The 57,671-nt window shown below is 45.8% G+C and carries 61 protein-coding genes and 1 riboswitch (2 of these 62 cut by a window edge); of the genes, 4 read left to right on the top strand and 57 right to left on the bottom strand.

The features are described 5' to 3' along the window. On the bottom strand, positions 1-33 hold the start of the coding sequence (locus tag ACSNJE_RS03110) for an endonuclease Q family protein (RefSeq protein ID WP_495251966.1). Its footprint begins 1,158 nt before the window's first position; the window shows 33 of its 1,191 coding nt (coding positions 1-33); the start codon lies at positions 31-33; its stop codon lies off the left edge, out of view. 93 nt (positions 34-126) lie between these two features. Here ACSNJE_RS03110 and mciZ point away from each other — a divergent pair, with 93 nt between their 5' ends. Further along, the gene (mciZ, locus tag ACSNJE_RS03105; protein ID WP_013120534.1) at positions 127-258 is read left to right on the top strand and encodes a Z-ring formation inhibitor MciZ; all 132 of its coding nucleotides are present in this window, start codon (positions 127-129) and stop codon (positions 256-258) included. Here mciZ and ACSNJE_RS03100 read toward each other — a convergent pair. The 21 genes from ACSNJE_RS03100 to ACSNJE_RS03000 form a co-directional block, all read right to left on the bottom strand. After that, the gene (locus tag ACSNJE_RS03100; RefSeq protein WP_495251965.1) at positions 250-1,320 is read right to left on the bottom strand and encodes a DUF3866 family protein; all 1,071 of its coding nucleotides are present in this window, start codon (positions 1,318-1,320) and stop codon (positions 250-252) included. The genes mciZ and ACSNJE_RS03100 overlap by 9 nt on opposite strands. 2 nt (positions 1,321-1,322) lie before the next feature. Then, the gene (locus ACSNJE_RS03095; protein WP_495251964.1) at positions 1,323-2,456 is read right to left on the bottom strand and encodes a M20/M25/M40 family metallo-hydrolase; all 1,134 of its coding nucleotides are present in this window, start codon (positions 2,454-2,456) and stop codon (positions 1,323-1,325) included. A gap of 424 nt (positions 2,457-2,880) precedes the next feature. After that, complete coding sequence (locus tag ACSNJE_RS03090) at positions 2,881-3,429, bottom strand: 2-oxoacid:ferredoxin oxidoreductase subunit gamma family protein (protein ID WP_052216674.1); 549 nt, start codon at positions 3,427-3,429, stop codon at positions 2,881-2,883. Next, positions 3,429-4,178 (bottom strand): thiamine pyrophosphate-dependent enzyme, encoded by a 750-nt coding sequence (locus ACSNJE_RS03085; RefSeq protein WP_474773091.1) that lies wholly within the window; start codon positions 4,176-4,178, stop codon positions 3,429-3,431. The genes ACSNJE_RS03090 and ACSNJE_RS03085 overlap by 1 nt, the downstream gene beginning before the upstream one ends. Continuing rightward, positions 4,178-5,239 (bottom strand): 3-methyl-2-oxobutanoate dehydrogenase subunit VorB, encoded by a 1,062-nt coding sequence (locus ACSNJE_RS03080; RefSeq protein ID WP_052216672.1) that lies wholly within the window; start codon positions 5,237-5,239, stop codon positions 4,178-4,180. The genes ACSNJE_RS03085 and ACSNJE_RS03080 overlap by 1 nt, the downstream gene beginning before the upstream one ends. A 1-nt stretch (position 5,240) precedes the next feature. Next, positions 5,241-5,459, bottom strand: a complete 219-nt coding sequence (locus ACSNJE_RS03075; protein ID WP_013120542.1) for a 4Fe-4S binding protein — start codon at positions 5,457-5,459, stop codon at positions 5,241-5,243. 130 nt (positions 5,460-5,589) lie between these two features. Further along, positions 5,590-6,273 (bottom strand): CpaE/TadZ family protein, encoded by a 684-nt coding sequence (locus ACSNJE_RS03070; protein WP_013120543.1) that lies wholly within the window; start codon positions 6,271-6,273, stop codon positions 5,590-5,592. 87 nt (positions 6,274-6,360) lie between these two features. Next, positions 6,361-8,022, bottom strand: a complete 1,662-nt coding sequence (locus ACSNJE_RS03065; RefSeq protein ID WP_474773093.1) for an AMP-binding protein — start codon at positions 8,020-8,022, stop codon at positions 6,361-6,363. A 35-nt stretch (positions 8,023-8,057) separates the two neighbouring features. Continuing rightward, positions 8,058-8,612 (bottom strand): helix-turn-helix domain-containing protein, encoded by a 555-nt coding sequence (locus ACSNJE_RS03060; protein ID WP_474773094.1) that lies wholly within the window; start codon positions 8,610-8,612, stop codon positions 8,058-8,060. 331 nt (positions 8,613-8,943) lie between these two features. Beyond that, entirely contained in the window at positions 8,944-9,978 is a 1,035-nt protein-coding gene (locus tag ACSNJE_RS03055) for a bifunctional enoyl-CoA hydratase/phosphate acetyltransferase (RefSeq protein WP_495251963.1), read from the bottom strand. 116 nt (positions 9,979-10,094) lie between these two features. Continuing rightward, positions 10,095-11,837: a sigma-54 interaction domain-containing protein gene (locus tag ACSNJE_RS03050; RefSeq protein WP_474773096.1), complete on the bottom strand. Its 1,743-nt coding sequence runs from the start codon at positions 11,835-11,837 to the stop codon at positions 10,095-10,097. A gap of 246 nt (positions 11,838-12,083) precedes the next feature. Further along, positions 12,084-12,923, bottom strand: a complete 840-nt coding sequence (locus ACSNJE_RS03045; protein WP_495251962.1) for an MraY family glycosyltransferase — start codon at positions 12,921-12,923, stop codon at positions 12,084-12,086. A 3-nt stretch (positions 12,924-12,926) separates the two neighbouring features. Beyond that, complete coding sequence (locus tag ACSNJE_RS03040; RefSeq protein WP_474773098.1) at positions 12,927-13,601, bottom strand: glycosyltransferase family 2 protein; 675 nt, start codon at positions 13,599-13,601, stop codon at positions 12,927-12,929. An 11-nt stretch (positions 13,602-13,612) separates the two neighbouring features. Then, positions 13,613-14,494 carry a copper transporter gene (locus ACSNJE_RS03035; RefSeq protein ID WP_052216665.1) on the bottom strand — a complete coding sequence of 294 codons (882 nt, stop codon included), beginning with the start codon at positions 14,492-14,494 and terminating at the stop codon, positions 13,613-13,615. Positions 14,495-14,505: 11 nt separating this feature from the next. After that, entirely contained in the window at positions 14,506-15,627 is a 1,122-nt protein-coding gene (gene steA, locus ACSNJE_RS03030) for a putative cytokinetic ring protein SteA (protein WP_052216826.1), read from the bottom strand. 289 nt (positions 15,628-15,916) lie between these two features. Next, positions 15,917-16,687 (bottom strand): sporulation transcription factor Spo0A, encoded by a 771-nt coding sequence (gene spo0A, locus ACSNJE_RS03025; protein ID WP_052216664.1) that lies wholly within the window; start codon positions 16,685-16,687, stop codon positions 15,917-15,919. Between the two features lie 197 nt (positions 16,688-16,884). Then, positions 16,885-18,240: a SpoIVB peptidase gene (gene spoIVB / locus ACSNJE_RS03020; RefSeq protein WP_474773100.1), complete on the bottom strand. Its 1,356-nt coding sequence runs from the start codon at positions 18,238-18,240 to the stop codon at positions 16,885-16,887. Positions 18,241-18,706: 466 nt separating this feature from the next. After that, positions 18,707-20,416, bottom strand: coding sequence for a DNA repair protein RecN (recN, locus tag ACSNJE_RS03015; protein ID WP_495251961.1), 1,710 nt, complete (start codon positions 20,414-20,416; stop codon positions 18,707-18,709). A 2-nt stretch (positions 20,417-20,418) separates the two neighbouring features. Then, positions 20,419-20,880: an arginine repressor gene (gene argR, locus ACSNJE_RS03010; RefSeq protein WP_052216661.1), complete on the bottom strand. Its 462-nt coding sequence runs from the start codon at positions 20,878-20,880 to the stop codon at positions 20,419-20,421. A 17-nt stretch (positions 20,881-20,897) separates the two neighbouring features. Continuing rightward, complete coding sequence (mnmM, locus tag ACSNJE_RS03005) at positions 20,898-21,467, bottom strand: tRNA 5-(aminomethyl)-2-thiouridylate-methyltransferase MnmM (protein WP_083436717.1); 570 nt, start codon at positions 21,465-21,467, stop codon at positions 20,898-20,900. Further along, the gene (locus tag ACSNJE_RS03000) at positions 21,460-22,317 is read right to left on the bottom strand and encodes an NAD(+)/NADH kinase (RefSeq protein ID WP_474773102.1); all 858 of its coding nucleotides are present in this window, start codon (positions 22,315-22,317) and stop codon (positions 21,460-21,462) included. Before ACSNJE_RS03000 ends, mnmM begins: the two co-directional genes overlap by 8 nt. A gap of 159 nt (positions 22,318-22,476) precedes the next feature. Here ACSNJE_RS03000 and ACSNJE_RS02995 point away from each other — a divergent pair, with 159 nt between their 5' ends. Continuing rightward, positions 22,477-22,974 carry a DUF4352 domain-containing protein gene (locus ACSNJE_RS02995; RefSeq protein ID WP_052216659.1) on the top strand — a complete coding sequence of 166 codons (498 nt, stop codon included), beginning with the start codon at positions 22,477-22,479 and terminating at the stop codon, positions 22,972-22,974. 37 nt (positions 22,975-23,011) lie between these two features. Here the strand turns inward: ACSNJE_RS02995 and ACSNJE_RS02990 are convergent, their stop codons facing one another. The 7 genes from ACSNJE_RS02990 to xseA all read right to left on the bottom strand — a co-directional run bounded on the left by ACSNJE_RS02990 (position 23,012) and on the right by xseA (position 29,835). After that, positions 23,012-23,182 (bottom strand): hypothetical protein, encoded by a 171-nt coding sequence (locus ACSNJE_RS02990; protein WP_474773103.1) that lies wholly within the window; start codon positions 23,180-23,182, stop codon positions 23,012-23,014. A 72-nt stretch (positions 23,183-23,254) separates the two neighbouring features. Then, positions 23,255-24,070, bottom strand: a complete 816-nt coding sequence (locus ACSNJE_RS02985) for a TlyA family RNA methyltransferase (protein ID WP_495251960.1) — start codon at positions 24,068-24,070, stop codon at positions 23,255-23,257. Positions 24,071-24,081: 11 nt separating this feature from the next. Continuing rightward, positions 24,082-25,998 carry a 1-deoxy-D-xylulose-5-phosphate synthase gene (gene dxs, locus ACSNJE_RS02980; protein WP_495251959.1) on the bottom strand — a complete coding sequence of 639 codons (1,917 nt, stop codon included), beginning with the start codon at positions 25,996-25,998 and terminating at the stop codon, positions 24,082-24,084. A 5-nt stretch (positions 25,999-26,003) separates the two neighbouring features. Then, positions 26,004-26,600: a hypothetical protein gene (locus tag ACSNJE_RS02975; protein ID WP_013120562.1), complete on the bottom strand. Its 597-nt coding sequence runs from the start codon at positions 26,598-26,600 to the stop codon at positions 26,004-26,006. An 883-nt stretch (positions 26,601-27,483) separates the two neighbouring features. Further along, positions 27,484-28,383, bottom strand: a complete 900-nt coding sequence (locus ACSNJE_RS02970; protein WP_474773105.1) for a polyprenyl synthetase family protein — start codon at positions 28,381-28,383, stop codon at positions 27,484-27,486. Beyond that, complete coding sequence (gene xseB / locus ACSNJE_RS02965) at positions 28,376-28,639, bottom strand: exodeoxyribonuclease VII small subunit (protein ID WP_013120564.1); 264 nt, start codon at positions 28,637-28,639, stop codon at positions 28,376-28,378. Before xseB ends, ACSNJE_RS02970 begins: the two co-directional genes overlap by 8 nt. After that, a complete protein-coding gene (gene xseA, locus ACSNJE_RS02960; RefSeq protein ID WP_495251978.1) occupies positions 28,636-29,835 on the bottom strand; it encodes an exodeoxyribonuclease VII large subunit in 1,200 nt (399 codons plus the stop codon). The genes xseB and xseA overlap by 4 nt, the downstream gene beginning before the upstream one ends. 380 nt (positions 29,836-30,215) lie before the next feature. Here xseA and ACSNJE_RS02955 point away from each other — a divergent pair, with 380 nt between their 5' ends. Then, positions 30,216-30,866: a spore coat protein gene (locus tag ACSNJE_RS02955; protein ID WP_013120567.1), complete on the top strand. Its 651-nt coding sequence runs from the start codon at positions 30,216-30,218 to the stop codon at positions 30,864-30,866. A 40-nt stretch (positions 30,867-30,906) separates the two neighbouring features. On the opposite strand, the gene ACSNJE_RS02950 is transcribed toward ACSNJE_RS02955, so the two are convergent. From ACSNJE_RS02950 to ACSNJE_RS02930, 5 genes are all read right to left on the bottom strand, one after another. After that, on the bottom strand, positions 30,907-31,761 hold the full coding sequence (locus ACSNJE_RS02950) for a bifunctional 5,10-methylenetetrahydrofolate dehydrogenase/5,10-methenyltetrahydrofolate cyclohydrolase (RefSeq protein WP_013120568.1): 855 nt from the start codon (positions 31,759-31,761) through the stop codon (positions 30,907-30,909). A gap of 27 nt (positions 31,762-31,788) precedes the next feature. Beyond that, complete coding sequence (gene gltA / locus ACSNJE_RS02945) at positions 31,789-33,177, bottom strand: NADPH-dependent glutamate synthase (RefSeq protein WP_495251958.1); 1,389 nt, start codon at positions 33,175-33,177, stop codon at positions 31,789-31,791. After that, positions 33,165-34,010, bottom strand: coding sequence for a sulfide/dihydroorotate dehydrogenase-like FAD/NAD-binding protein (locus ACSNJE_RS02940; RefSeq protein WP_052216651.1), 846 nt, complete (start codon positions 34,008-34,010; stop codon positions 33,165-33,167). Before ACSNJE_RS02940 ends, gltA begins: the two co-directional genes overlap by 13 nt. Positions 34,011-34,151: 141 nt before the next feature. Then, a complete protein-coding gene (locus tag ACSNJE_RS02935; protein ID WP_052216650.1) occupies positions 34,152-35,015 on the bottom strand; it encodes a bifunctional 5,10-methylenetetrahydrofolate dehydrogenase/5,10-methenyltetrahydrofolate cyclohydrolase in 864 nt (287 codons plus the stop codon). A gap of 240 nt (positions 35,016-35,255) precedes the next feature. Continuing rightward, complete coding sequence (locus ACSNJE_RS02930) at positions 35,256-35,792, bottom strand: PGRP and LysM peptidoglycan-binding domain-containing protein (RefSeq protein ID WP_495251957.1); 537 nt, start codon at positions 35,790-35,792, stop codon at positions 35,256-35,258. 95 nt (positions 35,793-35,887) lie between these two features. Here ACSNJE_RS02930 and ACSNJE_RS02925 point away from each other — a divergent pair, with 95 nt between their 5' ends. Further along, positions 35,888-36,043, top strand: a complete 156-nt coding sequence (locus ACSNJE_RS02925) for a hypothetical protein (RefSeq protein ID WP_207642441.1) — start codon at positions 35,888-35,890, stop codon at positions 36,041-36,043. On the opposite strand, the gene ACSNJE_RS02920 is transcribed toward ACSNJE_RS02925, so the two are convergent. The 23 genes from ACSNJE_RS02920 to ACSNJE_RS02810 form a co-directional block, all read right to left on the bottom strand. Further along, complete coding sequence (locus ACSNJE_RS02920; protein ID WP_474773108.1) at positions 36,040-37,215, bottom strand: cation diffusion facilitator family transporter; 1,176 nt, start codon at positions 37,213-37,215, stop codon at positions 36,040-36,042. The two genes, ACSNJE_RS02925 and ACSNJE_RS02920, sit on opposite strands and share 4 nt — an antisense overlap. Before the next feature lie 91 nt (positions 37,216-37,306). Further along, positions 37,307-37,386, bottom strand: a riboswitch (NiCo riboswitch). A 61-nt stretch (positions 37,387-37,447) separates the two neighbouring features. Continuing rightward, positions 37,448-39,229: a hypothetical protein gene (locus tag ACSNJE_RS02915; protein ID WP_495251956.1), complete on the bottom strand. Its 1,782-nt coding sequence runs from the start codon at positions 39,227-39,229 to the stop codon at positions 37,448-37,450. 302 nt (positions 39,230-39,531) lie between these two features. After that, positions 39,532-40,551: a tRNA (adenosine(37)-N6)-threonylcarbamoyltransferase complex transferase subunit TsaD gene (locus tag ACSNJE_RS02910; RefSeq protein ID WP_495251955.1), complete on the bottom strand. Its 1,020-nt coding sequence runs from the start codon at positions 40,549-40,551 to the stop codon at positions 39,532-39,534. A gap of 4 nt (positions 40,552-40,555) precedes the next feature. Further along, complete coding sequence (gene nusB, locus ACSNJE_RS02905) at positions 40,556-40,984, bottom strand: transcription antitermination factor NusB (RefSeq protein ID WP_013120577.1); 429 nt, start codon at positions 40,982-40,984, stop codon at positions 40,556-40,558. Positions 40,985-41,091: 107 nt separating this feature from the next. Further along, positions 41,092-41,310 carry a DUF2273 domain-containing protein gene (locus ACSNJE_RS02900; RefSeq protein WP_474773111.1) on the bottom strand — a complete coding sequence of 73 codons (219 nt, stop codon included), beginning with the start codon at positions 41,308-41,310 and terminating at the stop codon, positions 41,092-41,094. A 12-nt stretch (positions 41,311-41,322) separates the two neighbouring features. Further along, entirely contained in the window at positions 41,323-41,868 is a 546-nt protein-coding gene (amaP, locus tag ACSNJE_RS02895) for an alkaline shock response membrane anchor protein AmaP (protein WP_495251954.1), read from the bottom strand. A gap of 85 nt (positions 41,869-41,953) precedes the next feature. Next, a complete protein-coding gene (locus ACSNJE_RS02890) occupies positions 41,954-42,355 on the bottom strand; it encodes an Asp23/Gls24 family envelope stress response protein (RefSeq protein WP_474773112.1) in 402 nt (133 codons plus the stop codon). A gap of 129 nt (positions 42,356-42,484) precedes the next feature. Next, complete coding sequence (gene accC, locus ACSNJE_RS02885; protein ID WP_052216642.1) at positions 42,485-43,834, bottom strand: acetyl-CoA carboxylase biotin carboxylase subunit; 1,350 nt, start codon at positions 43,832-43,834, stop codon at positions 42,485-42,487. Between the two features lie 70 nt (positions 43,835-43,904). Continuing rightward, on the bottom strand, positions 43,905-45,812 hold the full coding sequence (accB, locus tag ACSNJE_RS02880) for an acetyl-CoA carboxylase biotin carboxyl carrier protein (protein ID WP_495251953.1): 1,908 nt from the start codon (positions 45,810-45,812) through the stop codon (positions 43,905-43,907). A gap of 213 nt (positions 45,813-46,025) precedes the next feature. Continuing rightward, positions 46,026-46,649, bottom strand: a complete 624-nt coding sequence (locus ACSNJE_RS02875) for a SpoIIIAH-like family protein (RefSeq protein ID WP_461570006.1) — start codon at positions 46,647-46,649, stop codon at positions 46,026-46,028. 5 nt (positions 46,650-46,654) lie between these two features. Beyond that, entirely contained in the window at positions 46,655-47,305 is a 651-nt protein-coding gene (gene spoIIIAG, locus ACSNJE_RS02870; protein ID WP_495251952.1) for a stage III sporulation protein AG, read from the bottom strand. A gap of 15 nt (positions 47,306-47,320) precedes the next feature. Next, positions 47,321-47,941, bottom strand: a complete 621-nt coding sequence (gene spoIIIAF, locus ACSNJE_RS02865; protein WP_495251951.1) for a stage III sporulation protein AF — start codon at positions 47,939-47,941, stop codon at positions 47,321-47,323. A 27-nt stretch (positions 47,942-47,968) separates the two neighbouring features. Next, positions 47,969-49,183: a stage III sporulation protein AE gene (gene spoIIIAE / locus ACSNJE_RS02860; protein ID WP_242843535.1), complete on the bottom strand. Its 1,215-nt coding sequence runs from the start codon at positions 49,181-49,183 to the stop codon at positions 47,969-47,971. Positions 49,184-49,206: 23 nt separating this feature from the next. Beyond that, positions 49,207-49,605, bottom strand: a complete 399-nt coding sequence (spoIIIAD, locus tag ACSNJE_RS02855; RefSeq protein ID WP_461570004.1) for a stage III sporulation protein AD — start codon at positions 49,603-49,605, stop codon at positions 49,207-49,209. Between the two features lie 13 nt (positions 49,606-49,618). Beyond that, positions 49,619-49,816, bottom strand: a complete 198-nt coding sequence (gene spoIIIAC / locus ACSNJE_RS02850; RefSeq protein WP_013120588.1) for a stage III sporulation protein AC — start codon at positions 49,814-49,816, stop codon at positions 49,619-49,621. 32 nt (positions 49,817-49,848) lie between these two features. Next, a complete protein-coding gene (locus tag ACSNJE_RS02845) occupies positions 49,849-50,367 on the bottom strand; it encodes a stage III sporulation protein AB (RefSeq protein WP_052216636.1) in 519 nt (172 codons plus the stop codon). A gap of 6 nt (positions 50,368-50,373) precedes the next feature. Next, the gene (spoIIIAA, locus tag ACSNJE_RS02840) at positions 50,374-51,351 is read right to left on the bottom strand and encodes a stage III sporulation protein AA (RefSeq protein ID WP_052216635.1); all 978 of its coding nucleotides are present in this window, start codon (positions 51,349-51,351) and stop codon (positions 50,374-50,376) included. Between the two features lie 191 nt (positions 51,352-51,542). Continuing rightward, entirely contained in the window at positions 51,543-53,921 is a 2,379-nt protein-coding gene (locus ACSNJE_RS02835) for a sensor domain-containing protein (protein ID WP_495251950.1), read from the bottom strand. 165 nt (positions 53,922-54,086) lie between these two features. After that, positions 54,087-54,536, bottom strand: a complete 450-nt coding sequence (locus tag ACSNJE_RS02830; protein ID WP_474773117.1) for a CD1247 N-terminal domain-containing protein — start codon at positions 54,534-54,536, stop codon at positions 54,087-54,089. A 130-nt stretch (positions 54,537-54,666) separates the two neighbouring features. Then, complete coding sequence (efp, locus tag ACSNJE_RS02825; RefSeq protein ID WP_013120593.1) at positions 54,667-55,224, bottom strand: elongation factor P; 558 nt, start codon at positions 55,222-55,224, stop codon at positions 54,667-54,669. A gap of 36 nt (positions 55,225-55,260) precedes the next feature. Beyond that, entirely contained in the window at positions 55,261-56,328 is a 1,068-nt protein-coding gene (locus tag ACSNJE_RS02820; protein WP_461569999.1) for a M24 family metallopeptidase, read from the bottom strand. Positions 56,329-56,336: 8 nt separating this feature from the next. After that, the gene (gene aroQ / locus ACSNJE_RS02815) at positions 56,337-56,777 is read right to left on the bottom strand and encodes a type II 3-dehydroquinate dehydratase (protein ID WP_013120595.1); all 441 of its coding nucleotides are present in this window, start codon (positions 56,775-56,777) and stop codon (positions 56,337-56,339) included. Positions 56,778-56,842: 65 nt separating this feature from the next. Next, a protein-coding gene (locus ACSNJE_RS02810) for a TldD/PmbA family protein (protein ID WP_495251949.1) crosses the window boundary here: on the bottom strand, positions 56,843-57,671 show its 3' portion. 530 nt of this gene lie beyond the right edge of the window; only the last 829 of its 1,359 coding nucleotides appear in the window; the start codon falls outside the window, past its right edge — the gene reads right to left on this strand; it ends in the stop codon at positions 56,843-56,845.

Here is a 57,671-nt window from a genome sequence, read left to right as displayed (position 1 = left end):
ATGGATATGCAAGTCAACAAAGTACTGTTTCATGGCCGCCTCCATCTTTTTCATAATCGCGTAAGCATGCATAATTTCCCGTGGACAGGCATATTCTACAGCAGAAGTACTTTTGGGGGGTCGGGCATGCTCTACGAAATTGTCGTAAAAAACAGGATCTATCTGGTTGGTAAAATGCAAGAAGTACTGGCGCAACTAAAACAATATGAAAAGCAGTGTGTTACCTTAAAAGAATTTATCAACCGAAAGCTAGATTAGTTTCGCCCCGGCAATCCCTGCCGCGCCGGCGGTCAGGAAAAACTCCAAATCCTGGTCAATATCACGACCCATGGTAGTCACTTTTATGCCTTCACTTTTGACAAGGTCAACGGCCGGCTTGCCATCCTCCACTACAATATCATGTTTTTCGGTAATACCGCTTTCTGCGAGCTGTTCATTAATTAATGCCGCTTTTCCTATCTCCAGTTCAGGCAGTACCACTTTGGCCCGGGCCAATGCTATCCTGCCCAGAGCAGTTAGGGAATGATGGCTGACGCCCCGGTGCCTTGCCCGGGGATCGGCAAAGCTAATTCGTGGTACAGCTACGGACAATCCTTCCATAACATGTACGGCATTGATCATTTCACCCTGTTCCACCCCCGTAAAGCCCAGTCTGGTTCCTGTCCCGACAATGCCGGGACCCATCCCGATGATAACCAGATCTGCCTTGGCCGCAACCTTCGCTGCCGCCAAGCCCGTGTAAATATTGACAGCTTCCAGGTCGCCCCCGAAGGCGTGTCCAATGGTTATGGTTTTTGCAATCCACCCTTTGCCTGTCAAATTGCGGACCATTTTACTGAACCAGATAGGCAGGGCCGCACCATCCGTCATAATATAGGCCGTTCTGATTTTCGGGCTGATAGCCCTGATCCCCGCTGCTATCAGGGGCAACATGCTGTGCAAAGTACTGACGATGACCGGCAAGCCCTCAACAGATGCACAGGCATTTATGGCCTCATGATAAGGACTCTCCTCTTCTTCCACGGCCAGGCACTTTACCTGCCCCGGCGTATACCGCAACTTCATAATGTGCCCGGCTTCTTCGGTATCAGTCTCCCGGACAGATAAATTGGCCATCACAAAATGCCAGCCGCCGGTACCCAGCGATTTATGTACAGCCGTAGTGTTCAGCACTACCACATCCCCTTCTGCCACCGGACCGGTCAATAAATTGTAGTTCACCGCCCTGGCTTCGCCGCCTTCGACAGCAACCAGGACTTCCTTCATCACAGGGTTTTCGGTCAACACCTTGACCACCTTGCCCTGCCTGATTCTGATCATTTTTATACCTCCGAACCATTTGCTGAAATCACTTGCACAATTTCCACCAGGTATCTGGCATTTAATACCAAGTCCTCTATGGTAATATATTCCTCCGTGGAGTGCACTTTATTCATGCCAATACCCAGGTTAGCCGTCGGGATACCTTTACCGTTAAAAATGTTGGCATCGCTTCCCCCGCCGGTGCTGATCAGCTTTGGCTCCCGGCCCAGTTTTTTGGCCGCCTGTACCGCAAATTTCACCGCCGGGTCCGTTTCTGCCAGGTTTAGATGGGGATAGAGAAACTCCTTTTCTATTTCTACCCTGGCCCCGGCCTCCCGGGCAGTTTCTTCAAGCACGCCACACATTTGCGCTACCTGTTTTTCCAGGGTGTCCGGGTCAATACTCCGGGCTTCCCCTTCAATGTTGACCATGTCAGGGATAATGTTAGTCGCTTTTCCACCGTTGATGATACCGATATTGGCAGTAGTCTGGTGGTCAATCCGCCCCAGTTTCATCTTGCTGATGGCCCTGGAAGCAACCACGATGGCATTTACGCCCTCCTCGGGGCTGATACCCGCATGGGCTGCCTTGCCATATATTACGGCCTTAATTCTGTACTGGGCCGGTGCTTTCGTGATTATGGTCCCGGCTGAACCGTCACAATCAAGGACATAGCCAAACCGGGCGGTTAGTTTATCAAAATCCAGGCGTTTCACACCCTGCAAGCCGCATTCTTCGGCCACGGTGAACACCAATTCTATGTCACCATGTGGAATATTTTTTTCCTGAAGTACCCGGATGCACTCCAGTATAGCAGCAATACCGGCTTTATCATCAGCACCCAAAACAGTGTCTCCGGCAGAAGTTATCACCCCGTCTTTAACAACAGGCTCAATCCCCCGGCCCGGCTCCACGGTATCCATATGGGCGCACAGCATGATGGCGGGTATCCCTTCGGCATTGCCGGGTAGCCTGGCAATAAGGTTGCCGCACCCGGAATTAAGCATTTCGCCGGCCTTGTCTTCGTAAACAGTTAAACCCATGCCGGTTAAGCGGTTTTTCAACCAGTCGGCAAAGTTCCGCTCATTGTATGAGGCGGAGTCAATCTTAACCATTTCACAAAACTCATCCGTTATCCGTATTTGGTTAACCATCAGAATGCCTCCCATTATGTTATTAGCTGCCTGCCGTCTACCGATATATGGCGGCAGCCGAAAACAGATTGGCTCATTGATTATATTCTACCTGAATTTTTTTCTATATTCCATATTTTATATGAAATGAATTCACCACGGAGGGCACAGAAAACACAGAGAAATCACTGGGAAAAAATGATCGAGAAAATTTATTAAGAGCTAACTTAAACTTCATTGCCGGATAACTCCTAAACTTTATATTTACAATTAATTCTCAGTGCTCTCTGTGTACTCCGTGGTTCTAATAAATTTCTATATGAGTCGTAAACTAATTATTTCAAAACTAGAGTAATGAGAACCGGTAGAGATGATAAAAAAGTTCATCAGATGTGTTTCCCCAACACATTTGATGAACTTACCTCCTGGCTAAGCAACTTATCCCCTATTCTGTTGTTTTCCGAACTATCTCCGCCCCAAGCTCCAGAGCCTGCCTGTTCAGAGGAATCAAGTTATGCCTGCGCTCAGGAAGAACTTTTTTCAGAGATTCTATGATCGAATCAATGGTCACCACTTTGGTCATTTCTATATATGCTCCCAGCAGCACTATATTGGCCACCTTGCCGTTACCCAGTTTTTCGGCCATTTCGTTGCCGGGGATCTCCAGAACCCTGATGTCCTGGCGGATTGCTTTTTGGGAAACCAGAGAACTGTTTATAAGCATCAAGCCGCCCGGTTTCAGCATCGGTTCAAACTTAGCCAATGACGGCTGGTTCATAATAATGACCGATGAAGGCTCGGTGAAAACAGGTGAACTGATTTCTCTGTCAGAAATAGTCACAGAGCAGTTGGCGGTACCACCGCGCATTTCCGGCCCATAGGAGGGAATATAAGCCACATGCTTGTCCTCGATCATTCCGGCATAAGTCAGCAACTGCCCCATGGACATAACACCCTGGCCGCCAAATCCGGCAATTATCAATTCCTCCAGCATTACTTGGCCACCTCCCCGGAAACCTTATATTCACCTAAGGGGTAGTAAGGCAGCATATTTTCTTCCAGCCATTTCACCGCTTCCACAGGCGAAAGACCCCAGTTGGTCGGGCAGGTTGACAAAATTTCCACAATCGCAAAACCCTCATTGTTCATCTGTACTTCAAAGGCCTTTTTAATAGCCTTTTTTGCTTTGAGAATATTTGCCGGGTTATGCACGGAAACCCTGGCAGCATAAGCAACTCCGTCCAACACGGACAGCATTTCTGTCATCCGCACGGGATAGCCGTTCACATCCTTGTCCCGGCCGTAAGGAGTGGTGGTGGATTTCTGTCCGATCAGAGTAGTGGGCGCCAATTGACCGCCCGTCATGCCGTAAATAGTATTGTTGATAAACAGAACCGTAATTTTTTCTCCCCTGGCAGCGGCATGTACGATCTCTGCCGTTCCTATCGCTGCCAGGTCGCCGTCCCCCTGGTAGGTGAAAACTACACTGTCGGGATGAACACGCTTAATACCGGTGGCTACGGCAGGAGCCCTCCCGTGGGAAGCCTGTTGGCAATCAATATCCCAGTATTCGTAAGCAAAAACAGCACATCCGACAGGAGCAATACCTATGGTTTTCTCCTGGATACCGAGTTCATCAATCACTTCTGCCGCCAGCCTGTGAACCACACCATGGGTACACCCGGGGCAATAATGCATTTGTTTATCTGTCAGGGCTTTAGGCCTGGTGAAAACCTTCTTCATTACCGGTTACCCCCTTCCAGTATCTTTTTCATTTCCGCAAAAATCTCCGCTTTAGTCGGTACTATCCCACCGGTCCGGCCAAAGAAATATACAGGTTTTTTACCGTTAACGGCCAGGCGGACGTCTTCGACCATCTGCCCGGTGCTCATTTCTACCGCCATAAAGGCATCGGCATGTTCAGCCACCCTGCTGAACGGTTCATCGGGGAAAGGCCATAAGGTTATCGGCCTGATTAAGCCGGCTTTAATACCCTCCTGCCGGGCCTGGTCAACAACGGCTTTGCAAATTCGGGCCGTCGTCCCATAAGCTGCCAGGACTATTTCCGCATCGGCGGTGAAATATTCTTCACAGCGCTTTTCCTTGGCGGCAATTTCATCATACTTGGCCTGCAGCTTTGCGCAATGCCTGGCCAGGTCTTCGGGAACAATGTACAGAGAATTGATAATGTTTCTTTCTCTGCCTTTCGCTCCCGTAGTGGCCCAGGGTTTGTCCGGACCCTGCTTAGCTTCCTGCACTTTGAACTCGACAGGTTCCATCATCTGGCCTAAAATACCATCGCCCAGTATCATCACCGGATTCCTGTACCGGTCTGCCACGTCAAAGGCTTCAATAGTCAGGTCCACTAATTCCTGGACAGAAGCCGGTCCGTAGACAACCAGCCGGTAATCGCCATGACCGCCGCCCTTGGTGGCCTGGAAATAATCCGATTGAGCGGGGGCAATATTCCCTAAACCCGGGCCGCCCCTGACCATGTTCACGATAACACAGGGCAGTTCAGCCCCGGCAATATAAGAAATACCTTCCTGTTTCAGGCTTATGCCCGGGCTGGATGACGATGTCATCACCCTTGCTCCGGCACCGGCTGCTCCATAAACCATATTAATTGCTGACGTTTCGCTTTCGGCCTGTATAAATGTACCCCCGACTTGAGGTAATCTCTTGGCCATGTATTCAGGGATTTCATTCTGCGGTGTAATGGGGTAACCGAAAAAGAATTTACAGCCACCTAATATGGCTGCTTCTGCTACAGCCTCATTGCCTTTCATCAATACCTTGCCCAACTTAATTCTCCTCCTTCTCCACTTCAATTGCCACATCGGGACACATCACTGCACACAGGGCGCAGCCCTTGCACTTGGACTGGTCAGTAACTACTGCCGGGTGATAGCCGGCGGCGTTTAAATGTTTGGCCATTTCTATCAAGCCCTGTGGACACGCGGTGGTACAAAGTTCGCAGCCCTTGCAGCGTTCCTCGTGAATAATAGCTCGTCCTTTTGCCATTTCTACTCCTCCTTTGTGCCAAATTCTATAGCGAAAATTATATTTTTTTAACGTAAAAAAAGAAAGCCCCATGGGTTTCTTTTAATTATACTACTATAATACTGAAAAATCATCCCCTGAAATTAACAAGTTACTCCCAGGGGGCTAACATCGACCTGTCAATCTCTAAAACAGGCTGCGATATGGCTTTTAATGCGGAGCAGTAAGTAAATTTCCTTTCGACAGCAAGGAATTTCACAGGCAGTTCCAAAGACCGGGCCATTTCCAGCACTTTGTTGTGTCCGGCGATAATATCAGCAAGCGTAGTTTCACTCAGCAAATTAGGGTTGCTTACCAGGGCCGTAACTTTTAACCGGCTGGCTGCTTCTATCCTTTCCAGAATCGGCCGGACTTCCGTTACTCCGGTGGTAAAAGGCCGGAAGGGATTGATAACAAAAAACATTTCGTATGCGTCGTCAGAAATATGATTGCGGAACCTTCCGGCAGCCCTGGCCCCGATTTCATCGCCACCAAGGTCAATGATGACCCTGGCGGCATGATTCTTTAGCACACCGTTAATACGTGGTGAAAAAGCAGGCAAATCAGTATCAAAACAGTCTTCAACAGAAGCAAGGACTGTGATGCCTGCCTTGTCCAGGAAATTTTTCGCTTCCCTGGACCGGAAGTATGGATTCACAAAATCCAGGTCAACTAAAGTCGTTTCCGCGCATATATCTTTGGCCCGCAAAGCATAGTTAATCGATATTTCTGTTTTTCCGCTGCCATAATGGCCGGTGAATATGGTAATTCTTTTCTGTGCGTAATCAATTGCCATCTCTGTACCTCATATTTTGGCGAAAATTTATATTGTCGTGTGATTTTGCCTTTATAATGGGCGCCCACACTAATGCCGCCCCTCATACTACTGCTTGTTCTTATCTTGCTCCCTTATTTCTACCCTACGTATTTTGCCGCTGATGGTTTTGGGCAGTTCATCCACAAATTCTATAATCCGTGGATACTTATATGGCGCAGTCACTTTTTTCACATGTTCCTGCAGTTCCTTGACCAGGTCATCACTGGGGGTGTAATTTTGGGTCAAAACCACAGTAGCCTTAACTACTTGACCTCTGACAGGGTCAGGGACACCCGTTATCGCACATTCAAGAACAGCCGGGTGCTCCAGAAGCGCACTTTCAACTTCAAAGGGCCCGATCCGGTACCCTGAACTCTTAATTACATCATCGGCCCTACCCACAAACCAGTAGTAACCGTCCTCATCGCGCCATGCCATATCCCCGGTATAATAGATATCATCGTGCCACACCTTTTTGGTTAATTCCGCATCCCGGTAATAGCCGTCGAACATACCAAAGGGTTTTCCTCCTTTGGTGCGGATAACAATCTGACCTTCTTCCCCCACATCGCAAGAATTTCCGTTCTCATCAATTAAATCCACATCATAACCCGGGGCCGGTTTACCCATGGAACCCGGCTTCGGTTCTAACCAGGGAAAAGTGGCAATTGTTACCGTTAATTCGGTCTGACCATAACCCTCCATAAGTTTAATACCTGTTGCTTTTAGCCATTGCTCGTATACTTCGGGATTTAAAGGTTCACCGGCGATAGAACAATGTTCCAGCTTGCTAAGGTCAAACTGGCTCAAGTCTTCTTTGATAAAGAACCGGTAGATTGTCGGGGGAGCGCAAAATGTGGTAACGCCGTATTTTTCTATTGCCTTTAGAAGATTTTTCGGAATAAATTTGTCAAAGTCATAAACAAACACTGCACTGCCACAAATCCACTGGCCATATATTTTACCCCATACAGCTTTGGCCCACCCCGTTTCCGCGACAGTCAGGTGTAGCCCGCCCTCCTTTACCTGTTGCCAGTACTTGGCTGTCAGGATATGGCCCAGGGGGTATGTAAAATTATGCTGCACCATCTTCGGCATTCCCGTAGTGCCGGAAGTAAAGTATAAGAGCATAATATCCTCGTTTTGAGGAGCTTCTGCTCCAACAGGCCTTTCAAAAATTTCCGAGGCCTTTTCCAGTTCACTGTTAAAGTCGATCCAGCCGTCACGCTGACCGCCTACGGCAGCTTTGAGTACAAGCGTTGGGGATTTTTTCTCCGCTTCATCCACATGTGTTAAAACTTCTTCATCGGCTACGGCTACTACCATTTTTATGTCGGCAGCATTGTTTCTGTAAACTAAATCTTTTGTGGTCAGCAAGTTAGTTGCGGGGATACATATTGCCCCGATTTTATGCAACGCCAGCAAGCAGAACCAGAATTCGTAACGCCTTTTTAAAATAAGCATTACCGGGTCCCCTTTTTTAATGCCCAGCGATTTAAAAAAGTTGGCCGCTTTATTGCTATAACGCTTCATCTGGGCAAAAGTAAAAACGGCTTCTTCGCCCTTATCATCGCACCAGACCATAGCCACCCTGTCTGGGTTTTCTTGAGCCATAACGTCTACCACGTCATAAGCAAAGTTAAAATTACCGGGTATATTAATCTTGAAATTTTCAACAAAATCCTCGTACGAATCAAAATTCTCCCTTGAAATGAATTTTTCCAGCATCCGTCCTACCTCCGTCACTTGTTCAGTTCAAATTTTTATAAAATAATGGCCAAGAACTTAGCCGGCTTGTTGTTCATTGCCTTCATGCCATGTTTATAGCCCGAATCAAAAAATAATGAATCACCTTCATTGAGTATGACCTCATGCCCGTCAATAATTACTTTGAGGGTGCCCTCAAGCACATAGTTGAATTCCTGACCGGGATGGAAATTATAGCTGACAGGCCCGTCAACGGGGTCTGGTTCAACAGTAACCAGGAAAGGCTCGGCCTTTTTATGCACAAAATTAAAAGCCAGGTTTTGGTACTTATACTCTTTCCTCCTGTCAACGCTTACGCCTTTGCCTTTTCTTACCACTGAATAGATATGCAGCCTGGGGCTTTCACCCGTCAGGATCTCCGTTAGCTCCACATTGAATTTGTTGGCAACTTCATAAAGGAAACTCACGGGAATGTCAACCTCGCCGCTTTCGTATTCCCGGTAAGTTTCTTTTGAAACGCCGAATTCCTGAGCCAGGGTTTCCAAAGAAATGCCGGAAATTTCCCTGAGCTCTCTTATGCGTGCAGCAATTTGCTTTAATTGCTCTGACATTGAAACCATCCTTTCTATACTTTGGAAAAATATATCTTTACTACATTTGGGAAAGTGCTATACATTAAAAATTGGTATGTTTATTCGACAGATATCTCAATTTTCCTTTTAAACTTGTGAATTTTTAAAAAATTGTCTTTGTTAAAGGCAAGTCCGTTCGGAAAAAAACATTTTGTCAAGGGAGAATCTCCATGCTTGAAATTAAAAGGTCCAAGTCACCTGTTCGGGCAGTTGTTTAACGACTCACAGCCGTTAATTTTATAGGTAACTTGGACTCGGGGGAAATCAAAGTACGCAAATCATTTGAAATTGGACTTTAATCTGTTTTTCATTAAGAACGGGCAGCTATTTTCATAGTCTCCCCATGGGCCGCAGACGGGCTCAGTTGTAACTTTTCTTCCTCTTTGCTGGCAAACAATACAGCCATGGCTATGGAAGCCATTTTTGTTTCATGCGAGTCGGCGCGGGAAGGTAAAGTGGCAGGAACTTTGGCGCCTACTATGAGGCCGATAATATTGGCCCCCGCCAGGAATCCGATGGATTTATACAATACGTTAGCGGCATCGATGTTAGGCAGTACCAGAATATCAGCCTGGCCGGCCACTGGGCTGACGACGCCTTTAGCCAGCGCCGCTTCCTTTGATAAAGCCAAATCCAGAGAAAGAGGTCCGTCAATAATACAATCTTTTATCTGACCCCTTTCCGCCATTTTGGAAAGGATAGCCGCATCGATGGTGCTGGGCATATCGGGATTAACTAATTCTTGGCCCGAGATAACGGCTACTTTGGGCTGGGGAATTTTCAAAGACCGAGCCACGCAAACGGCGTTTTTCACCATGACAATTTTCTGCTCCAGGGTGGGCATGATGTTCAGGCCGGCATCCGTCATCAACATCAGGCGGTTGTATGCCTTCGCTTCAAAAACCGTCACATGGCTTAGTCCCCGGCCAACCCTGAGGCCGGTATTTTTATCCAGGATCCCTTTTAAATACACAGGTGACTTTATTGCACCTTTTACCAAAATATCAGCCTTATCTTCACGTACCAACTGAACGGCCCTGCGCACAGCATCTTCCGGTTCGACTTCATTAATAACTTCAAAATTACTTATATCGATTTTTCTTTCGCGGGCAATCCTTGATATTTCGGCCGCATCGCCCACCAATACCGATTCGGCAATGCCCATCTCGTAACATTCCCGGGCAGCCGCCAGTACCCCGCCATCCTGAGCCACTGCTATGGCGGCCCTTTTAGGCCTGCATTTTCTGGCCTCAGCAAGCAATTCCTGAAAGTCTTTCATATCCTTCACCATCCTGTTATTCAACCCGATTTTGTTTATTTGTAGATTTGTTATTGCAATTCCCATGCCAACTTTAAATTTTTATAAAATTGTCGTATTTTCAGTCTATTTACGTTTGCTGACTAATTATTTTTTATTAAATGTGAATGTATTTGCACGCAACAATTTTCGTGGTATGAACTCTATTTCATAGATATACCATGCCGTTCCAGTTTGTAATACAAACTCCTGGTGGAAATACCCAACATTCTGGCAGCCTTTGTTTTATTGCCACCCGCAGTTGCCAGCGCCTGCTGGAGAACCTTTTTTTCGACGGCAGCCAATACCTCCTCAAGAGACCCATCCAAGGCAGGTACCGGAATACTTTGTTCCGCTTTTTGCGCCTGCCACTGGGGGCCTGCTGCCCTGCCCAGGGCCGGAACATGGTGCGGCAGAATTGTCGTCTCGTTATACTTCATATTTATGATGGTCCGACTGATGATATTTTCCAGTTCCCGCACGTTCCCCGGCCAGTCATAATGCATTAGTACATCAAGGGCTTCCGGCGTTATCTCAGCAACCTTCCGTCCATATTCCAGACTGTATTTTCTGCATAGGTGATCGATCAGCAAAGGAATATCCTCCTTCCTGGCCCGCAGGGGAGGTACGAAAATTGGCACCACATTCAGCCTGTAGTACAAGTCTTCCCTAAAAGTCCCTTCACTCACCCGCTGTTCAAGGTTGGCATTCGTCGCCGCAATTACCCGCACGTCGACAGGCACAGGTTTGGTTCCGCCCACCCGCACAATCTCTTTCTCCTGCAGCACCCGTAAAAGTTTTGCCTGAACGCTGGGGTTTACTTCTCCTATTTCGTCCAGGAAAATGGTTCCCCCGTCGGCTTCCTCAAAGTAGCCTTTTTTACCGCTTTTTACGGCTCCTGTAAATGCCCCTTCCACATACCCAAACAGCTCGCTTTCCAGTATTGGCTCAGCAATAGCTGCGCAGTTAACCCGCACAAAAGGTCCGCGGCGCCGTACACTGGCATTGTGAATAGCATGGGCAAATAATTCCTTGCCTGTGCCACTTTCTCCCCGAAGCAGAACTGTTGCCGGTGTCTCTGCCGCCCGCTTGGCCTGGTCAATGGCAGAAGCCATGAGCTCACAGGAACCAATGATATCGTCAAAAGTGTATTTAGCAGTCATGCGCCTGATCAGGCTTTTTACTTTATCCAATTCATCGGATAACCGCTTAATTTCGGAAATATCATGGATGATCCCCACACTGCCCTTCAATTTGTCACCGATCAGGATTGGGGCCACATTTACCACCACTTCACGGCGGAACCTTCCTACCTTCATCGGAACTCCTCTTACTGCCTTCCGGGTCTTCAGTACCTGCATGTGCACACTTTCTCCTTCCGCAATATCAATGGTAGCAGGCTTATGCAAAACCTCTTCCGGTTTAAGCCCCGTAATCCTGGTATAAGCAGGGTTCACCAATATGTTCAGGCCATTTTCATCACAAACTGAAATAGCATCCTGAGTAGAATTTATGATAGCCTCCAACAGACTGCGCATTTCCATCACATCGGTAATCTGCTCCGACAAAGCTGTAATCTCTGTAACATCGCGAAATACAGCCACGGCACCAATGATTATTCCATTCTCATCCCGTACCGGTACCCGGTTGGTGATAATTTTGGTGTTTCCCAGCAACTGGCTTTGATTTAATTCCGCGCAACCCGTTCTTATTACTTCAAATAACCTTGTTGAGGGAATAACCTCTTTGATATTTTTTCCGATAACTTCCTCTGCCTTAAAACCGGTTAGTTTTTCAGCAGCCCGGTTAAAGATATTTATCTTGCCGTCAAGCCCGATACCAATCATGGCATCATGGGTAACATTCATAATGACTTCCATCTCTGCCCTGCTAATGTCTTGACCCATAACTACCTCCTAAAAGTACGAAATCTTATGCATACATATTCACTGTCAACAGGAATTAATCCTGCAGTTTTTTGCAGAAATAAGAGAGGTGTTTAACAAGGCCAAAACTGCCAACAAAACTAAGTGGCAATTAGTTTTAGACCGTTAAACACCTCTCCTGAAAAAGGGTGTACTCATAGGTACGTTAAGGATTGCGGCAAACGTACAACGCAGCCGGAGGAAGTTTTTCTCAGCTTGCTAAATTCTCTACTTTTCCCTGCCGATCATGTCAATAAATTTTAAAACCCGGTTGTTTTCAATAGTCCTGGTGAGGGAAAACTTCTCGGTGTATAAATGAAAAAATACAAGCAAACCAAAGTATACCAACTTTGAAATAAGGGGTAAAACAAGTACCGCCAGGAGACCCACAGATATCCCCAATACATTGGAACCCGTATCGCCCATCATGGTTTGTGCTTTCAGGTCAAAGGGCAGGTAAGCCAAAACAGAACCTGTGAGAATGCCCAGCAACCAAACTTCCTCTTGGTTATAGCCAAAAGCCACCAAAAAGGCAGCCAATAGCAAGTACCCTTTAATAGCCCGGCCCGGTCGCAAATCCAGCAGGTTTATAGCATTGGCAGAAAGGGCAATTATGAAAGTGTTAAGCAGCACCAGCAGGATATCCTGTATCTTTTCAATTTTTATCAGTGCTAGGCTGATCAAAAGAGAAACCATGCCGCCGGCCAGAGCTTTAAGAGCCCCTGTTGTCAATTCCCCTTCGACCAGCAGTTTTTTCAAATGACCTTTTAGCCCTGAAGCTTCCCGTGATCCGAAAACATCATCTACCAATCCCAGCAAAGCCATACTAAAAGCGGCGAATAAGAAAAGTAGAGTATTCCTGGCCTGGTCCGGCTGCAATAAAATCCAAACTGAACCGGTAATTAATAGAGTCAATGCAAAAACGATACCAACTCCAAGCGGAATCATATCTCCCCGGAAATTGGGCCGGACGAAATCGGCCTTGGCCAGCATTTTTCCGATTACGGGAACTGTGGAATATGTAACCATATAAGCCAGACTAATTACAATTATGCCATAGATAACCATTTTTCACCTCATTATCAACCGGCGGGCCAGTACCTTCGATACATGCATAAACTGTTTCCCCCGGTGCATAAAACCGCGCAGATCTCGCCCTGTTTCGGCATGAGTCATATTTACATCTACTTCCAAAATTTTATAGCCCTTTCTGGCTATATCGATAGTTAGACCAACTTCTACCCCGTATCCGGAAGAAAAGCGGCCAATTGCCCTGATAACCTCACGGGTCATAGCCCGTTGTCCTGATAAAGGCGCTGCCATTTCCAAACCCGTCAATAGTTTTATGCCAATTCGGGCCAAACCTTTAACCAGGCCAAAACCGCCCTTTTTCTTGGCCTTGGGAAACCTGGCAATAGTCATATCGGCCTTTCCTTCAATTACGGGCATGATGAGCTTGCGCACTTCCGATGCTGTTTCCCCAACGTCCCCGTCAATTAGGGCAATTACATCTCCTGTGGCCAAAGCTATCCCTTTGTTGAGGGCGCCTCCTTTACCGTGATTCTCTCGAAGGGTCAAAACCTCGGCGCCGGCTTTTTTGGCCAGCTCCGAGGTATTATCAGTGGAAGCATCATCAATAACAAAAACCTCGTCCACTTCCGGTATTTTCTTAACTGCCGCTACTGTTTGAAAGATGTATTTTGCTTCATTATAAGCCGGAATTAATACGCTAACTTTTTTCCTCAATCAAATCACTCCTAATGTAAAGCCGGTAATAACTCCTTAGCTGTTGTCTTCACCCCATAGTCCCCGGGATACCCTGATATAGCCCTGATTAGAGCTACCTGCCCGGGAACCATATCCACATTGTCAATAGTGGCAACTTTAAGCTTTTGGTATTCCTTCATATATGAAATTTCCACATCTGTATGTTCCACTCCATATACGGGAATATTGTGGTCCAAGAAATATTTCATTATGGGAATATCCAGGTTTTTTACCTTCACGGTTTTTTCGTCCTGGCTGCCACCAACTACTATGACAGCGTTAACAGGAGTGCCATAATTACCGACTTTCTTCAGAAAACCAAGCCCCTCTAAAAACTGCAGGTTTTCCAGGTTCTGGCCGGTCATGACAGCTACGTTGATTTCCTGAGCTATAGCCCTCGTCAGGTCATCCTCCTCCTTGGAAGTAAGCAATAACTTGGTGGCAATCTTTTCCCTTATTTTAGAATCACTAAGGTCAAAACCGCCAAGAACCGTAGTGATTGAAGTAATATTTGCGCCGGCCGCTTTTAAAGTATTCATCCAGTCTTCATGAAAACCGTAGTTATTGGTCTCAATGATGGCAATGTTATATCCCTGCAGTTTACCATAAACTAACTGGGGCACAATCTGCTTTTCAAACTGTTTATGTACGTTGATGGCATTCTTAAATTCCGAAATCTGATGTTGCACTTTTTTATTCTCGTCACGAATCTGGTCAAAATCCCTTTCCAATTTATCAATCATCTGTTTCTGCTGCTGTACCATAATTTCGTTACCCACAGCGGAAAAGTTGTTCCCTATCAAAATCCCTATGCCTAAGGCTAAAAATACTGCTACCAGCGAAGCTATATGATACTTTAAATCTATAATCATCGGGAATCCTCCTAAAGCCCAAATACCAGTCTCATTTTAATCCATACCAGTCTAATAAACTGGCTGGTCGTAGGCGAAATAACAGCCACAACAGCAAAGGGAATCAGCGCCGCCAGCACTATAAAAGCCAAATGCTTAAACTTGATGCTGCGCCGGTAAAGCTTGTTTACACCGCGGGCATCAACAAGAATAGACCCTACTTTTAATCTTACCAAAAAGGTACTGGCCATCCCTTTTCTTCCTTTTTCCAAAAAATCAATCATGTTAGAATGGGTGCCCACGGCAACGATAAGTTCCGTTCCTTTCTCGTAAGCCAGCAACATAGCAATATCTTCGCTGGTCCCGGGCGCCGGAAATGTTTTCGCATCCAACCCCAGTTTCTGTACACGGGCCAATCCAGGCGCTCTACCATCAGGGTAAGCATGGACAATTATTTCGGCACCGCATCGTAATGTATCGTCGCTAATGCTGTCCATATCACCTATTATGATATCCGGACAATAGCCAAACTCACGTAGAGCGTCAGCGCCGCCGTCTACCCCGATTAAAACGGGTCTGACTTCTTCTATATAAGATTTTATCGCCAGAAGATCTTCCTTATAATTTTGTCCTCTAACCACTATTAAAGTATGACGCCCGGTAAAATCCACTGTTGTCTCAGGTATGGGTAATTTACCTAGGACCAGTTGCTGCTCCTGCTGTGCCCATTCTAAAGTATTTTGCACAAAATCGCTTAAAACAGAACCTAAATTCTTTTTGGTTTCTTCCATCTTCCGGGCAATTTCATCTTTAGTCAGCAAGGTCCCGCTGCCTACCCAACCGTTGGCAGCCCTAATCCTGTTGCCGGAAATTTCCACCTCCGCTCCTTCTTCTACCTGGGCCATCACTTCTTCTCCGACATTATCAAGAATTAAAATACCTGCTTCCGCCAGTACCATCGGCCCTTGGTTAGGGTATTTGCCGCTGATTGACTGGGCGGCATTAACCACCATTTTAACTTTTGCTTTTGCCAAAGCTTCCGCACAAACTTCGTCCAGGTCCTGGTGATTTATTATCGCAATGTTGCCAGGTTCAAGTCTCTGCACGAGATGCTTGGTCTTTTTATCAACACGGGCTATGCCCTTGACAGACAACATAATATTCAGCTCCCGCAAATTAATATGGTAACTGATGTTTATAATTTTGCGTGCAAATTTCCATCTTTTAAATTCCTAATGTTTAATTTTACACCATTTATTGACGGCTAGCAAGTCAGCAATAGGCTGCAAGTCTTAGCGCTTATTAAATATGATTATGTAGTTATACATTTATAATTAGTTTTGCCATAATTTAAAAAGAAATAACCGGATTTAACAAGATTTTCGGAGATAATTAATTGTAATCAAGGAAAAACCTGACCTTTACGGTCAGGTTCCCGAGTCATTAACTCACTTTGCTAATACGCAGCTTGTCTGCTACCATGGCTATAAATTCAGAATTTGTGGGTTTTCCGCGTTCAAGGTTGATTGTGTACCCGAAGAACCTATTCATCATTTCCACGTTCCCCCGGTCCCAAGCCAATTCTATAGCGTGGCGGATCGCCCTTTCCACCCTGCTGGGTGTAGTAGAGTATTTCTGCGCTATCATCGGATACAGCTCTTTAGTTACCGCTCCCAACAAGTTAACCTCTTCAACTACCATCAATATTGCATCTCTCAGGTACTGGTAGCCTTTAATATGGGCCGGTACACCCATTTCATGAATGATGTTTGTCACTGCCACATCAAGGTTTTTCGTTTTAACAGGTGGTGTATATGTAGGAACCGTTTCGCCTTCTGCCAACTGACGAATCCTGGTAGCCAAAACAGAGAAATCAAAGGGTTTCAATATGTAATAATCGGCTCCCAGTTCTATAGCCCTTTGGGTTACTGTTTCCTGGCCAAAAGCAGTAAGCATAATAACTTTGGGTTTCGGCGACATACCGGAGCTGGCCAGCTTTTCCAAAACTCCTATTCCGTCCAAATGCGGCATGATAATATCCAGCACAACAACATCAGGTTTTTCCCGGGTTATGATTTCCACAGCTTCAACGCCATTATTGGCTACCCCTACCAGGTTAAAATCTTCTTCCTGAGAGATGAACTCCTTCAGCAGTTCACAAAACTCTCTGTTATCATCTGCAATTACGATGTTAATCGTTTTGAATAAAACCATTTCACTACCCGCCCTCCTGGTACTTTTTTCAATTCGCTATATTCACTTCGACGCCAAACTTTGGAAGTCCTTCATAAATAACAAAAAAATTGGCAATATTTTTAAAACAAATATAGACAAAATAGTCCTCTTTCCGTCGATTCTCATATCCTTTTTTTAGGAATGATACCTAATAATCGCCTCATATTTTAATTTTTTTATAACAAACAGGTACTGAAAAAACAAAGAGATGGAGAGCTTTTAGCCCTCCATCCTATCTTGGGGTTGAATGAATTACATTCATCAAGCATCCATTCGATTAAGCATCCATAACCTTTAGCTGGGTCATTTATAAAAACGTGGGTCACGGCGCCTATTATCCGGCCGTTCTGGATAATCGGGCTACCGCTCATACCCTGAATTATACCGCCGGTTCTCCGGAGCAGCCTAGGGTCGGTTATATGGATAACCATTCCCTTCCCGGAACTTCGTTGTTCAGGCAATATTTTTTCTATTTCTATTTTATACTTGTTTATCTTTTCGCCGTCGAGAACAGTTAATATTTCAGCGGGACCTGTGTTTATCTGGTCTGAGTAAGCTACAGGCAGTTCCGGATAAATTGGATTTTGCAGAGGTTTTTTTAATGTGCCGAATATACCAAAACGGCAATTCTTTTTAATATTACCCTCAAAATCTTTGTCTTCAATAAACATGCCAATTTTTTCGCCTGGTTGTCCGCATCTGCCCGGTTGGATACCCTGAATCCCAGCCCTGACTACCTTGCCGTTGGCAATGTCAATAGGTTTCTTGGTATCGACATCGGTTATAATATGACCCAAAGCGCCATATCTGCCTGTTTTGGGGTCATAAAAAGTTATTGTCCCCACACCTGCCGCCGTATCACGAATGTAGAGGCCAATTCTATACCTAGAGGTTTCTTTGCATAACACTGGTTTTACATATTTTACTTCTATCCTCTTATTATGCTTAATCAATACTTTTAGCGGCTTTTTGGTTTTACCGTAATCGTTAACGAGCCTTGCCACCTGCTCGTCATTTACCACTGTTTTGTCGTTTATTTTTAAAATAATATCTCCTACTTCAATACCGGCTTCCTTAGCCGGATTCGATTTATTTCCCTCTGCGTCCTCAACTATCGATTGTCCAACTACCAATACGCCTTCCGAATGCAGCATCACCCCTACGGAATGTCCTCCCGGTACTAGCTTCACGGAAGGAACAACTTCCACTTGCATGGTTTTTAACGGTATGAGGCCAAATAACTTTAACTGCAAGTTGGCGACACCTGGTTTAGCGGCAACTAATGCATTTATTTTGCTTTTATCAACGCGCAATATATTTTGTTTTTCTCCATCAATATTTAGTTTCAAGGTATTTTGAATGATTTTTGAAATTTGAGCTTTTTCAAAACTTAAATCAAGATAATCGCCTACGGTTATTTTTTGGTAAGTCGGCAAGCTATAAAAATATCGCATTTGCGGCGTGCAACTGAAAATAACAATCAAACATGCTAAAACTATGCCGGTTATTTTGCGATAACCTTTAACATCCACATCATCACGCTCCCGCTGTCCAGGTCTGAACCACCTCCATATTTTTCCTGAAAAACTATTGAATTATGCGCTTGGAAACGTTTTGTTGCAAGTTCTAAACTTAAATTATCCGATTCATTTTGGTTTTATAACAAGAAATAATGAGTTTTCTTGGCAAAATTAAATTTAAACAGAATTATTTGCGGGTTTTGGGCAATTATTTGAAAAATTTTGTATTATTCAGTGAAAAAAATTATTCTTAAATTTAACAGCTATTTTTTTATTAATTTCGGAAAAATTAAAAAAAGCGCCCTGGATACAAAAAAAGTTCGTCAAATATGTTGACGAACTTAGATTGATGACGGACTAAGTTTTACCTAGAACAGGAACAAATGTTTTCCGGAGCGGGGCTAAAATCGTCCATGGGTCCGCAATCCGGGTAAGCGGGAGCGGCTATCCGATGGAGATTTCGCCCAGAGCGGAGGAATCATTTGTCCCTGTTAGTACTCCCTTTCATTCGCTGCGCATGTTGCAGCATTTCTTCGGCATTTTTTAAAGTAGTGGGCGTAATATTGGCTCCGCCGAGCATGCGGGCAATTTCATTAATCCTGGCTTCTCCGTTCAATGCAAAGACTTTGGTAACAGTTTTATTCTCTCCTGCTTCTTTTAATATATGAAAATGGGTATCGGCAAAGCTTGCTGTAACTGGTGAATGGGTTACACAAATAACCTGGCAGTTGCCGCCAATAAAAGCCAGTTTTCGGGCCACGGCCTGTACGGCGCTTCCTCCAAGCCCAGCATCAATTTCATCAAAAATTAGGGTCGGCACTTCATCGACCTTTGCCAAAATGGTTTTCATAGCCAGCATAATGCGGGAAGTTTCTCCTCCGGAGGCAATTTTTGCCAAAGGCTTTAAAGGCTCGCCGGGGTTGGGTGAAAGCAGGAATTCAACATCATCTTTTCCTTTGGCCGATATTTCCTCGCGCTCACAAAACTGTACTTTAAACTTTACATACGGCATATTCAGGTCAGCCAACTCCAGGCAAATTTCTTCTTCTATCTTTTGGGCCGCTGCCTTTCTTAAAGCTGATAATTTTTCTGCTGCCGTATCGTATTTAACTTTTAATTCCCGCAGCTTTTCCGTCAGGCGTTGTATTTCATCATCGGCATAAGTAATCTGTTCAATGGCAGCCGCTATTTCCTCCCTGTACCTTAAAACATCCGCAACTGTACTGCCATACTTGCGCTTAATCTTATTAATCTTTTCCAGCCTGTCTTCGATCTCATTCAACAGTACTGGATCAAAATTAAGATTATTTTTATAATCACCGATTTCGGAAGCACAATCTTCAATCTGGTACAAGGCTTCTTCCAACTGTTTTGCAACATGAGCCATGGAAGAATCAATCCCGACAAGCTCCCGCAATGACATCAGGGCTTTGTGCAGTAAATCCAAAGCCGAAAGCTGAGGCGCATCACCAAGATACAATAGATTATAGGCATTGACAGCAAGTTCGGCAAGTTTTTCAGCATTGGCCATTACTTTTCTTTCTTCCAGTAGACGCTCTTCTTCGTTGGGGTCCAGTTGAGCTTCATCAATTTCCCGCATTTGGTAGTTATACATATCCAACCGCCGGGCCTTATCAGCCTCATCCGTTTGCAGTCCTTCCAGGGCTACTCTAACACGCCTGTACTCCTCAACCACCGCTGAAATTTCCTCCAGCTTTTGTTTTATAGCCTCCCCGCCGAAGGAATCAAGCAGCAGCAGGTGTTTTTCACGGCGAAGCAGCGACTGCTGGTAATTTTGACCGTATATGTCTACAAGTAATTCACCGATTTCCTTATACATGGACAAAGTAACAATGCGCCCGTTTATACGGCAGACGTTTTTACCATTGCGCTGCAATTCCCGGGTTAGAAGCAAAGTACCGTCCTCCGATGCAAAACCCATATCTTCCAGTTTAGCTGCTACAGCCCGGTAACCGGAAATGTCAAAGAGAGCTTCTACCAAAGCTTTGTCGGCCCCGGTTCTTATGTACTCATGCAAACCGGCAGAACCGATAATAACTCCCATAGCGTCAATTATTATGGATTTTCCGGCCCCTGTTTCCCCCGACAGGACATTAAATCCGGGTGATATCTCCAATTCAATATTATCGATTAAAGCAAAGTTTTTTATAATTAACCTGATAATCAAATTTAACCCCTCCGTTGTGTGAGAGCGGTAAATTTATTAAAGACCGAAAGCAAGGCCTGTATGGGCTTGACTACCACCAGTATTGTATCATCACCGGCCACCGTGCCGATTATATGCGGATCGTTGGCGCCGTCAATGGTGGAGGCTACTGCCTGGGCAGTTCCCGGCAAGGTTTTAACTACGATGATGTTTTCCGAATAGTCCAATTTGACCACAGAATCCCGGAACATTGTCTTCATACGTTCCTGATTATGTAAGTTGATTGTTGCCGTGGGAACCCCGTAACGGTAATGGTTGTCCCCAATCGGGATTTTAACCAGCCTGAGTTCCTTTATATCACGGGAAACAGTAGCCTGCGTGACATCAAATCCTGCCCATTTCAACTGCTCTGCCAGTTCTTCCTGGGTTTCAATTATTTTGCTATTGACAATTTCCAGTATTTTAAGGTGTCTTTTTGATTTCATCATATCACCCTGAACCTCTATTGAGCTTTTTCTATGGCCAGAACGTAAGGACTCCTTCGGGAACGATTTACAAAAGTAATTTTTACACAACTGTATGTATTTTTCGGCAAGTGCGCAACATATTCGTCCAAAGCCTGAGCCTCATCGGCGCCGCCTTCATGCCCTGGATACACAACAACTGTAGCTAGCCCCCCCGGTTTCAGTAGCTTTAAAGCACCTTCCAGGGCCATAATGGTGGTGCTGGGTTTCGTGATAACCCGGTGGTCACCGCCAGGCAGGTAACCTAGGTTAAACATTATCCCGTCGATGTTCTCTGTTACTCTATGGGCGAGATTCTCATGGCCTTCGTGAAATAACAGGACCCGTTCAAGTAACCCTTCTTTTAGCAGGCGAAGCTTTGTGTTTTCGATAGCCTCAGCCTGAATGTCGAAACCGTAAACCCTTCCTACAACGCCAACGGCTTCAGCTAAAAACAATGTATCATACCCGTTTCCCACAGTGGCATCGATTACTGTCGCGCCCGGACCAATTTTGTTGCCCATCAGTAAATGTGCAACTTTTACCGGACTCGCTATCATTTCAAACATCGGTGCTGCCGCCTTCCTTCATTTTCGCACGAAGTATCTCAAAAAATGTACGGTTGTTTAATTTTAGCAGCTTTGTCGTACATTCGGCCTTTTCAATGATGATTTCATCCAGGTGTTTTACCGGGTACCCGTCCTGGCCATCCAGGGTCAGCATGATTTCCCCCTGTTTCGAACAAATAACAGTCCGTACCTGACTGTCCCCGTGGATTACCAAAGGCCTAGAATAAAGAGTATGTGGACAGATGGGTGTGACAATCATCAGGTCCAAGTGTGGCATAACCAAAGGGCCTCCGGCAGAAAGGGAATAGGCTGTGGAACCCGTAGGCGTGGAAATAATTAAGCCGTCAGCGGGAAATACATCGAAAAATTTGTCATTAATGTATGTTTCCAGCCTAATCAGCCGGGCAAAAGCGCCCTTGGTAACGACAGCATCATTTAAAGCAAAAAACTGTTCCAAAGGCCGACCATCCCTGACAACCGTCGCCTTCAGCATCATTCTCTCTTCCACCTGGAAGTCCCCGGCGACGAGTTTCTCCAGGGAAGGTATAACATCGTTAACTTCCACTTCCGTCAGAAAGCCTAAATGTCCCAGGTTGATACCAAAAAGTGGTATCCCCACCAGGGTTTTATTACGGGCAGTATGCAAAAGGGTCCCGTCTCCTCCAAGGACAATGGCGCAATCACATTCGCGAATAGTCATTTCGTTACTGATGCTTTCGGGCTGGGGCCCTTGCCCGATAGTCCCCAAAATAACCTGCTTTCCTTTAGCCTGCAGCCAGTCAGCAATTTCTTCCGCCAGAACGGAAACCTTTGGTTTTCCTGGATTTACAATCAAGCCTATTTTTTGCAACCTGGATTCCCTCCAACAGGTAATATTCTACAGAAATAACAGAAGTCCTTGTGATAAATTTTTTGTTTGTTTACCAAGGATATTGTGAGATAACGTCGAATATAATAAAAACAGCTCATTTGGTAAAACACTTATATTCTGATAAGGAGTGTTTAACGTATGAAAAAATACATTATCATAATTTTATGTGTGGCCTTCCTGCTGGCAGGATGCACCGGCAGCAAAGTTCCGGCGCCAAAACCTGACACAACTCCCAATACTAACCACCTAACTGCCCAAAAAGACGGCATAACCCTGGAAGTGAGCAGGGAGTTGAAAACATTTCCCAAGAATATGCTTGCCACCAAAGAGGGTTATGATATTGTCGGTTTATCAGTTATTGTTATAAATAAGTCTCAGCAGAACGTCCCCATCTCACCGGATTATGTTACCCTGGTTGCCATAGATAATACCACTTACAAGTATTCCGAAATTACTGAATCTGTAACGGGCAAAGGCGCTTTCCGCAAAGTTACGCTGCCGCCTGATTACCGAGGAGGCGGTCTCCTGCTTTTTGAGATCAAAAAGGGAATAAAAATCAACAAAGTTATATATAAAGATCAAATGAATCATGAATTTAATATTAACTTCGAATCGGGCGAATCTTCCAGTGTATAAAAGCTAGCCAAAAGGCTAGCTTTTACTTTACCCTTCTTTATTTGTTTTCCTCAATGAACCCTTTAATATCGCTAATTTCTCTACCTGTTTTCAACTCTGTAAGGGAATATTTTTTATCGGATTCTATCTTAAGCCCTTTCAACTGATGGCGCGAAAGCAATTTGTATCCAACCTCTTCACCTTCACTCCAAGTTAGAAGATAATCCATAAAAAATACCCCCAAATAAAATATATTGTATACAATATTATATGTACATAATAACAAAATATTTATCTGAATTCAATTGTTTTTGTCAAAGTCATGCTGAGCCTGTAGAACAATGTTCCAGGCATCGATATCTACAGTTGATTCCCGGGGGTTTGCCGGCTTTTCAAGTAACAAAAGGTATTCAATATTTCCTTCCGGTCCCTTGACCGGTGAAAAGGTCAGACCAACAGGAACAAAACCCAAATCCTGGGCGCCGGTGATAACCTTTTCAATTACTTCTACATGAACCGCTGGGTCTTTTACGACCCCTTTTTTCCCAACCTTTTCCCGGCCCGCTTCAAACTGGGGCTTAATCAGGGCTATAACCTGACCTTCAGGTTGCAATAATTCATAAGCCTTGGGCAGCACCTTGTTCAAAGATATGAAGGAAACATCTATTGTAATTACTTCTATATTATCGGGAACTTTTTCTTTCTCCAGGTACCGGATATTGGTCCGTTCCAGGTTAACAACGCGGGGATCCCGGCGCAACGACCAGGCCAGTTGTCCATATCCTACGTCCACAGAATAAACCTTGGCCGCCCCGTTTTGGAGAGCGCAATCAGTGAAGCCGCCTGTACTGGCCCCAATGTCCATAACTATTTTCCCTTCCAGCCGGACAGAAAATTCTTTAATAGCTTTTTCCAATTTAAGCCCTCCCCTGCTGACATAGGGAATGGGGTTACCCTGCAGCTCAATATCAGCGGACACAGAGACAGTGGTCCCGGCTTTATCCACCCTTTGGCCGTCAACAAAAACCAAACCGGCCATAATGGCAGATTTGGCCTTTTCCCGCGACGGGAAAAGGCCCTTTTCAACAAGCAGCATATCCAGTCTCATTTTTTCCATGTGTTTATCACCTACAACTTGGAGAGCAGTTTCATTTTTGCCGGAACAAGTTTTTTCGTGGCTGCCATTTTAAGCCCTACTTTAACAATATTATCCCGGCACAAACCAAATTTCTCCCTGAGAACCCGGAGAGCGCCCTGTTCTATAAACCGGTCGGGTAGCCCTATCCTTTCCACATGAGCCCGTAGCCCCTGTTCCTGTAACAGCTCTAAAACAGCGCTGCCAAAGCCCCCCTCCAGGGCATGCTCTTCCAATGTAATTACCCTACCGGTTTTCCGGGTGTATTCCGTTATTGTTTCCACATCCAGCGGTTTTATAAACCGGCAGTTCACCACCGCTACCTCTATACCGTGCTCATGGAGACTTTCCGCAGCTGCCAAAGCCTCGTATACTAAGGGACCGACAGCAAATAGGGCAATATCCTTTCCATCCCGCAAAACTTCAGCTTTTCCAACCGGAATGTCCTTGATCTTTTCGCTTATCTGCACGCCGATGCCGCTTCCCCTCGGATACCTGATTGCAACTGGTTTATCCAGCAACTGAGCTGTTTTTAACATGAACCGCAGTTCATTTTCATCCTTAGGCGCCATAATCACCATATTGGGTATATGGCGTAAATATGCAAAATCATAAATCCCCTGGTGGGTTTCACCGTCCTCGCCAACCAATCCGGCCCGGTCAACGGCAAAAATCACCGGTAAATCCTGCATGGCTACATCATGAAGAATCTGATCATAGGCCCTCTGCAGGAATGTGGAGTAAATTGCCACCACCGGCCTGAATCCTTCTGTGGCCAAACCGGCAGCCAGGGTTACCGCATGCTGTTCGGCAATACCAACGTCAAAGAAACGATCAGGAAATAATTCCGCAAACCTGGTTAGGCCCGTCCCCGTAGGCATAGCCGCAGTAATAGCCAATAAACGCTCATCGTCGGCCGCCAGTTGACAAAGAGTCTTCCCAAATATCTCCGTATAAGAAACAACACTGGAGGCGGAAACAGGCTCCCCGGTATTTATGTTAAAAGGACCGATCCCATGAAAACGGTCGGGGTTTTTTTCCGCCGGTTCATATCCCTTCCCTTTACAGGTCACCACATGTACCATAATAGGCCCTTTAGTTCTTTTGGCCCTTTCCAGCACTGTTTTCACTTCCATAATATTATGCCCATCAATGGGACCTAAATAAGTGAAGCCCAGTTCTTCAAAAATCATACCGGGAACCACCAGATACTTAAAGCTGTCCTTAATCCTTTCGATGGCCTTAAAAACCGTCGGGCCGATAGACGGTATTTTCTTTAATAAATTTTCCATCTCTTCCTTGTGCCGGTTATACATGGGATCCGTTCTCATCCTGCTCAGGTAGCCGGATAAAGCTCCTACGTTCTCCGAAATGGACATCTCATTATCATTCAGGACTACAATAATGTTCGTCCCTAGGTGTCCGGCATGATTCAGGGCCTCAAAAGCCATACCGCCCGTTAAGGCTCCATCGCCTATCACAGCAATTACATGAAAATTTTCTTTTTTCAGGTCGCGAGCCAACGCCATACCCAATACGGCTGAAATAGAAGTACTGCTGTGGCCGGTATTAAAGGAATCATATTCACTTTCGCTTCTCTTTGGAAATCCGCTTAACCCCCCGTATTGCCGGAGAGTGTCAAATTCCTGTTGCCGGCCTGAAAGTAACTTATGTACGTAAGACTGGTGGCCTACGTCCCATACAATTTTATCTCTTGGCGCATCGAAGACATAGTGCAGGGCCAGGGTCAGTTCAACTACTCCCAGGTTGGGCGCCAAATGACCGCCTGTCCTGGATACCACATGAATCAATTTTTGCCTTAATTCCCTGGCCAGGATATTCAAGTCATCCAATGAAAGACGTTTTAAATCCTCTGGTGTTTTAATTTGATTCAACAGGGGGGTTTCCATAATTTTCACCTTCTCCTGTCTTTATGCTTCCTGTTACTTTTCCTGGAAAACAGATCCACGCCCATTACGTTTTCCATCCAGGCCAGGGCCTGTCCAACGCGGAAAACAATATGATCCGCCTCTGCTATGGCTTTCTTCTTACCAAGAGCCTTACCGCTAACCGTCAGAGCAGCAACCAACCCCGTCATTATTATTGATAAAATTGACTCGTTGAAGCCCGGATGGTTTAGCACAACCTGAAAAACAATGGCTGCGCCCAAAGCCCCGCTTACCGTGCCACATATATCTCCCACCACGTCATTGCAAAAACTGGCCACTCTGTCAGCATTCCGCACTATTTTTATAGCCTGTACCGAACCCTTTACCTTTTTGGCTGCTTTGGCATGAAAGGGACGTTCATTGGCTGCGGCCGCTGCTATCCCAATAATGTCAAAGATTATCCCCAGAAAGATAATTAAAAATAAAAAAAGAAAAGACAGTAAAAGTATTTGAATTTTTGGCAGTACTAATTCGGAAAACAAGCTGAAAAAAGATGCAAGAAAAAAGGTTCCTATCCCAATAATTAAGGCTGATTTCAAAGAGGTTGCCCTGTTATCACCCAACCATTTTCACCTCATACAGCAAGCTGGCGGTCCATGTTCCGGCGCCAGATATGTAAGGTCAGGTGGCAATACGCTGAGTAAATGTTATGGCTTAGGTCCAGTAGGTTTTCCCATCCGTCTCCGACACGTTGCCATGTCGGCGGTTTCCCTTTATGACGAATCTGTACGGTCGCCCTGTACAGGACTGGATTACCACTGAGTCCATACTTTAATCCCCAGCGCACCTCAACCGTCCGGTTGAACAGCCTAGGAGTTTTCCTCGACAGAAACGAACTACTTCTAGCCTCTTTTGCAGTGGAGGTTTCAAACAGCAAGCCCTTTGGAATCGGGCCCGAATCCAAAGCGCCTGATAACCCGTAATCCACCAACACCACTCAAGGCAGGCTACGCTACACTCGACTCTGTTTCAAAAACAGAATCTCTTGTAGGTTTATCCTGTAACCCGAATCTCTTATCGTCCGGATTACAGGCCTCCACGGAGGCTGGGTCAACGCCTACATGCCATTGTAGATCGCCCTTCCTCCTTACTCCCAGCCCCGACCCCCGACTGGGCGTCGGCAGCCGAAACCAGGAACTTCATCGATGTGCCCTTTAGCGGATTTTTAGCCCCGCCTTCGAAGTAGGGATTCTGACTAGGATACTGCGCCACCTATTGAATTTTTTAATAATACTCTGCTAAAAAAGCGAACTAATTATAACACATATTAAATTATTCTTCAATTCAGGTCAATTCCCCTGCTTCTTTTATTTTAACCGATTTCGACTTAATTTGACCGTTTTAGATGCTTATATTAATAAAGCTACGGTAATACCCTACACTGTTCCAAAAATGACTTCCACCGTGTATATCCCAAAATCTCTTTGAGCCGTATCTTTATTTCCACTAATTATCCCGCTCCAGCAAATACCTGGCCATTTCCCTGAGAAAATCTGCCCTTTCATCAAAACCTTCCAACGACATAAGGCTCTCTGCCACTGCCTCCCGAGCCATTTGCTTGGCTTCCTGTAGACCGAAAATAGATGGATAAGTGGCTTTCTTTTTCTTGATATCACTGCCTACCGGTTTGCCAAGTTTCTCTGTATCGCCCTCAATGTCCAGAATATCATCGGTTATCTGGAAACCCAGTCCCAGGAAATGAGCATACCGGGATAGAGCAGTAATTTGTTCTTCGCTGGCTGAGCTTAAAATAGCGCCTGTTTTCAGAGCAGCCTTAAATAAGGCGCCGGTCTTATGAATATGAATATATTTCAGTGTCTCTGCAGAAATATCGAGATTTTCCGACCCGATGTCCACGACCTGACCGCCTATTAACCCCCTAGACCCAGCGGCTAAACTTATTTCTTTGATTACGCGCAGTACTTTTTGCGGGGCTATACCGGGCTCCTCCACCAAAGAACTTAAAACTTCAAAGGCTAAAGTAAGGAGAGCATCGCCCGCTAAAATGGCAATAGCCTCCCCATAAACAACATGATTAGTTGGTTTTCCCCTTCGGTAGTTATCATCATCCATAGCCGGAAGGTCATCGTGAATAAGGGAATAGGTATGAATCATTTCAATGGCACAAGCCGCCGGAATAACTTTTTTAACATCTCCGCCCACTGCTTCGGCAGCAGCCAAAACCAAAACGGGGCGGAGCCTTTTCCCGCCGGCAAGCATACTATACCGCATTGATTGGTGAATGGTTTCCGGGTACTCGTCTTCGCCAGGTAAATACTGGCTTAATGCATCTTCTATTATATTTACTTTTCTTTCCAGTTCCTTTAAAAAAGCTTTTTTATTCATTGAAATCCTCCGTAGGGTTTACAGGTTTAACGGAAAATGTCCCATCATTTTCCCTGATCAGCATATTGATTTTTCTTTCAGCTTCTGTCAATTTATTATTGCAGTACCTGGATAAACGAACCCCCGTTTCAAACTTCTGCAAAGCTTCATCCAGACCAATATTGCCTTCTTCCAGTGTTTTGACTATTTCCTCCAAACGGTTTATGGCTTCCTCAAAGTTTTCTATATCAAGGTTAAACTCCTGCTCCCCGCTCATGAATTTCCCTCCTCTGTTCTTTCAACGGTACAATCCACCAAACCGTCCCGGAGAATTATTTCTACTGTTTCTCCTACCCGAAACTGGCTGATTGTAGTTTTTGGACTGCCGGTAACTTTATCCCGGCATACGGCATAACCTCTTTCCAATGTAGCCAAAGGATTCAGGTTGTTTAAGCCGGCACAGGCAACCTGAAACCGGTTTCCCTTTTCTCTATGGAACCCTCGCATAGCCTGCTCCAATCTGACCACAGTATAGTCCAGTTTCTGGACAAGACTTTGTATCAAATCCATAGGTCTGCTCATAGCCCTGCTTTTCATGCAGACCTCCAGCCTATTCCTGTTTTTCTGTAGATAAAAATTTATCCCGAGTACAAGCCTTTCCTGCAGTTCAGCGAACCTCTGAACCAATTCCAGGTAATTTGGAGCTACAAGTTCGGCTGCAGCCGATGGTGTCGGGGCCCTCAAGTCAGCAACGAAATCGGCAATGGTAAAATCGGTTTCATGGCCCACCGCCGAAACAACAGGAATAGAGGACGCAAAAATGCTCCGGGCTACAATCTCTGTGTTAAAAGCCCATAGTTCTTCCAAAGAACCCCCGCCGCGCCCCACGATAATGACATCGGCTTGCCCATAAGTATTGACCATTTCAATAGCCCGGGCTATTTCGGGCGGCGCGTTTTCCCCCTGTACTGCCACAGGTATAAGGAGTATTTCAATATGGGGGCAACGCCTGTGTAACACTGTAATTATATCACGCACCGCGGCGCCCGTGGGAGAAGTGACCACGGCCACGCGTTTTGGCAGCCTGGGTAGCTTTTTTTTCAGCTCCTGGTTAAAAAGCCCTTCTTTTTCAAGTTTTTCTTTTAACTGCTGAAAGGCGATATACAAGGTTCCAATTCCGTCGGGCTGCATTTCTTCAATATACAACTGGTACTGGCCATCTCTCTCGTAAACTCCTACCCGACCGCGGGCAACAACTCCCATGCCGTTTTCCGGCAAGAACTTTAAATTGCTACAGCGGCTTCTAAACATGACGCACTTGATTGTAGCTTGGGCATCCTTAAGCGTAAAGTACATATGCCCTGAATAATGGAATTTGAAATTTGAGATTTCTCCTTTCAGCCAGATGTTATTCAAAAAAAGGTCGCCTTCCAATTTTTCCTTTATGTAATTGTTTAATTCCGCCACAGTCATTAACCGCAATTGGAACAACTCTCCCTTAATTATTTAGGCAAAAGCTCATTTATACTTTTACAATTCACGGTTAATCCGGTTTTTCCTCTTTATTATCACAGATGATATTCTTTTTTTTATTGGAACCACTGAAAACACTAAGGACAAAAAAGAACTTAACCCCGATATTCAAATAATCGGAGTGGAACCTACCTTAAACCATAAAATCCAGGGCCTTATGTCCACCGATTTATTTTGCTGCAAACCTTGCCATAATATTAATAAAAGCCCCAACTGCATTTACGGCCCGGAAAAGAAATAAAATAATATGGATAAAGCGCCGCTTTTTGGGGAAAACATAACTTGTAAGGTCAATACTAATCTTTAGGGAGGTATTCTTTGTGCAACAATTTGGTTCTCCACAATTCGGCGCTCAACAACCCGGAGCCCAAGCATACGGGACTCAGCAGATGGGTATAGGCCAACCCGGCTGGCAAACTCCTCAGCAAGGTCAGGCTGCCCAATTCGGAGCTCACGAAATCATGGAAGTCCATGAGGTTTTGTCCTCACTGATTGAGGGCATAAACAGGTTTCAACTTTATAAACCATATATTAAAGACCAGCAATTAAACTCCATGATGGACAGTCATTTAAGCCATATGAACAGGACTTACGATCAAATTGCTTCGTATCTGCACAGCAAGGGGGCAATAAGTTTTATGCCTTATCATGGCGTGAAGAAAACCCCTGTCCAGTACGGGCTCAGGAATCCGTCCCCAATGCAGCCCAGCAGCAGCGTAAACGATATTGATGATCGCGATGTGGCTTTAGGTATGCTGGCATACCATAAGTCCAGTGCCTTGAAATGTACTATGGCTGCTCTTGAATGTGCCGATTATAACCTAAGGCAATTAATGCAAAATTGTTCCGTTTCCTGTATGAATCAAGCCTGGGAATGCTTCACCTATATGAACCAAAGAGGCATGTACCAGGTACCCACCATGCAACAAAATACAACCAATACCATGGTTAATAGCTATCAAATGCAGTAGAAAGTGGAATGGGAAGGCTTCGTACCTTCCCATTCAATATTTATGCACTTTGTTGTTGAGCGGCTTTGACCAGGTTATACATGAGCATAGCGATGATCATAGGCCCTACGCCGCCGGGAGACGGGCTCAACCAACCTGCTACCTGCTCCACGCTCTCTTTGTCCGCATCGCCGACCTGTTTACCGTCAACCCAGTTAGATCCGGTATCAATTACGATAGCGCCCGGTTTTACCATATCGCCGGTAACGAATTTAGGTTTCGCCATCTCAAGAATCAAGATATCGCCCTGCTTGGTATATTCCGTAAGCTTCGGATCATCTGGATGGACAATGGTTACTACGCATCCCTTGGCAAACAAGAGCATACTTACCGGTTTGCCCACTTCAATACTGTGACCTACCACAACGGCATGTTTGCCTTTTAAATCCTGACCGGTAAGCTCAAGCAGTTTCATACAAGCAAAGGCCGTACAACCTACAAAACCGTCGTCTCCAATAACCAGGTTACCAATACTGGTAGGATGGAAACCGTCTACGTCTTTTTCGGGAATAATAGCGTCAAGTATTGCTTTTTCTTTGTCATGCAAGTGCTTGGGCAAAGGCAGTTGCACCAGTATGCCGTGAATTGACGGGTCATTGTTCAACTTATCAATTAATTCCATAATCTCTTCAAAAGTCACATCTTCAGGCAATTTGAAAGTTTTTCCCTCTCCGCCGATAGCCGTGGCAGCTTTAGCCTTTAACCCCACGTATAGGGCGGATGCTTCATCATCTCCAACCAACAACATACCAATGGTCGGTACAACGCCTTTGGCTTTTAAAGCCTCTACCTCTGCTTTCAAGCCTTCTTTAATCTCGTTGGACAGCTTTTTCCCATCAAGAATTTGAGCTGGCATAATACCCCTCCCCTGAAAATTTTATATTTATTTGTCCCTTAAATACTGGTCAATAGATATGGCCGCCTGTTTGCCTGCCCCCATAGCAAGAATAACTGTGGCCGCCCCTGTAACGATGTCGCCGCCGGCAAAAACACCCGAACGAGTAGTTTGGCCCCGCTCGTCCACGATAATGTTTCCCCGGGCATTCGACATAAGCCCATCAGTCGTTTGTGTTATTAATGGGTTGGGCCCCTGACCGATAGCCATGATAACCGTATCCACCTCAACATTAAATTCCGATCCGGGGACCGCCACCGGTTTTCTCCGACCCGAGGCATCGGGTTCACCAAGTTCATACCTGATACATTGCATATTCTTCACCCAACCTTCTTTATCCCCAATAAGTTTGACGGGGCTGGTCAGGAAAAGAAACTCCACGCCTTCTTCCTGGGCATGCTTTATTTCTTCCAGCCGGGCAGGCATTTCTTTCTCCGAACGGCGGTAAACAACAGTTACTTTTTGCGCTCCCAGCCGAAGGGCTGTCCGGGCCGAATCCATAGCAACGTTTCCTGCTCCGATGACTGCTACTTTTGCACCGATATGGACCGGCGTATGGTATTCCGGAAACCTGTATGCCTTCATGAGATTGGTCCGCGTTAAAAACTCGTTGGCCGAAAAGACCCCATTCAGGTTTTCACCCGGGATGTTCATGAAGTAAGGCAGCCCTGCCCCAGTTGCGACAAATATTGCTTGGAAACCGTCTGTAAATAATTCGTCTATGGTAAAAGTCTTCCCTATAATCATATTTGTTTTTATTTCCACACCTAGACTTTTCAGGTAGTCCACTTCTCTTTTGACAATGTCTTTCGGCAGGCGAAACTCCGGAATGCCGTAGGCAAGAACGCCGCCCGGAACATGCAGGGCTTCAAAAACGGTAACCCGATAGCCAAGTTTGGCCAAATCCCCGGCCGCTGTCAATCCCGCAGGTCCCGAACCGATTACAGCTACTTTCTTACCGGTTAATTGCCGGCTTAAGTGCTGCGCTGTCCTGTCAAAAGCTGCACCAAAATCGGCGGCAAACCTTTCTAACCTGCCTATGCCGACAGGCTCTCCTCTTTTACCCAGCACACACTGCTTTTCACACTGGTTTTCTTGTGGACATACCCGACCGCAAACAGCCGGCAGGTTATTACGTTCTTTTATTTTATTACCGGCAGCGATAAAATCTCCTTCTTTAATCAACTTAATAAAGGCAGGGATCTCCACTCCGACAGGACACCCTTTTTGGCAGGGAGCACCTTTGCACTGTAAGCACCGGTTGGCTTCGGCAACAGCCGTTTCCTGATCGTAACCAAGAGCAACTTCTTTGAAATTCTTAATCCTTTCCCGTGGATCCTGTTCAGGCATGGGGTGTTTGGCAGTTATGAATGACATCCGCAGCCACCTCCTGAACGGACCTTCTCACCGAGAATTAGCTCTTGTTCTTTGGCATACATTGTGGACCGCCTGATCAGGGTTTCCCAATCAACCAGGTGTCCGTCAAACTCCGGTCCCTCAACACAAGCAAACTTGGTCTCCTCTCCTATTTTTACCCGGCAGGCTCCACACATTCCTGTTCCATCCACCATAATCGGGTTTAGGCTAACCAGCGTTTTTACAGCATAAGAAGCCGTTAACTCACTGACCGCCTGCATCATCGGCAGAGGTCCTATGGCCATCACCAGGTCCGGTTTTTCACCTGTCAATTGTTTCTGCAGTACCTCTGTAACAAACCCCTTTTCGCCGACGGAACCGTCATCAGTACAAATAATCAGCCGGTCACTGACATTATTCATAACGTCCTGCAAAATCAAAGTCTCGGCTGATTTCGCACCGATAATTGAAATAACTTCGTTCCCCGCCTCCTTCAGAGCACGAACAATAGGGAAAATGGGCGCTGCACCCACACCACCGCCTATAGCAATTACCCGTCCGTACTTTTTGATATGGCTGGGCATGCCCAGGGGGCCGGCTATATCAGTGATAAAATCACCCTGTTTCAGGCAGGCCAGTCTTTTTGTAGTGAAACCCACTTCCTGAAAAATAATTTTAATACTGCCCGATTTGCGGTCAAAATCAAATATAGTCAGGGGAATACGTTCTCCCCATTCGTCCACTCTCAGAATGATAAACTGTCCCGGTAGCGCTTTGGCTGCAATTTCCGGCGCCGATATTTCATACATGTGGATACCGGTAGCCAGGGAGCGTTTCTGTAGAATCCTGTACATAGATTAACCTCCTCTTGTCCTACAGCATATAATCCTATTATACCACTACCGGGTAAAATTCAGAAGAAAAAACCGCAGAACCCTCAATTTTAAGGGATCGCGGTCAAATCTAAATATTCATAAACCGGCTTCCGCTAAACACTATCTTTTTTCAGCCTGCCACTTGGCGGCTTCCACCACGTTTCTCAGCAGAATAGCAGTAGTCATTGTACCGGCGCCACCGGGAACAGGAGTAATAATACCTGCTCTTTCGACAGCCTTGTCAAATTCCACGTCTCCAACTATCTTGCCGTCTACCTCGTTAATTCCAATATCAATAACAATGGCGCCGGGTTTAATCCATTCGCCCTTAATTAATCCGGGTACGCCGACGGCAACTATAAGTACGTCAGCCCTAGCCACATGTTCAGGGGTTTTTCCGGCTTTAGCAGTACCGATATGGCATACGGTAACTGTCCCCAGGTCATTCAGGTGAAGCAGGGCTGCCGGTTTACCAACAATATCACTGTGTCCCACAACAACTACCTCTTTACCGGTTAGGTCGATGCCCGTTGACTTGACAAGCTCGTAAGCACCTACGGCCGTACACGGAGCAAGCCGGGGCTTACCGAAAGAAACAAGTCCCATGTTATGCGGTGTAACACCCTCGATATCTTTCTCAAAAGCTATTTTCCACTGCACCTCTCTGGCTTCAATGTGCGGCGGCAGAGGCATTTGCAGAATTATGCCGGAAACCTTGTCATCGTTGTTCAGGTCTTCTATGTATTTGATAAGTTCTTCCTGAGTAGTTTCGGCAGGCAGTTCCCTTAATTCATACTTGATACCAAGCTGCTCTGCGTTTTTACGCTGGTTATCGGTGTAAAACTTGGAAGCAGCATTTTCACCAACCTGAACCGCTACAAGGAAAGGCTCAATACCTTTCTGTTTCAGTTCCTCAACTTCCTTCCTGGTCTGCTCTTTAATTTTGTCCGCTAATGGTTTGCCTTTTAAAATTTGTGCAGGCATTTTTTAAAAACCTCCTTTTGTTAATTAAATATCTGTTGTTATTAAATGTCACTAATGTGAAATTATTCGCTAACTTTGCCCTTAATCCTGCCTGAATAATTAAAAAAAGTTGTAATATTTTAAATTTTGGCAATGTAGCACATAAGCCCGTTTATATTGCCATGCTCAAAATAAATGCACATAGTGATTATATTCACTATGTGCCCGAAATAGTCCAACCCCTCAAAAAGATTTATTATTTTATAAGCCTAACGCTGCCCAAGTTACTTCTTCAACGATGCCTGTTTCCGGGAACCCTTTTTCCCTCTGAAAAGCCCTTACAGCCATTTCGGTCCGCCTACCGAATACCCCGTCTATAGGTCCTGTATAGTAACCAAGTTCTGCCAGGCGTTCCTGCAGCATTTTTACTTCCGGGCCTCTGCTCCCTCTCTTTAACACCCCAAAGCCTGGACCCGGTTCAGCAGGTAATTGGGGCCATTGTCCACCCGAAGGCATGTATGGATAGTATCCCGGAGGTACATTAGGCCACCAACCTACAGGATATTCACCGGGAATATAGGGCGGCCACCCCCAATATCCCGGGGGAAACATTGGCGGAAACCCAGGGTAATAAGGCGGAATTTCGGGCCTTTTGCCAGGAATAATTATTATCTGGCCGGGAAAAATCAAGTTAGGGTCTCTAATTTGAGGATTAACGGCCAGAATGTCGGCTACTGTCACCCCGAAACGCTGGGCAATAATATAGAGCGTATCGCCCGGCTTTACAACATAACGCACGAAAAATCCCTCCAAAACTGTATTTTTTTTGCCTTCTGAGCATATTACAGTTTATGAAGGGAATTACAATAATGTGAAATTCGGAGGTATGTATGATGTCCAAATCAATTCAGGATTTAAAAAACAGTATCCGGGAAAAAATAATCGAAATATGGAAAAACCCGGACAATCCGCCGGAAGATAAGTTGATAGAAATCTTCGGGTTCTCCGCGGAACAAATAATAAACTTTATTAACCAGGAAGACGATTAATCATCGCAAACCAGGGCGCATTCGGTACAGGTCCCGGCGCAGGGCTCTATTTTTACGTTAAATTTCGTTCCCGGGTAATTGGCCATTATTTCCTCTTCAATGGAGTGGGCTATATGATGAGCCTCATTTAAAGGCAAACCTTGGGGTAGAACCAGGTGTACACCGCCCACGGGACCTGCAATGTAATCATACCGGAGGGATAATTCATGGTAATTGACAAACTTACCGCCCAGCCTTTCCATCGCTTTCTCCAGTATCTTTTTTAAATCTTCCTCTGTGATGATATCTTCCTTCATCACCTCTTCGACAGGTTCAATATGGATTACCACATCGGAAGCATACTTGGCCAGTACATCCTCAACCCGGTCGGCTAACTGGTGCCCTTCTTTGATAGTCTTATTCCCGTCAACCAATACGTGCAAATCCCCGAATATTTTAGGGCCCACCCGGCGTACCCGTATCTTATGTAAACCCAAAACTCCGGGTACACCCGTTACATCCGATTCAATCCGCTGCCTTATCCCTTCCGGAGCCCGGTCCAGCAGGCCATCAACGGTTTCCTTGGCCAAACGCAAACTGGCAATAATAACCAGAACCGCAACCACCAATGCTGCAATGGGGTCAGCCTTCTCATAGCCAAACTTGGCAAATACCAAACCCACAATTACTACCAGAGAACTCAGGATGTCGCTGGAAAAATGCAGGGCATCGGCTTCCAGAGCCTGGCTTTTGTGCTTTTTAGCTGCCTTTTTCAGCGCCCGGGACCTGGAGAAATCTATAATAATTGACACAACCAGAACTCCAAAACCCCATGCCGTTACCTCCAACCGGAGTTCCGGCATCATTAGCCTGTTTATGGCTTCTTTAACAATCCACAGACATGTTACCATTAGTAATAGGGCTTCTACAAGAGCAGAAAAATTTTCAACCTTACCGTGACCGTAATGGTGTTCTTTATCCGCCGGTTTATCGGAAATACTGACTGCAAAGTAAGTTATGGCTGCAGCGCCAAAATCCAGGGCTGAATGGGCAGCTTCAGACAGAATACCCAGACTGCCCGTCAGCAAACCTATAATGAGTTTTCCACCCGTCAGAAACAGGGATGCCAGGACCGAGCTTAAAGCTACCGCCTTTTTTTCTTTTTGAGCATCAGCAAAATCAGCCTGCGCCAATGGCCATACCCCCTAACATCTTTATTATATGAATTCTGTGTGCCGGTATGTTCAAAAAATTTCCCCGTTTAGCGAAAAACCTGTGGAACCACACGGTCCCACAGGTTTATAATCCTGCTGCTCATAAGAGCCCGGTAAAACTTTTCCGTTCTACCTGATCCATTATGCTTTTTTATTTTAACACAATTTATTGCTAAAAGCAAACCTTTGTGCAAATAATTTTTCAAATATTTTACTTATAAAGTATTTCTATCCGGAAACCTATTGCCGGGGCCTGAGCGCTATGGTATTCCCCGTTATATATAATAACGGTAGCATGCCGGTTCCCTTTCTGATATGACATAACCATGTAATTGCCGGGTGCTATGTTTCCGGACACTTTTTCCCAGCCGGCCTGGGCCATCTGTTCCTCATACCAGTTGAAAAGTTCTCCAGCGCTAACATCACTGCGCCGTGAGGAAATCAGCAGCTTACCGCCTACCCCTGCGTATTCCGCAGGCATCCAGGCTTCACCAGCCATAATACTGGCCTTTTGGGGAACACTCCAGGTAAACCCGGGATATTTAGGCAAATCGGCGGGTTCTTTGGCAATCATGTGTAAATTATGTCCCTGGTCATGGCAGGCCAGACAATTGGTATTTTTTGTATTAATTGCATACTTAACAGTTTCGCCGGCGTCTTTTTGGTGACAGATATTACATCCTTTAGCCTTGTGAAACTGTTGCTCGCCCAGGATAGTGTCGGAGTGACAGGTCTGACAGGCCGCATCCAGCCCGTTTGGGTGTGCCGGGTGCCCGCCGCCGGCATCAAGGTTCAGATGACATGCGCTGCAGGCCGAATTCTTCTCGGCGATAGCCTTTTGCACCTGTGGATCGGGATTATTATGACAGGTAAAACAGGTCAGTTGGTTGCCGTTGCCATCATACCGGCGAGCATGTTCCCTGGTCAGCGTAGTGGCATGGCACATGGTACATCCCTGCGATGTTGTTGTGTGCCTTCGTGAAACATCACTGATACTGTGTACAGGCGGAATACCTGTCGTCCATGTCTTGCCATGGCACTCCATACAACTGTCCGTATCCTGCGCCCCGTGAAGAGGCGGATTTGCTACCGGCAGCCCTTGGTTATGGTAAGCGCTTGGGTAGGTGGTAGCGTTGAAATGGCATTTATAACAATCGTCCAATGGATATGTAGGATTGGATGGCGATAGATTTGTACCGTGGCATTTACCGCAATTATTCATGGGATGACTGGTTCGGGCGTGGCACTGCTGGCAGGTTGCATCATTCATGGAAAAAGTCATTTCAGTATAAGTGTTGATAAAAAACTTCCAGGAAAATTGCGCCTGATTGCCTGCAGTATCACGGGCCTTGACCAAGACCGTGTGCCAGCTTTCATTAGGCAGTTCATTTTCCGGCGTAAAGTTTATGACCCCAGATGCCGCGTCAAATACAGCGTTTACCCTAGTGCCGTCAAGATACATTTCCACTGAGCCACTGTCAACGGCTGTATTATCGGTAACCTTGGCAGATATAAGAGGTTTTAATTCCGTTACGGTAGCATTGCCCTCGGGCTGTATGGGGGAAATTTGCGGTGGTTCTGATATTGTGAAGTTCCATTGTTTGGTAGAAGAATTCCCCGCGCGGTCTCTTACCGTGATTGAAACAAAATGACTGCCTTCCACCAGGCTGGCAGGATAATACATTTCCAAGGTGGAATAGTCATCGGTATACTCGTCAATCCATCCATACTGCTTGATCGGATTGACCAGGTTGCCGTCCAGCAGCATTACAACGGAGTTGTAATCGATAAAATCGGGGTCAACTGCCGTTAAAGCAATAGTTACTCTGCCTGATTTTATTACCGCTCCACCCTGCGGAAAAAGGTTAGTAAACGAGGGACCGTTAGTATCGGCAAAGGCAAGGGCCGGAACGCTCAGAATAAAGATACTGAAAACCACTAGAAACAGCAATAATGGAAACCTCGGCTTGTCCTGTAGCGAAGTGCGGTTCATCACATTGCCTCCCCTTGTTGACATATCATATATGTCGTTGATTTTCCCTTTTCCCTCCTTTCTAGCATGTCCAAATGTACTGACCAATTTCGACAATTTTCCTCAATATTCCTGCCAATACAGCAGAGGTAATTTATGCCAAATTATTACTTTGGCATGGTGCGACTTTGCACCCACAACTTCACCCAGTGCCTGAAAGCAAAACCGGTCGGGAAACATCCTATTTCCCGACCCAGTATATGGCACAAATGTATTCTCCCAGAATAGTTGTAAATGGTTTTTGGAGCAGGGCTAAAATCCCCTTATGTAATTTTATCTTTAATCCGGGTCGGGTAGGACCCATTTTCCCCACCGGGGCTTGCTTTTAGCTTACGCAACCCAATTGCCGCCACGCCAACGGCATTATCGGAACTCATGGACGGTTCGGCAAAGAAAAGCCTGGCTCCTACTGCCCGGTGCTCCAAGCGCTCCCGCAACCGGGATCTGATATAGTAATTGGCGGTCACTCCGCCTACCAGGAGAATGTCTATCACACCTGTCTGTTCTATAGCCCTGCGCAGGACCTTTTCCAGAGAATTTGCTATACACTGTTCTACACCGCGGGCAACTTCAGTTGCATCTGCCCCGCTGCTGATTAAGCGCTGCGCCATTGTCTCCGGACCGGAGAAACTTATTTCCAATCCGTGTACCGATGAGGGAATAGGTATGGCGCCGGCAGCCCTACGGGCCAATTTTTCCAGTTCCGGGCCCGCCGGGAAAGGTAAACCCAAAGCCACCCCTATCCGGTCAATGAACTGGCCGGCATTTAAATCTTTTGTTCCCCCGAGCAGGCGGATGTCAAACATCATATCCGCTGATTCCCCTTGTTGGGTGACCCGCAGGACTTCCGTAGTTCCTCCTGATAAATGTACCGCTAAAAATTCCCTGGCCGGAAATATGCCTATCGACCACAACCCCGCCATAATATGCCCTTCCTGGTGGCTGGTAGGGATAAAAGGCACGCCCAGCAACCCGGCTATAGTCCGGCCGTAACTTTCCGCCACAGTAAATACGGGCATATAAGAGCCTTCCACCGGGCGTGGCCTGACGCTGGCCGCAACCCCTAGTATCAGCTTTCTTCTGCCTGGTATTTCCCAAAGATTATCAAAGAGGTTTTTGATGTTTTGAATATGCTGAAATACGGCGTTGCTCTGCTGCAGACCCCGCGCACCGGCAGGAACATCAAGCAGCTTCCTCTGGTCCGCCACCAATCCTCCGCCTGTGTCCAACAGAGCAAGAGAAGTGGTGTAACAACTTGTATCAATGCCCAAAACCAACCCCATATGGCTACACTCCTGGTTCGGTCCTTTTGAACTGCTCCATATTTTTGGCCACATAGCCCAAAATGCCGTTTATAAACTTGCCTGAATCAGCCGTGCTAAAATCCTTACCCAGCTCAATGGCCTCGTTTATGGCCACATTCTTCGGCACATCTTCCCGAAAAAGCATTTCATAAAGGGCCATGCGAATAATATTCCTGTCCACATTAGCCATTCGGTACAAATCCCATTCATTAGAAACTTCTCTGATGATGTCATCAATATACGCGCGGTTTCTTAACGTGCCCTGGACCAGTTCCCGGCAGAACTTTTGGGCATTTTCACCTATGTTGAATTCCGAAAAAATGTATTCATAAGCCTTTTCTTCTTCCACTCCGGCCATTTCTATCTGGAAGAGAACCTGTAAGGCCGCTTCCCTGGCTTTTCTCCTGCTCATTGATAACCTCCTGTCTGTAACTATAAGTAGTATAACCTTACAAGGTCAAAAAATTTCTGTTACCCGGCAAACCAAAACACCCCCGCCTAAATGGCAGGGGCCGGCTGCTAATAACCTCTGAAAAACCTTCTGACAGCCATCAATATATCCTCGTCTTCATCGACCTTTTTGCCGATAAAATAACCCAGTACAATTAATATTATAACAAACAAGGTTTTCAACAAGCCGTATTCAATAACCATCCAGCCTAATAGAAGGCCCAGGGTTACACCCAGTATTTTTCCTAAATGCATTCCCAGAAAATCCTGCCAAGACCTGTCTCGCATTATTCATTCCCCCTAATTGACCCTATCCCTGACCTTCATGTCAGTAGCAATATTTTCCACCAATACCTTAACGGCATGTACATTAACCCCGGCAATACGTTCAAGGTTCTCTTTGACTTTTTCCTGAATTTCATCGGATACCTGTGGAATAGCCAAATCAGGCGCAACAATAACATGAATAAATACCCCTATCCCCTCCGGGCGGGAAATAATCCTGGGCTGAACTTCACGGATACCCCGCACCTGCAGCACGGATTTTTTGACAATGTTTTCCAGGGCCTGCACCGTAATACGTACCTGTCCCATAGCCGATTCTTTGATCAGGGCATGCATTACCTCATTTTTTGTGCCACAACTTTTAATCAAAAACTTTAAACTGATAAGAATAAATACTATAGCGACCAGTCCTACCGCAATTCTTTGGTCCTGCTTAAAGAGGGCAAATTCCAAAAGGTCGAGAGGAGTTGTCCATCCAGCAGCCACTAAGCCGACCACTACAAACAGGATAACCATGCTTAGACTGTACAATCCCAATAACAAACGGTCAAAAAAATTCACGAGCAACACTCCATTCGGGTTCTTCAAATACATAAATTTACATTACCAAATAATTTGAACCCCCTGAGTGTTCAGGGGGAAAAAACTACTTTACTCTATGTTCTTCTTCCTTGGGTTCAGGTGTGGGAAAAACCACTCCCTGGATATTTATGTTTACTTCCACGACTTTCAGTCCGGTCATGCTTTCAATGGCCCGTTTGACGTTTTCCTGTATTTGATGAGCAACATCGGGAATTCGCACACCAAATTCCACAATTACAAACATGTCGATAGCCGTTTCTTTTTCACCTACTTCTACTTTAACGCCCCTGGACAGATTTTTCCGTCCCAACATCTCAGCAATTCCACCGGCTAAGCCTCCACTCATGCCCGCTACCCCTGGAATTTCCGTCGCAGCCAGGCCGGCAATAATCGCTACTACTTCATCCGCAATGCGGATTACACCCAGTTCTGTTTCGTGCCTTTCAATGAGCTCTTTCTTTTCCATAACCGACACCTCCCGGTCGAATTGCTTACACCAACTATAAACATATTATACCAAATTGTAAACTTCTATTCAAGAAAAGCGCGCATCTATTCTTGTCATGCGCGCTAGTCAAACCTTCTGCCGCCAATTCTAATCTTCCTGCAAGACGCGGCGCTGAATAAAATTGGTATAAAAGTCCCCCCTCTGGAAGAAAGCATTATCCACAACCACCAAATGGAAAGGAATCGTGGTTTTTACCCCTTCTATTTCAAATTCCTGCAGGGACCGGCGCATTCTCTGAATAGCCTCTTCCCTGTTGCGTCCCCACACAATTAGCTTGGCTACCATCGAATCGTAGAAAGGCGGAATGGTATAGCCTTCGTATACGGCGCTGTCTACCCGTACTCCCATGCCACCCGGCGGGACGTACTTTATCACCTTCCCGGGCGAAGGCATAAAATTTTTGGCCGGGTCTTCGGCATTTATCCGGCATTCGATAGCCCACCCGTTGATTTTCACATCATCCTGCGTATAGCCCAATTCTTCACCGGCAGCAATCCTGATCTGTTCTTTAATCAGGTCAATTCCCGTGACCAATTCAGTGACAGGGTGTTCTACCTGAATCCGGGTATTCATTTCAATAAAATAAAAATTATTATCTTTATCCAGGAGAAACTCCACAGTACCGGCATTGCTGTAATTTACTGCTTTTGCCGCGCGCACAGCCGTTTCACCCATTTTTTTCCTCAGTTCAGGGGTCAGGGCCGAAGAAGGAGCTTCTTCCAGCAATTTCTGGTTTCTTCTCTGGATAGAGCAGTCACGCTCACCCAGGTAAACTGTATTGCCGTAATTGTCAGCCAGAATCTGAAACTCAATATGTCTCGGTTCTTCCACATATTTCTCGATGTAAACTTCAGCATTGCCGAAAGCTGCCTCGGCTTCTGCCTGGGCCGTTTGAATGGCTTTGATCAGGTCATTTTTGCTCTGGGCAATGCGCATGCCTTTGCCGCCACCGCCTGCTGAAGCTTTAATAATAACCGGGTAACCGATTTCCTGGGCAATTCTGACCGCTTCTTCTTTATCAGTGATAACTCCTTCAGTACCGGGAACAACAGGTACCCCGGCCTTGATCATGGTTTCCCGCGCTACTGCTTTTGCGCCCATATTTTCCAAAGCGGAAATAGACGGCCCGATAAACTTTATACCGCAGCTTTCGCATATTTCCGCAAATTCGGCGTTCTCAGCCAAAAACCCGTAGCCGGGATGGATGGCATCGGCTCCGGATACTTCTGCCGCCGCTATGATATTAGCTTTGTTCAGATAACTCTTACCTGAGGGAGCAGGACCTATACAAAAAGCTTCGTCTGCCAAACGGACATGTAAAGAATCCCGGTCTGCTTCCGAATATACAGCAACAGTCCTGATGTCCATTTCTTTGCATGCCCTGATAATCCGAACGGCGATTTCTCCCCTGTTGGCAATCAGAACTTTTTTAAACATTACACACCTCCACCGTTGTAGCTTCAAGTAATATCACCGCCGGCCACTGACCACCGGTCACCGGCGCTATTTATGCTTTTTCAACAAGGAACAAAGTCTGTCCGTACTCCACCGGCTGTCCGTCTTCAACCAGAACCTCGACAATTTTGCCCGCTACTTCCGATTCTATTTCATTCATCAGTTTCATTGCCTCAATTATACAAACGGGCTGTCCTTCGGATACCATTTGACCTACTTCCACAAAAGGCTCCGCGTCAGGCGCCGGGCGGCGGTAGAAAGTCCCAACCATGGGAGCCGTAATCGGAATAAGGTTGCTGGTATCCCTGGACTTTTCAATTACCGGTTTGGGCGCTTTTTCAGCTTTCTCCGCCTGCAGGTCGCCTGTAGCTTCGAAAACCGGCGCGCCTAACTGTCCGGTGCTACCCTTTTTGATGGCTACCTTAACCCCGGCGCTTTCCAGGTGCAGTTCGGTAATATCGGTCTCCCCAAGCAGTTTGATTAATTCCTTAATTTCATTGAGATTCACTTCTTCAACCCCCTTCGATACATTGGATGATGATACTTGTTGTATACCTGTTTGTTCCGCAACGGCTTCTTCTATTACCTCATCCGGGATATCATCATCGGCATCATTTTCGTGATTCTTACGCCATTCAAAAAACTTCAGCGCCACCTGTGGGAACAAGGCATATGACAGGACATCCTCTTCTGACCGGGCAATGCCTTCCACTTCTTTCCTTAGTTTATCCATTCTGGGTTCCAATAAATCAGCAGGGCGGCACTTAATCATATTGGTTTTGCCCTCACCAAGTATTTTCTCAACTATTTCTTCTTTAATAGGTACAGGAGGATTGCCATATTCCCCTCGTACGTACGCTTTCACTTCACCCGGCACCAACTTGTATCTTTCTCCTGTTAATACGTTTAACACTGCCTGGGTACCGACAATCTGGCTGGTAGGAGTGACCAGAGGCGGGTAACCAAGGTCTTCCCGAACCCGGGGGATTTCTTCAAGCACTTCGTGAATCTTATGCAATGCCTTTTGTTCTTCCAGTTGGGACACCAGGTTGGAAATCATGCCGCCGGGTACCTGGTGATCAAAGACACGCATGTCCGTAATTCTGGTAACACCCCGTTCAAAACCGTGCCGTTTCCTTAAATCTTCGAAATACTTGGCCACTTCAAACAAAAGATGGATATCGAGACTTGTATCATAGGGAGATTCCTGGAGAGCCCTTACTACCGTTTCCACAGGCGGTTGAGAGGCGCCAAAAGCCAAAGGTACCGATGCCGTATCAATCACGTCGGCCCCGGCTTCAACACCCTTCAGATAGGCTCCGACAGCCATACCTCCAATGTAATGGCAGTGCAATTGGACAAGGATATCAACCTTTTCCTTAATCATTTTAACCAATTCATAAGCTTTGTAGGGTGATAAAAGTCCGGCCATATCTTTTATGCAAATGGAATCAGCGCCCATTTGCTTGAAAGCCAGCGCCGTTTGCAGGTAATGTTCCAAGGTATGTACAGGACTGACAGTATAGGAAATCGCCGTCTGTACATGGGCCCCGGCTTTTTTGGCCATTCTGATAGGCACTTCCAGGTTGCGGGTGTCGTTTAAAGCATCAAAAATCCTGATAATGTCAATACCGTTTTCCACAGCCTTATAACAAAAAGCTTCCACTACGTCATCGGGGTAATGCTGGTAACCGACCAGCGACTGCCCCCGCAGGAGCATCTGCAGCTTAGTCTTTTTGAAATATTTCTTCAAAGTCCGCAGGCGCTCCCAAGGGTCTTCGTTCAAGTACCGGAGGCATACATCAAAAGTCGCTCCGCCCCATACCTCTAAAGAATGGTATCCAACCTCATCCAGCTTCTCAGCAATGGGGAGCATATCCTCAGTTCGCATCCTGGTGGCCCATAAGCTTTGGTGAGCGTCACGCAGCGTCGTATCCGTAATCTCCACTTTATGGCACATGCTATCTCCTCCCACCGTAAAGTTCTGTCCTTCACAAGTGAAACCAAAAAACAATACAAAATCTCAGGCAGTCAAGGACAACCTGAGAAACAATACATCCGGTTTACGAGGCATACCCTTACTTTTATTAATTATATTAGGTGTTTAACCTTATTTCAATAGATTAGAAGCAAGTATACAATATAATATATAGGCCTTCCGTGAAGTCGCAACTTATTGTTTCACCGGTACTGTGCTTATAGAAACAGCGCTTTCCTCTATGTTGGCGATGCGGTTTACTATTCCCTTGATTTTATCTTCTTCTTCAGGTGCAAGCTTCGTGGTCTGCACTATAACGGTGGCTGATTTGTCCTGTAAAAATACTACGGCATCCTTAAAACCTTTGGCCCTGATCATGTTTTCTATCTCCATTTCTTTTTCCAGCAACTGGGATATCTGCAGTAACCTGCGCTGGGCCTCTTTGCGTACGTCTTCTGTGGAATTGGCGTTGTTCACTATCTCCCTGAGCAAATCTATCTGCTGTCCACGGGCCCTGTCTCTCTGCATCCTGTACTCGATAAAAAACTGGCTTTTGACAGTTTCCTTCCGGTTGTACCCGGTTGCATTCCATCCCTGCCCGTCGGCAGCTCCAGGAGTCTCCTCTCCTCCCTGTCCCCTGACTGCCTGCCCGACGGCAACCTTCAGGTTGTCATTAAAAGGTAAAGCCTTATGTATCTCCGCTGACCCGCCGGCGTTAAAAGAAGCGCTCAAACCGATTAGTCCCACCACAACAACCAGGGCAACTACGGTAAAAGTCAGCCGCCAAATGAGTTTTTTGGAAAAATATACCGATTTCATGCACATCACCTACTCTCTTTTGGTAAAACTACCACCCGGTGTGGCGAGACGTTGAGGAAAACCTGTACCGCATCCAGCAACCGGGCTTTGATTTCAGGGTCGTTGGCGCCTTCAGCCACAACTACTACGCCCTGTACCTGAGGCTTGATCTCTTTTTTCACCACGGGGATTTCCTTGTTCCCCTCACCTTCCCTGATCAATACCAATTGACCGTCTTCATTCAGTTCTGTCACTGTGCGGTTGCCGCCCTTTTGATCGGTCTCCTGGGTGGTTTTGTTACTGGTGGAAGTATTAACAGCATATTCATATTCCATGGTAGAAGCCAGGTTAACCGTGGCTTTTACTTCGCCTGCGCCGTCTATCTGGGAAAGGATTTCTGCGAGCTTCTCACTGATGGCATTTTCTGCATCTGTAATATCGGTTCCCGAAGAAATATGCTGTTCTGCCCGTTGGCCGGAACTACCGCTTCCGGAATCCGCCGTAATTTTCACCTGCGGTTTTTGCTGTCCGAAATTATTGGCAAGTACTATAAGCATAAGGCCAAAAGCGCCAATAATGGTAAATAAATTGAATTTGTTTATTTTTTTGTCTGCCCCGTCCTTTCGCTCATTTCTGCCAAAAAAAGAAATCAGTTGGTCAAAAAATTTGTTTCCCAAAATTACCCCCCCTGCTCATTTCCCGGAAAAAACAATCTTTATGTTATCCGGGTTAATTCCGTAAAAATCAGCTAATACACCCTGCAGTTTTATTACGTCCTTATTTTGGGTCTCACCGGTCTTACTTTTTTCCTGGGCGCCGCTTACGTTGATTTCTACCGGTTTTACACCCACACTGCCTGAGCTGTTGCCGCCCGCTTGAGGATTTTTTCCCAAGTAGACAACAATTTCTTTCAATTGGCCGAAATTGGCTGCCTCAGGGTTATCCTCTATATCAACCACCACCTTTTGAACCGCCGCGCTCCCATCTAACCGTGCCAAAGCGGAAACTTGCTGAGAGATTTTTTGGGCATAGTCCTTTAATGCAGCCCGTTTCATTTCACTGTCCAGAGATTTACCCTTCCTGAGCAGACTATTGAGATCTTCACCCCTGTATTCAGCCGGTGAAACAGTTAAAATGGAAAAATCCCTGTTCAGGAAACCAAGGATAGGATTTAAAACGGCCACAATTATAAACAGGCCCATCACCAATTTAATATACCTGCCCAGGTTGGAATTGGGGATAACCATTTCCAGTAAAACATTTAACAAAACAATAATTAATACATTTTGCACAATCTCTTTTAATATATCCATAACCCAAGCTACCTTCCCCGCAGGATTTTATCTCATCATCAGACTTACATTTCCGGTCCCAAGGACAATGGCGATGACGAAAAAAAACATAATTCCTACGGAAGATACTGCTGCGAAAACAAGTCCCAGGCTGTTTCCCATTGTGTTTAACGACTCTACCAGTTTAGTATCGCTGATAGGCTGGCTAATCGCCGCCGCCACCCTGAAAATGAGCATAATAGACAGAATCTTTAAGGCCGGAAATATACAGATGAAAAAAATGGCGATAATCCCTACCAGGCCGACGACATTTTTAAGCAGCAAAGAGGTGCCTACCACTGCATCAAGGGCATCAGCAAACATTTTGCCCAAAACCGGCACAAAGGCCCCGGTGGCGAATTTGGCAGTTCGCAGGGCAACACCGTCAGCCACTGAACCTGCTATGCCCTGCACACTGAGAAACCCTAAAAATACGGTAAAAAAAAGTCCCATTAATGCCATACTCCATTGTTTCATCAAACCGGACATTTTTGATACCTGAAATCTTTCGGAGATATTGCTTGTCAAACCTAATACCGCCGAGAAAAAAATTAGGGGAAAAACAATATTTTTAATCAACGTGCTAATACTGCTGAGAACAGTAACGGTCAGGGGATGAAAAAGCGCCGCCGAAGTCAGGTTACCCATAGCCGTTAACAAGGTGATTAAAACAGGCAACGTAGCCTGCATGAAAGAAACCATGTCGCTTATTGCTTCTCTGCCGATACCAAGGGCGATACCGAAGGACTTTAGCGCCAAAATAAACAAAGTCAGGTAACAAACTGTCCAGGCAACTTTGCCCACCGTTCCTTGTTCAAAAGCCGACTCGATATTCTGTAAAACGGCGCATATCACCGTTAAAACCAGGAGTTCACCTAACAGTTTGGAATTGGCTATGATTTCATGAAACAAAAACTTCAAAAGCCCCGTTAATATGTCGGTAAAACCAAACTTAAATTCACCTCTGGCTATTTTGCCGATTAAGGAGCGCAATTCAAGTTGGGGAACATAATCTGCTATTTCCCTGTTGATTTCGTCCAGGTATTTTTCCATCTCCCGCAAATCAAGGGCATCAAGTTCCTGTTCTACTTTTTCGGCATTGGCGCTTCTGATGTCTTCTTCAGCGGGTTCAACAGCATAGGCACGGCCCGTAAGAAAGCCTGAAAACAAGGCTAATGCCAGTAAAATTATTACTGCCCAACCTTTTTTATATCTTCCAGCCACTACATCACCCACCGTTTCCGCCGTTAGGGAATTATTTTCATCAAGGTATCAAAAACAGCAATAATTATTGGAATGGCCATAACCATAATCAAAACCTTGGCTACAAACTCTATCTTGGAAGCAATGGCTCCCTCGCCGGCATCCCGGCATATTTGCGCTCCAAACTCGGAAACATAAGCTATTCCAATAATCTTTAGCACAGTACCCATGTAATACATATTGATATTGGCCCGCTGGGCCAGTTGGTTAAATACCACTACCACCGTATTGACCTTACCGATAATAAAGGTGAAAAACATTATGCCCACCAGAAGGCTCAATTGAACGGCAAATTCTGGCCTTTGCTGTTTAATGACCACAATGATTACCGTTGCCACGATGCCTAAGCCCACAACCTTCATTGCATATTCCAAGATACCCAATTCCCAGCACTCCTTAATAAAGATTAAAAACGTCCTTTACCGTGTCAAACAAGTTGGCTATCCTGGGGATAACCATGGCCAGCACGATTACTATCCCCAAGAGTAAGGTTGCAAAGGCATACTCATCCCTACCGGCCTGTTTCAGAACTGTATAAATAACAGTAATAACAATACTGATTCCGGCCAGTTGAAAAATCAGATCGATATCCATCAAATCTCTCCTTTCTCAAAACCCAGGTCATCTTAATAAACCATCAGAACCAAAACCAGGCCAAACAAAAACCCCAGCGATTTCCATACTTTCCCGTTGCTCTGTGCAACTGCCTCAGCCTTGGCTATTTCATACCTGAGTTGTTCTCTGGTTAACTGTAGGTGCTTGCTCTGATCATCCCGGTCAGAACAACCCAAAAAGCCACTGATTCTCTTTAGAACACTCAGGTCCTCTCTGATAAAGGCTAAATCGTAACCATATTTTTCTACCGCCAGATGCCAGGCTTCACCGGCTGTCAAGCCTTCGGCTGAGCAAAGAAAATCACGGGCCGCCAGAAAAATCCGGCCTATTTTTTCATCACAGTTGCGACCGACGTTTTCCATTGCGTCAGGTAGCGGCGTAGCGCCATAAACTATTTCCGTCTCCAGCATTTGCAGGGCCGATAGCATGGCCCGCAGTTGCTTGGGCCGCTGAATATAATGCTGGGCTACAGTCAGTCCTATCCCGCCACAGGCTGCTACGGCCAAAAATGCGCCAATCAGTTTCAACATTTCCCTTCACCTCTTCAAAGACTGCCGGGTTTTACCGTCCAGAATATCTTCCACCGTGCCCACTCCCTTTTCCCGGTTCAAAACAATATAGCGTTCAAAAATGCCCTGTTCTACCAGGTATTTCAGAGCAGGCCTCTGGACCAATTCGCTCAGGTTGGCGCCATGCACTGTGGTCAGGATCTTAACACCGGCATTCAATACTTCTTCCAGGGCAAAAATGTCTTCTTTTCGGCCAATTTCATCGGTAGCTACCACTTTGGGCGCCATAGAACGAATAAGCATAATCATTCCCTCTGCCTTTGGGCATCCGTCCAGGACATCGGTCCTGATGCCGACATCCTTCTGAGGGACACCCCTGAAGCATCCGGCAATCTCGGATCTTTCATCCACCACGCCGACGGGTACCCCATGAAACCCCAAAGAAGGTACTCCATTGCTCAATTGGCGGACAATATCTCTCAGCAACGTAGTTTTGCCGCACCTAGGGGGAGAAATTATCAAGGTATGCTGAAACTCTTTTCGAATGGGGTCAATAAGATATGGCATGATGTTATCGGATGCGCCGATGACTTCCCGGGCTATCCGGATATTCAGGCTGGTTATGTATTTAATGGTTTTAACCTTTCCGTTATCAATAATAACCCTGCCGGCCAACCCCACACGGTGCCCGCCGGGAACAGTAATAAACCCGTTCCTTACTTCTTCTTCCACTGCGTATATGGAAGAATTGCTCAGCAAATTGGCAGTTTTCTTCAGATCTTCACCGGTCACAGTATAACTTTGCGTAATATCAACGGTAGGTTCTCCTTCCGGTGTAAGAAACAAATCGCCACCGTCATGCCCGATAATCAGCGGGCGGTTTTGGCGTAGGCGGATTTCTTCAGCTCGCCTCATCAATTCATTGGGCACACGGGCCAAAATAGCCCTCAAATTGCCAGGGACCATTTCCATTATTTCCTGGTAAAGCACCGTCTGTCTTGCCATACTTTGTCCCCCTTTCCGTATATAAATATTGCCGAGCCCCGGCATTTATGAATAAAAAATATGGCGAAAAAAGACCGCCGGCGAAGCATAAAGCCTCGCGGCGGTCTTTTAACAGCCTGGTACAGTCTGTTAACTCTTGCACTCTGTATTTGCCAATAAAGTTAGTTAACCGTATTTAAACGGGCGCCGGTTCAAGTTTTTGCTAAAGGATTAGTTTCTTCCGTGGCTGCCACCTCGGCCATGGTAACTACCCGGCTAAAAGGCTGGCGTTTTAACAGATCTTCAAATTCCTCTGCAGGTACGGGCCGGCTGAACCAGTACCCCTGCATGTCGTAACACTGCTTGCCCCGGAGAAACAGGTATTGTTCTTCCGTTTCCACTCCCTCGGCAACTACCTTCAGGTTAAGGTTCCGGGCCAGCACAATAATAGTACTGACTATAGCCGCATCTTGAATATCAGAAACTACACCCTGAATGAAAGAGCGATCAATTTTCAACGTATTTATCGGAAAACGTTTTAGATAGTTTAGCGAAGAATAACCTGTGCCAAAATCGTCAATGGTAATCCTGATCCCCATTTTAGCCAATTCCTGCAATACCTTGACCGTATAATCAACATCCTTCATAATCACTCCCTCAGTAATTTCCAATTCCAACCACTTCGGGTCCATTCCCGTTTCCTGCAGTATTCTGGTTATAGTTTCTACCAGGTTTTGCTGGAGAAACTGCCGCGCCGAAAGATTGACCACAACGGTAACAGGCGAATATCCGGCATCCTGCCAGGCTTTGCTCTGCAGGCAGGCAGTGCGCAAAACCCACTCACCGATTGGAATTATCAGCCCGGTTTCTTCGGCGATCTGAATAAAATCACCCGGGTAAACCAACCCCTTTTCTGGGTGTTTCCAACGAACCAGGGCTTCCATCCCCGTAATTTGACCTGTAATAATATTCACCTGGGGCTGGTAATGCACCTCAAATTCATCGTTCTCCAGGGCTTTGCAGAGAGCCTGCTCCGTATTCAGCCTTTCGTAAGCTTTGTCATTCATGGACGGCGTATAAAGCTGGTATGTATTACCCTGTTCCTTGGCCAGATACAAAGCTGAATCGGCGTTTTTCACCAGCGTCTCGGCATCCTGCCCATCATGGGGATAAATGGCCACTCCTATACTGGTTGTCAAATGGAATTCCTGCATTTCAACCTTAAAGGGCCTTTTCATGGTTTCAATAATCTTTAAGGCTATTTTGGCCACATCCTGCTCTTTGGCTATTTGTGGGAAAATTAATATGAACTCGTCTCCACCGATGCGGGCCACCGTATCACCTTCCCGCAGGCACTCGGTGAGCCGCTGGGCCACATCCTTTAATACCCGGTCACCCATGGCATGGCCCAATGTATCATTTATTAGTTTAAACCGGTCTAAATCTATGAACATCACTGCCAAAAGCTGCTTGTTTCGTTTGGCATGGGCCAGGGCCAGCTTCAGGCGGTCATTAAACAGCGCCCGGTTAGGCAGGTCAGTCAAGGGATCGTGATATGCCATATGATTAATTATTTCTTCCGCCCGCTTCCTGTCAGTGATATCAATACCCATAGAAATTATAACCAAAGGCTTACCTTCAGCATCATATGACAGCGTATGGGTCCAGAGAATCTCTATTCGTCCTCCGTCCTTGGCAATCCACGGGTGTTCACCTGTTTCAATCACTTCGCCCTGTTGGAAACGTTCCAGTAGTTCGGGTATTGCCGGCTTAATCTCTTTAGGCGTAAATATTTCCCACCATTTTTTTCCAATTACCTCAGCAGCCGTATACCCTGTCAGTTCCTCGGCGTACTTATTAAACAAGGTAATTGTCCCATCCATAGCCCAAAGCATAATGATGGTCCGGGCATTGTCCACCAGACTTTGGGAAAAATCCCTTTCCTGCCGGAGTTCCTCCAAAGCCTTTTTCGAATCGGTAATGTCGCTGAAACAGACAGCAAAACCATCACCGGCTTTAACGGCTGTGTTCCTGAACCATAAATTACACCCATTCAACCGGAATGAATGTTCGAAATGCTTGGAAACGCCTGTTTCGACAATATTGACAAAAACCTCGAACAAGCCTTTTTCTTTAAAAACAGGAATAGCTTTAAGCAGCGAATGACCGATTATATTCTCTACCCTGAAACCCATTATCCGGGCCGCTTCCGAATTGCAATAGGCAACCTCAAAATCAATAATTTTCCCCTGTTCATTACGAATACTGGTGAAAATCATAAACCCTTCATGGGAAGTTTCCTGAACGGTGCGAAAAAGTTCCTCCCGGACATAAAGTTCCATTTCCGATTGTGCAAGGGCCGATACGTACCGCCTCATCAGCAGGTACAACAGAAAGCCCGTTGCCCCAATAAAAAATAATCCTTTGAATGTCTGGAAAAAACTGATTTTTGATACATCGAAAAACAGGTTATTTAAAATCTTGTCAGAAAACAATATCCACAGACTGCCAATCAACATGTATATTATGGCGATTTTTATCGGAATTTTACGTTTCTTGGCAAAATTTGACTTCGACAAGCTATTCTCCATAAGTCTCCTCCCGCCGTCGTTATTTGTATGCTGATCTGCAAACTTTTTGAACTGATGCCATCGGTACGTTTTTCAACATAACTCATGGATAATCCTGCCTGATTTTGGAATGACATAAAAAAACGACCAGGTTATCCTGACCGTTTCTCGCCACAATGTAGTTAACTAAATGTCCTCCGTATCTTTAGAGGAAACCATGCGGTTATCATTCCCCGCTTCCAAAACAACGTCTTCGGTATCGTCAAGAATTTCTTCATCATTGACATAAACAACTTCATCACAGTTTGGACACGTTACCTCAATAAGGTCTTCATCGTCAACAATACCGGCGTCGAAACACACAATCTGTCCGCAGTTAGGGCATTCTACTTCCATATACTCCTCAATATCGGCTCCGTGCACATCGCCCTCAAGATTATATAGGTCTTCATCTATGCTTTCTACGTAATCCTCAAGGTCCGACTGAGCTGCTTCAATATCTTCAATCTGCTCGGCCATTTCGCCCAGGACATCGATAATCCCTGCCAGAATTCTGCCTTCTTTGGACCCGTCATCGATATCCATGCCTTCGGCCAAGCCCTGCAGGTATGCTACTCTTTTCTTCAGGTTTGTCACAAAATAACCCCCTTTTAAGTCCTTAAATCAGTATTATTATAACTTGAAAAGGGGGATTTTAAACCTGATAGTCAATAATTAAAATAATTAAGGCGTAATTTACTGGAATGATTCACCTCTATTATCTTTACTATACCCTCTTGAGATAAGCGCCCGTCCTGGTATCAATCTGTAAAACATCCCCTACTTCTACAAAGAAAGGAACTTGTACAACGGCACCAGTTTCCAGAGTTGCCGGTTTGGAGCCTCCGGAAGCAGTATCACCTTTAATGCCAGGCGCAGTCTCAACTACTTCTAACTCAACAAAATTCGGCAATTCTACGCCTATAGGATTGCCCTGCCACAAAACCACGTGAATATTCATATTTTCTTTTAAATATTTAATGGCATCCCCTAATTGTTCTTTAGTAAGGGCTATCTGCTCATAATTCTGGGTATCCATAAAGTTATAGGAATCGCCATCGCTGTATAAGTACTGCATCTCCCTGCGTTCAACCCTGGCCCTTGGTATTTTCTCACCGGCGTTAAACGTTTTTTCCACAACTGCCCCAGTCCTGACATTCTTAAGTTTAGTCCTTACGAAAGCAGCTCCTTTCCCGGGCTTAACGTGCTGAAATTCCACTACGGAATAGACGTCTCCGTCTATTTCGATAGTTAAGCCTGTCCGAAAGTCGTTTGTAGAAATCATCCTTCTGCATCCTCCTTTTTAGGTTATGATTATTTGTTAAAGTTCTAAGAGTTTCTTAGTAGATTGGGTCAGGACCTCCACGGATTGACCGGTCACGACAACTATATCTTCAATACGCACCCCACCCCAGTCACGGATATATATGCCGGGTTCAACCGTTACCGTCATCCCTGGCCTGAGCGTGCTTTGGTCTCTGGGAGCCAGAGCGGGTTTTTCATGAATAGCCAAACCTATGCTGTGTCCTAAACCGTGCCCGAAATTTGAACCATAACCTTCTTTGGCAATCAGGTCCCTGGCCACCGCATCGATTTCAGAACATACCTTTCCCGGAGCTATAGCTGCCGTTGCCCTTTTTTGGGCTTCCAGAACGATATTGTATATCTTTTTCTGCTCCGGACTGGCTTTTCCAAGTACAACTGTTCTGGTCATATCGGAGTGATACCCCTGGTAAACACAACCAAAGTCTAATACGACAAAATCTCCTACTGCCAGCTTTTTGCCTGAGGCCACGCCGTGGGGTAACGCTGACCGCGAGCCGGAAGCAATAATCAGGTCGAAGGCTGATTTTTCTGCGCCGCAAGTTTTCATATAGTATTCGAGTTCGTTGGCAATTTCCTTTTCGGTAATTCCCGGCCGCAGGAAATCAAGAATGTGCGTAAAGGCCTTGTCAGCAATGGCCACCGCTTTCCGAAGCAGTTGTATTTCCTGGTCATCCTTGACCTCTCGAAATTTTTCAATTACTGTACGCAGTGGTTTTAAAGTTACCCCGGGCATTTTTTCTCCGTAATTTTTAAACTGCTGATATGTAAGGTGATCCGCCTCAAACCCAAGAGTTCTGTACCCTTCGTGGTCAACCAGGTCCGCCAACGCTTCGTCAGGTAAGCCCGTGGACGAAACCACTCTAAAATCCGGAGCCTGTTTTTCAGCCTGTTCGAGGTAACGAAAATCAGTTATCAGGAATGCTTTGGCCGGCGAAATGAGCAAAATTGCGCTTGTACCGGTAAAGCCGCTGAGATAACGCCTGTTTTCCACTCCTGTAACCAATAAAGCATCTAATTCTAATTCAGCAATTTTTTTCTGAACTTTTAGTAGCCTCTGGTTCATAATCTCTCCTATTTATCTTTTATTATATCTGCCAACGCCCGCAATCCCAATTCATAACTTCTCGGACCAAAACCCGAAATCTGACCGGCGCAAACAGATGCTGTAACAGAAACATGTCGAAACTCTTCGCGGGCATAGATATTTGATAGATGTACTTCAACAGTCGGAATGGCCGAAGCAGCGATGGCGTCTCTGATAGCAATACTGTAGTGGGTATATGCTGCCGGATTAATGAGAATGCCCTGACAGGAAACAGCCGCTTCCTGGATAGCATCAATAATCTGACCTTCCGCATTGAATTGGACAATTTCCAGTTTTAAGCCCAATTCGGCAGCTATTTCCTCCAGTCTGGCGTTTATCCGGTCCAGGCTGACTGTACCATAAATATCGGGTTCGCGCTTGCCCAGCAGGTTAAGATTTGGCCCGTGAATAACTTTGATCCTCGCCATCGGCTCACCCCTTAAATATTCCACTAAAAAATTTTACCATAAATTATTTTATTTGAGTAGTATTTTTAATGGCCGCTTATGGTAATTCCTCCGATACAGATGGTAGGAGCTCCCTTTCCGCCAAAAAAACGCAGGTCATCAGCCACGGCTACTACATTTCTCAAAAGATCCAGCAAGTTTCCGGCAATAGCCACACCCCTCACCGGGTAAGCAAATTTGCCGTTTTCTATCCAGATACCTGCCGCTCCTACAGAAAAATCACCGGATATGGGATTTGCCGTATGCATGCCCATGACTTCCGTCACATACAGGCCTTTATCAACTTGGCTAATCACATCTTCCCTGGATACCTGGCCCGGTTTTATATAAAAGTTAGTAGTCCCTACTTCCGGCATACTTTTAAAAGAACCCCGGATACCATTTCCGGTAGGTTGCGTTTTATCTTTACGCGCTGTATAAGCATTGTGTAAAAAGCCCTGCAGTTGGCCGTCCTGCACTAAAACCGTCTCCGATGTAGGCACTCCTTCCCCGTCAAAAGGCGCTGACCCCGTTTGCCCGGGCATGGCGCCGTTGTCAATCAGACTGATCGCAGATGCAGCAACCTGCTGCCCTACTTTTCCGGCGAAGATGGACTTGCCTTTTTGAACCGCCTCCGCAGAAAGGGCAGGAGCCAGGACGCCGAGAAAATTAGTGGCCACATAAGGGTCAAAAACCACATAAGCTTTTTGGGTGGGAACAGTTTTTGCCCCCAGTTTATGAATGGCTTTTTCTGCTGCTTCTTCCCCGATGGCCTTAGGGTCTAAATCCCGGTATTTCAAGACAAACTGCAGTCCGAAACCGGTCTGGCTATCGCCGTTTTCTTCAGCCACAACATCCATATAAGCCCCGCAGTAA

It is taken from the genome of Thermincola sp. GK-1, assembly GCF_059412445.1.
This window is presented reverse-complemented; position numbering and strand designations above follow the sequence as displayed.

Coding starts and splice junctions, on each gene's coding strand:
- ACSNJE_RS03085 (WP_474773091.1), bottom strand. CDS start 4,178: ATGAAGAAGGTTTTCACCAGGCCTAAAGCCCTGACAGATAAACAAATG.
- gltA (WP_495251958.1), bottom strand. CDS start 33,177: ATGTCATTCATAACTGCCAAACACCCCATGCCTGAACAGGATCCACGG.
- ACSNJE_RS02985 (WP_495251960.1), bottom strand. CDS start 24,070: ATGGAAAAAATGAGACTGGATATGCTGCTTGTTGAAAAGGGCCTTTTC.
- ACSNJE_RS03075 (WP_013120542.1), bottom strand. CDS start 5,459: ATGGCAAAAGGACGAGCTATTATTCACGAGGAACGCTGCAAGGGCTGC.
- ACSNJE_RS02940 (WP_052216651.1), bottom strand. CDS start 34,010: ATGTACAGGATTCTACAGAAACGCTCCCTGGCTACCGGTATCCACATG.
- ACSNJE_RS03065 (WP_474773093.1), bottom strand. CDS start 8,022: ATGCTGGAAAAATTCATTTCAAGGGAGAATTTTGATTCGTACGAGGAT.
- ACSNJE_RS02950 (WP_013120568.1), bottom strand. CDS start 31,761: ATGCCAGCTCAAATTCTTGATGGGAAAAAGCTGTCCAACGAGATTAAA.
- ACSNJE_RS03060 (WP_474773094.1), bottom strand. CDS start 8,612: ATGTCAGAGCAATTAAAGCAAATTGCTGCACGCATAAGAGAGCTCAGG.
- spoIIIAF (WP_495251951.1), bottom strand. CDS start 47,941: ATGGATATATTAAAAGAGATTGTGCAAAATGTATTAATTATTGTTTTG.
- argR (WP_052216661.1), bottom strand. CDS start 20,880: ATGAAATCAAAAAGACACCTTAAAATACTGGAAATTGTCAATAGCAAA.
- ACSNJE_RS02820 (WP_461569999.1), bottom strand. CDS start 56,328: ATGAACCAGAGGCTACTAAAAGTTCAGAAAAAAATTGCTGAATTAGAA.
- nusB (WP_013120577.1), bottom strand. CDS start 40,984: ATGAGCAGGAGAAAAGCCAGGGAAGCGGCCTTACAGGTTCTCTTCCAG.
- ACSNJE_RS03100 (WP_495251965.1), bottom strand. CDS start 1,320: ATGATCAGAATCAGGCAGGGCAAGGTGGTCAAGGTGTTGACCGAAAAC.
- ACSNJE_RS03095 (WP_495251964.1), bottom strand. CDS start 2,456: ATGGTTAACCAAATACGGATAACGGATGAGTTTTGTGAAATGGTTAAG.
- ACSNJE_RS03070 (WP_013120543.1), bottom strand. CDS start 6,273: ATGGCAATTGATTACGCACAGAAAAGAATTACCATATTCACCGGCCAT.
- dxs (WP_495251959.1), bottom strand. CDS start 25,998: ATGGAAACCCCCCTGTTGAATCAAATTAAAACACCAGAGGATTTAAAA.
- ACSNJE_RS03045 (WP_495251962.1), bottom strand. CDS start 12,923: ATGGTTATCTATGGCATAATTGTAATTAGTCTGGCTTATATGGTTACA.
- ACSNJE_RS02900 (WP_474773111.1), bottom strand. CDS start 41,310: ATGCGAGACAGGTCTTGGCAGGATTTTCTGGGAATGCATTTAGGAAAA.
- ACSNJE_RS03050 (WP_474773096.1), bottom strand. CDS start 11,837: ATGGGTCAAGACATTAGCAGGGCAGAGATGGAAGTCATTATGAATGTT.
- efp (WP_013120593.1), bottom strand. CDS start 55,224: ATGATTTCTACAAACGACTTTCGGACAGGCTTAACTATCGAAATAGAC.
- ACSNJE_RS02970 (WP_474773105.1), bottom strand. CDS start 28,383: ATGAATAAAAAAGCTTTTTTAAAGGAACTGGAAAGAAAAGTAAATATA.
- ACSNJE_RS02915 (WP_495251956.1), bottom strand. CDS start 39,229: ATGAACCGCACTTCGCTACAGGACAAGCCGAGGTTTCCATTATTGCTG.
- ACSNJE_RS02835 (WP_495251950.1), bottom strand. CDS start 53,921: ATGGAGAATAGCTTGTCGAAGTCAAATTTTGCCAAGAAACGTAAAATT.
- ACSNJE_RS02925 (WP_207642441.1), top strand. CDS start 35,888: ATGTCCAAATCAATTCAGGATTTAAAAAACAGTATCCGGGAAAAAATA.
- ACSNJE_RS02910 (WP_495251955.1), bottom strand. CDS start 40,551: ATGGGGTTGGTTTTGGGCATTGATACAAGTTGTTACACCACTTCTCTT.
- xseB (WP_013120564.1), bottom strand. CDS start 28,639: ATGAGCGGGGAGCAGGAGTTTAACCTTGATATAGAAAACTTTGAGGAA.
- ACSNJE_RS02890 (WP_474773112.1), bottom strand. CDS start 42,355: ATGGAAAAGAAAGAGCTCATTGAAAGGCACGAAACAGAACTGGGTGTA.
- ACSNJE_RS02935 (WP_052216650.1), bottom strand. CDS start 35,015: ATGCCTGCACAAATTTTAAAAGGCAAACCATTAGCGGACAAAATTAAA.
- spoIIIAA (WP_052216635.1), bottom strand. CDS start 51,351: ATGGCAAGACAGACGGTGCTTTACCAGGAAATAATGGAAATGGTCCCT.
- accC (WP_052216642.1), bottom strand. CDS start 43,834: ATGTTTAAAAAAGTTCTGATTGCCAACAGGGGAGAAATCGCCGTTCGG.
- xseA (WP_495251978.1), bottom strand. CDS start 29,835: ATGACTGTGGCGGAATTAAACAATTACATAAAGGAAAAATTGGAAGGC.
- ACSNJE_RS03035 (WP_052216665.1), bottom strand. CDS start 14,494: ATGATTATAGATTTAAAGTATCATATAGCTTCGCTGGTAGCAGTATTT.
- ACSNJE_RS02990 (WP_474773103.1), bottom strand. CDS start 23,182: ATGGATTATCTTCTAACTTGGAGTGAAGGTGAAGAGGTTGGATACAAA.
- ACSNJE_RS03055 (WP_495251963.1), bottom strand. CDS start 9,978: ATGGGAATTGCAATAACAAATCTACAAATAAACAAAATCGGGTTGAAT.
- mciZ (WP_013120534.1), top strand. CDS start 127: ATGCTCTACGAAATTGTCGTAAAAAACAGGATCTATCTGGTTGGTAAA.
- spo0A (WP_052216664.1), bottom strand. CDS start 16,687: ATGGTTTTATTCAAAACGATTAACATCGTAATTGCAGATGATAACAGA.
- ACSNJE_RS02875 (WP_461570006.1), bottom strand. CDS start 46,649: ATGAAATCGGTATATTTTTCCAAAAAACTCATTTGGCGGCTGACTTTT.
- mnmM (WP_083436717.1), bottom strand. CDS start 21,467: ATGTTTGAAATGATAGCGAGTCCGGTAAAAGTTGCACATTTACTGATG.
- accB (WP_495251953.1), bottom strand. CDS start 45,812: ATGTGCCATAAAGTGGAGATTACGGATACGACGCTGCGTGACGCTCAC.
- ACSNJE_RS03090 (WP_052216674.1), bottom strand. CDS start 3,429: ATGCTGGAGGAATTGATAATTGCCGGATTTGGCGGCCAGGGTGTTATG.
- ACSNJE_RS02995 (WP_052216659.1), top strand. CDS start 22,477: ATGAAAAAATACATTATCATAATTTTATGTGTGGCCTTCCTGCTGGCA.
- aroQ (WP_013120595.1), bottom strand. CDS start 56,777: ATGGCGAGGATCAAAGTTATTCACGGGCCAAATCTTAACCTGCTGGGC.
- spoIIIAC (WP_013120588.1), bottom strand. CDS start 49,816: ATGGATATCGATCTGATTTTTCAACTGGCCGGAATCAGTATTGTTATT.
- ACSNJE_RS02845 (WP_052216636.1), bottom strand. CDS start 50,367: ATGTTGAAACTGATTGGCGCATTTTTGGCCGTAGCAGCCTGTGGCGGG.